Raw genomic sequence first — 57671 nt, 5'->3', positions numbered from 1 at the left:
GGCCGGGTCGGTCGTGTTCCACAGGCTGATGGTGCCGGCGTCGTCGTCGCATGCGGCGGCCAGGGTACGGCCGTCGGGGCTGAAGGCGACGCGGTGGGAGAAGACGTCGGGGCAGTTGAGGTTCAGAGGTGATTTCGCGGGCTTGACGTCGTCGGGGTGGGTGACGTCCCACAGGCTGACGAGTCCGGAATGCCGTCCGGCGGCCAGGGTACGGCCGTCGGGACTGAACGCCAGCGACTCGATGGAGGCCAAGGCGTCGAAGTCCTGAACGCCGGGACTCTCCGGCCGGCCGAGCAGGACGGGATGGCTGGGGCTGGTAAGGCTCCAGAGGTCGACGAATCCGCCGGACCCTGAGTCGCCCCTGTCGCTGGTGTGGCCGCCGACGGCCAGTACCCGGCCGTCCGGGCTGAACGCGAGCGAAAGAATCGAATTGACGGAACGGTCCACGGGCACGGGTCGGCCCAGCGCCGTGGGACGGCTGGGATCGGAGACGTTCCACAGCCGGACAAGGTTCTGGCGGAGGTTGCCGGCCGCCAATATGTGCCCGTCGGGGCTGTAGGCAACGGTGTACACCGCCCCGCGCGGGCCGGGGAGCCGGGTGGCAAGCGGGGTGTTCTGAGTCGTAATGAGCCGGGACGCCGCCTCCGGGTTCGGGTCCATGCGGTAGGCGGTCAGCGCGAGTTGAGCGGACAGTGAGGGATCGGTCGGGCCCAGTTGCACCGACGCGGAGGTGACGGCGGCGTTGATGGCCTGGTCGCGGGAGTGCAGGGCCTGGGTGGCGGCGTCCCGGGCACGGGACTCCTGCCGGAAGGCGAACACGGCGGCCAGCGAGGCGACCACGGCAAGGGCGGTGATCGTGGCGACCGCGGCGCGTCGGAGCCGTTGCCCGCGCCGCTGGTGGTGGCGAGCGGCTGCCAGAAAGGCCTGGGCTTCACCGCTGAGTTCCGGCCCGTGAGTCTCGGCCCAGGCGAGGGCGGCCTCCAGGCGGTTGCCGCGGTGCAGAGCGGCTGCCTCCTGGCCGCTCTGTTCCCAGAGCGCGGCAGCCTCCTCCAGATCCTGGCGTACGAGGTTCCCGTTGCGATCGTGCTCGATCCAGTCCCGCAGTCGGGGCCAGGCTCGGATGAGCACCTCATGTGTCATCACCACCGTGTCCTGGTCCTGGGTCAGCAGCCGACCACGAGTGAAGTCGTCCAGGACTCTAACGGCCGCTTCCCGGTCCGGCGCGTGACGCAGCAACTCGTCGTAGCGGACGCGCCGACGGGTGTCGTCGGCGTCACGTCCCACGATGACGAGCCGCAGGAACAGCCACCGTGCCGCCTCTTTACAGGGCGGCGGCAGGGTGTCGTAAAGCCTGTTCGCCGTCATGGCGATGGCACCCTGGATGCCGCCGGTGACTCGGTATCCGTCCACGGTGAGCGTGTGGCCGTGGCGCTGCTGCCAGGTGGCCCGCAAGGCGTGTGCGAGCAGCGGCAGCCGGCCCGTGGTGCTCGCCCCTGCGGGCCCCCCGACCGTGCCCAGCTCCGTCAGCAGCACCTCGACCAGACCTTCTTCGACGTCGAGTCCCACGCTTCCTGCCGGGCGTCGGATAGCGTCCTTGAGTTCGCCCTCGGTCATCGGCTCAAGCAGGACCGGTCCGGCCCGGAGCGCCGCTCGGAGCTGCGGATGGGCCATGCACGCGGCGTAGAAGTCCGCGCGTACTCCCAGCACGACGACTGCCCCGCCCGTGGGCCGGGCCAGACGGTCGAGCACGTCGATGAGCCACTGCCGGTCGGTCTCGTCTCCGCACGCCGTGAAGATCTCCTCGAACTGGTCGACCACGACGACCAGGCCCGCGGAGGTGGACTTCCCGACGGGCGCCGGATCGCCGGTTCCGGTGATCTCACGCAGCTCGGCCAGGCACCGCGCGGGATCGGCCCGCCACGCAGGCGCCGTTAGCCGGGCGGTCTCGGCGTCGAGCCCGGCGGCAGCCGCCAGTGCCAGGGCCGGGGATGCCGTAGGGGTGAACAGCAACCGCGGCCAGGTACTGGACCCAGCTACCGGAAGCCGGCCGTCGTCCAGAGCCGGCAGTATCCCGGCCGCGAGCAGGGACGACTTCCCGGCACCCGAGGGGCCGATCAGCACCAGCGGGCCGCCCTCACGCATCCGGGCGTCCATCCGCTCGCACACGAGGTGAACCATGCGCTCACGGCCGTAGAACCACTGCTTGTGCTCCTCGTCGAACGGGACCAAGCCCGGGTAGGGGCACAGCACGCCGTCGGCACCGGGACCGGGCACGGTTCTGCGCCCTTCGTCGCCGAGGCGAACGTGGAGGTCACGGCCGGCCATGAACGCGCTGCCACCGCCGGTTACGTTCGCCTCCTGACTTTTCGGACGCCAAAGGGGCGGCCTGTCCGGAGGCGAGGCACCGGTACCGCGTTCTGTCACGCCTCTCCGCCCCGGGTGACGTGCATGTCCCGGCCCGACAGGAACGCGTCACCGCCGGAGACGTGTGCCTCCAACGCCATCGAGCCGATGATCTGCTGTTCCGGGCTTCCGGCAGCGCCCAGTTCCACGCCGAACAGAGCGCGCAACTCGTCGACGGCACCCGGCCGCGTGGCCATGAGCCGGATGATGCGGGCCTGCCACTCGTCTACCAACATCGCCTGGAGCTCCTCGCCATCGCCCGCCTGCCGTGCCTGAAGCAACTCGCCGCGTGCATCCGCGAGTTCTTCCTCGACGCGCTCCGGGTGCGCGGACGGCCACAGCGACAGCACCGAGGACTTGACCGCAGCCCAGCCGTCCGTCGCGAGCAGATCGATCAGGCGCGCCGCGGCCACCGATGCCAGGCCGGCGAGTTCCACACTCGTCTCCATCTCTTCTCCTTTGTTCGCTACCGTCCGTGGGCCGCGATCGCGGTCATCGTCAGGTGGGAGGCGATGAACACGTGGTCGCCGCCCACCGTCCACATGAACCCCACGTCTGGCTGCCCGGAGTCCCTGTATTTCCACCGGGCCCTGCCGGTGGCCGCGTCGATGGCCCACAGTGTCTTGGCGCTGTCGGTGGCGAAGACGGTGTCGGCCGAACACTGCGCGCTCTTGCCACCCAACCTGAGGGAGGCGTTGAACAGGTTGGAACCGCCCGTCTCGCCGGCGCCTTCGAGCACCGCGATCCACCGGAGCGTGCCGTCGGCCGCAGTGAAGGCGGCCAGGTCGCTGCCGACCGGTACGTAGACGGTCGCGCCGTCCTGGCTGGAGAACGGGGTGCCGATCCGGACCTGGTCCCCGTTCTTCGCATCGAAGCGCTGATGCCACTTCTCGCGGCCAGTGGCCACGTCGACGGCGAACAGCGTGTTGCCGTTTCCGCCGGCGAACAGGAACAGCCCGGCGGCGTAGCACGTCAGCGGCCACCCCATGGTGAAGTAGGACGAGGCGTGCGGGACGGACACCTTCCAGCCGCGGGCGCCTTTCCTGCCGGCGTCGATCATCTGGACGCGACCGGGTTTCTTCCCTGGGACGGCTGAAGTGGCCAGCAAGTGAGAACCGTCGGGCGGCACCAGCACGTTGTTGATGTCCGTGCCCTTGACCTGCCACAGCATCTTGCCGGTCGCGGCATTGAACGCACGGATGTAGCCGGTGGTCGGAGACTTGGCCGAGAACTTCCCGTCGAGCTTACGCACCTGCCCGCACACATAGACCGTGTTCCCCGCGACTGCCACATAGTTGCTCGGGTACATCGACACAAGGCTGGCGCCGCCGGGATCGTAAGCGGAAAGATTGGTCGCCCACTTCGCCTTCCCGTCGACGGTGTCGAACGCCGCCAGCACGCCTGACTGACTCGGTGTGTCGCAAAGCAGGTAGAACACACCGTCCGCGTACGCCGTCGGGTACTTGTAGCTGCCCATGCGAAACGCGTTGGTCGTGTTCACGGGCTCGAACTTGGATTTCCCGGTTGCGGCGTCCAGGAAGGACGTGGCCTTGTCCGTGACTACCATGACCACCTCGTCGGACGCTTCCAGGCAGGTGGGGGCGTTCTTTCCGGCTTCCGACCATGTCTTGACGGCGTCGGGTCCGACCAGAACGACCGGTTCCGGTCCGTCCGTCGAGGACGGCGACGCCGAGGGGGCGGACGTGGCTTGCCCGCCTGACGGAGAGGCCGGCCGCGCGGTGGACCCGGGCCCGCCGGCCCGGCCGTCGGCCGCCGGTGATGAGTCTCCGGAGAAGGCGAGCGCCGCCGCGGTTCCGCCGAGTACGGCCGCGCCCCCGGCCAGACCGATGAGCAGCTTCCGGCGGCTGACTCCCGTGCCGGCGGCGATCACCGGCGGAGGAGGAAACGGGGTCAGGTCGCCGCCCCCTATGGACACCGATCCCACCGCCGCAGTCGTGGCGGCCATGTCGGAGGTCACCGCCGGCGGCAGCCAACTGCCCACCAGGGCCGGCAGGCCCTGATTGTTCAGGTAGTCGACGAGTTGCTCCGCGGTGGGACGCTCCGGCGGTTCCGGGTACAGGCAGCCGCCGATCACCTCGCGCAGCGACACGGGGAGGGCGCTCGTGTCCGGCTCGCCGCCGGAAGCCGCGAACAGCACGGTCGACCCAAGGTCGAACATGTCGTCCATGGGTGAGGGCGCTGAACTGCCGACTGCCCCCATCCCCAGGGCGGTGATGCGAGGGCCGTCCATCGTCAGCAGCACCGAGTCCGGACTCACCTCGCCGTGGACCGTCCCAGCCGCGTGGAGTGCGGCCAGCGCTCGGGCGAGGCCGTCGGCCAGCACTCGCAGAGCCGGTTCGGACAGCGGACTGTGCCGGTCCACCGCCTGCCGGAGAGGCAGTCCGGCGGTGAATTCGGTCGCCAGCCAGGGAACCGGCGCGTCGGCATCGGCATCCACCACCGGTACGAGGAAGGCACCGGACAGCATCCGTGCCGACTCGACGCCGGCTCGGAACCGGTCCCGGAACCCCGGGTCCGCGGCACGTTCGGGCCCCACGACCATGACGGTGACGAGTCGCCCCTCGTCCGTGCGGGCCGCGAAGACCTCGCTCCCTCCGACCGTGCCCTGTCTTCCGACCAGGGCATACGGCCCGATCCGATGAGCACCATCCGCTCCGGGATGATCCATGGTCCGCCCCTCACGCCAGCCTGATCGTCTGATCACGGGCCGCCTGGTACGCGCTGCCACCGCCGGACACATGGGCCGTCATGGTCGTTGACGGCCCAGGGTCCGCGGCCGGCGCCATTCCGTGCCCGGGCTCGACAGCGGTATCCGTATCGGTATCGGACAGGAGAGCGGTAACCGCGTCGCCCAAGTGCTCCAGCCCGTCCGGGAGATGGGTCTCCGGAACGCGGAGGAACTGCAAGCGCGCCAGCTCCTCGATCTCGGCCGGCAATGCCGAGGCGTCGGGCAGCAAAGTCGCGTCACCCAGCAAGACCGGAACGACGCGGTTTCCCGCCCGCAGAGCCGTCGCGATCTCCACGCGGACCCAGTCGTGAGTCCGATCCAGGAGCCGCACACCGTCCTCGCCCCGCGCGTCGAGCCACCCCGGCCCGATCAGAACGCACATGAGCTCGCACTCGGCGGCCTGACGCCGCAGTATCTCGGCGAAATCAGCACCGGGCGGTATCGACTGACCGGACTTGAAAATCTCGTTGCCACCCAAGCGTTCGGACAGCGCCCCGTAGACGCGGTCTCGCATCCAACGGGAGTCCCGTTTGCGAAAGCTGAGGAAGATGCGCGCCACAATCGCCCCCTCTCTGACAAGTCTTGACATCAGGAAGCGTGCTCACCCCACGGGTGGGGTACACGCTCAGCCGCTATTCGGCGGGGATTGAATAGTGGCCGCAAAGCTCCGTACGCTGACGGGTATGGACCCGGTGGACAACTCGGCAGGGAAATCGACCGGTATGCGCCTGCCGCCGGGCGACTTCGGCGTCGTCCTGGCCACACTCCGGGCGCGTCGGGGGTGGAGCGTGCGCGAGTTCGCCCTGCGTGCGAACGTGTCCGACGGGCAGATCTGCAATCTGGAGAGCGGGTTACGCAACCCGACGCCCGCTGTGGCAGCGGCATGCGACGCGGCCTTCGGCACCGGCGGAGAACTCGTCGAACTGGCCGAGGCAGGCCGCCGCGGCTCCCGTGCCGAAGGCGTTGTCGAAGCCGGACCCCTGGTCACCGGATACGAGCGGGTCCTGTTGGAGCTGAAGGACATCGGCAGATCCACCGGACCGAGGTTCGTCACCGCTTCGATGAAGGCTGTCACGCGGATCCTGACGGACGCGGGGCCGCACGCCGTTGGCGAGCTGCGAGCCGAGATCTGGCTGCTGGCCTCGAAGTTCGCCGAATACACGGGGTGGATGGCACAAGAGGCGGGAAACCACGCGGAGGCTCTGCGCTGGACGAATCTGGCGGTCCGCTGGGGCGCCCACGGCGGGGACGAAACGGTGGCCGCGTATGCCCTGGTCCGCAGAGCGTTCATCGCCCAGCACCGCGGTGACACCCATGCGGCAATCGGATTCGCCGACCAGGCGGCCGAGCACCCGGCAGCCAACCCGGTCATCCGCGCGCACGCCGCGCGACGCGCGGCCCAGGGGCATGCGCGCCGTGGCGACGCGGGGGCCTGCCGTGAGGCACTGGAGCGGTTCACAAGCCACACCGACGAGGCCATCGGCGATGATACCCCTCACTGGGGCCCTCGCATCGAGAACGGCAACCCTCGGCTCATCGAGGCGTCCTGCATGCTCAGCCTGCGTCACTTCGAGTGGGCCGCCGATCTTTTCACCGCCGAGCACCAGCCGGCCGTCCCGGCGGACAGCAACTCCCGGGCACGCTTCTCAGTTCGACAGGCGACAGCCCTGGCCGGTGCCGGCCGCCTCGGCGACGCCTGTCAGATCGTGGAGGCCACGCTGCCCGTGATCAAACGCATCGACTCGGCAACCGTCCGCGCGGAGCTCGGCCGTTTCGTGGAACAGGCCCGAACCCGGAGAGCCACCCCGGGTCAACTCGCCCTCATCGACGCATCGGCCGCCCTGTCGATCGGCTGACAGACGCGATCAGCCGGTGGTACGGACAGATCCAGGCCCGGCGCTCCACCGGGCTGACACACCCCAAAACCCGGACCACCCACACCCGCGCTCCCCAGCGACCCCGACATGCGCCTCGCACCGGCAATCGGGCGTCAGCAACCCCGGAACAGACCGACCACCCCAAAACCACCAATGGGATGAGACGGTCAGACGACGCCGTCAGGCCCCGTCGACGGGCCACTGCCGGACAAGATCCCGCACACACGAAGAACTCCCAGCCCGGACGCATCCGTGCTGGGAGTTCTGTGAGGCCAAGCAGGGCAATTACGTGAAATACCCCTGGTGTCCGAGGGGGGACTTGAACCCCCACGCCCGATAAAGGGCACTAGCACCTCAAGCTAGCGCGTCTGCCATTCCGCCACCCGGACGAGTGGTCGAACCTCGGCGTTTCCGCCGGGCTGACGTAAAGAACGATACCAGGGCGCGGGAGTGCTCTTCACCCGCATATCCCGTGGTCCGGGGCGCACGGACTCGGCCTCGCCGCTCCGTGCGCACCCGGTTCGCCCGCGGCTACGCCGTCTGCTCCTGAGAGATCCGCACCAGATTGCCCGAGGGGTCGCGGAACGCACAGTCGCGGGGGCCCCAGGGCTGCTCCATGGGCTCCTGGAGCACCTCGGCTCCGGAGGCGCGGACCTTCTCGAAGGTCGCGTCGAGATCGTCCGTGCGGAAGATGAGCTGGGTCAGGACACCCTTGGTGAGCAGCTCCTGGAGGGCGTCGCCGTCGGCCTGGGAGCGGCCGGCGTGCGGCTCCGAGAGGACCAGCTCAAGACCGGGCTGGGTCGGGCTGCCGAGGGTGACCCAGCGGAAGTCGCCCGAGGAGACGTCGTTGCGCATCTCGAAACCGAGCGCGTCACGGTAGAAGCCGAGTGCCTCGTCGGGGTCGTTGACGGTGATGTGGCAGTACTGGAGTGCGATGGTCATACGGCCAACGCTAGGCCGCGGCCTTTCCGCCCGCTTCTCGAATCCTGCTCGGTGCTTCCCTGGTCGGCCGGGTGCGGACTCTCGCCACGCACTCGGGCATCGCCGTGACTGCGCCGTGCTCGCGGGCGGCGTACGCGCTCGGTGTCTCCCCCAGGATCTCGGTGAAGCGGGAGCTGAACGAGCCGAGCGACGTACAGCCCACCGCCATGCACGCGTCGGTCACGCTCGTGCCCGCGCGCAGCAGCGCCATGGCCCGCTCGATGCGGCGCGTCATGAGGTAGCTGTAGGGCGTCTCGCCGTAGGCCGCGCGGAACTGGCGGGAGAAGTGGGCCGGGGACATCAGCGCGTGCCGGGCCATCGTCGGCACGTCGAGCGGGCGCGCGTACTCCCGGTCGATCAGATCTCGGGCCCGCCGGAGGTGCGCGAGGTTGGCGAGATCGTTCGGGTTCATGGGTACGACGCTACACCGGCCCACTGACAACGGCGCTGAGCTGCGAAGACACCGTTGAGCCGACGGACGGCCCGGGGAATCGGCTGAGGAGGGGTCCGGTGACCTCAGCCGATTCCGGTTCAGGGCCGTTCAGGGCCGTAACGGAGCCACCGTCACGGCATCAGGTGGTAGTCCGGGAAGTTGCCCGGCGGGCGCTCCCCGTCCGGGCCGTCGGTGACCGCCTTGACGAGCAGTTCCCCGCCGACGAAGGCGCCCCGCCAGGAGGAGCCGAAGCCGCCGAAGAGTTCCTCGCGGTCGCCGCGCGAGCGCGGCCGGCCGTTGCCGACCTTGAACGCGCGGATCTGGGGCGAGAGGCGCTCGTAGGTCTCCGGGTCGTCGGTCGCCAGGGTCGCGACGAGCGCCCCGTTGGAGGCGTTCATGGCGGCGAGGAGTTCCGCCTCGGTGTCGACCAGGACGATCGTGTCGACCGGGCCGAAGGGCTCCGCGTGGTGCAGCGGCGAGGACGGCGGCGGGCCCAGCAGTGTCACCGGCGCGAAGTAGGCGGAGGTGTCCTGACCGGGCAGGAAGCGCCCGTCGTCGAGCGAGCCGTGGTGGAGGGGGACGGCGCCGCGGTCGATGGCCTCGGTCACCTGGTCGCCCAGCTCCTTGGCCTTGGCCGCGTTGATGAGCGGGCCGAAGTCCAGCTCGGGCAGGGGGTCGTCGGGGTGCTCGACGGCCAGTGGGTGCCCCAGCCGGATGGAGCGTACGGCGGGCAGATAGGCCGCGAGGAAGTCGGCGAACAGCGAGCGCTGGACGACGAAGCGCGGGTACGCGGTGCAGCGCTGCTTTCCGTAGTCGAACAGCTTGGGAATGACGGCGGTGAGCGCGTCCCAGTCGGTGTGGTTCCAGATGCCCCAGGTGTTGAGGCCCTCCTGTTCGAGGATGTGGCGCTTGCCGAGGTCGGCGACGGTGGTGGCGATCCGGGCGCCGGTGTCGCGGCCTCCCACGAAGGAGACGCAGCCGATCTCCGGGGAGCGGACGAGAGCCTCGGACAGCTCGCCGCCGCTGCCGCTGACCAGGGTGATCGGCAGTCCCTCGCGGGCGGCGAGTGCGGCGGCCAGGGTGAGACAGGCGACGCCGCCGTCGGTGGGTGCCTTGGCGATGACCGCGTTGCCGGCCAGCGCCTGGACGAGCATGGCGTGCACGAGGACGGACATCGGGTAGTTCCAGCTGGCGATGTTGGAGACCGGGCCCGGCAGCGGGCCGCGGTCGGCCAGCATGGGTTCGACGCCGTCCACGTACCACCGCACGCCGTCGATCGCGCGGTCGACGTCGGCCCGGGCGAGGCGCCAGGGCTTGCCGATCTCCCAGACGAGGAGCAGGGCGAGCAGTTCCCGGTGCTCGGTGAGGGCGTCGAGGGTGGCGGAGACGCGGGCACGGCGCTCGGCCAGCGGGACGTGCCGCCAGGCGCGGTGCTGGTCGAGCGAGGCGCGGACGGCCTGCTGGGCGCCACCGGCGTCGAGCCGGGGCGGTCCGGCGATCGGGCTGCCGTCGACGGGGCTGGAGGCGGGGAGGGTACGGCCGCCGGACTGCCAGGAGGCGGCCCAGAGGTTGAGGACGTGGTCGTCCCTGAAGGCTTCGGGCGCGACGGCGAGAGAGTGCTGCCAGGCGTCGGACCAGGCGGTGCCCGGCTTCGGTATGAGGGTGGGTGCCATGGTGGGTACTCCGCTCGAATGGGGGCGGGGGCGTGAGCGCGGCTGCCGGACGAGGTGCACGGGTCGTCCGGTACGGCGGGGTGGCGCGTGTTGTCTTGTCGGTCCCGCCCGGTGGCCGGTCCGTCCTCGAACACCGGACGGACCCGGGCCGACCACCGGTACGAAGGACCCGGGGCCGCCCGATGCGACGGTTCGTCTCGAACGCCGGACAGGCTGGACACCACCCGCCCGACGCATGTCCTCGAACGCCGGACGGACCCGGGCCGACCACCGGTACGAAGGACCCGCGGCCGCCCGATGGGGCGGTTCGTCTCGGACGCCGGGCGGGCTGACGGGGGCCGGTCGCCGGGACGCCGGCCTCGTGTCAGGTCGTGACCGCGAGGCGGTCGAGTACCAGACGCGCCGTCTCGGAGGGCGTCGAGCCGACGCTTACCCCCGCCGCTTCGAGCGCCTCCTTCTTCGCCTCCGCGGTGCCCGACGACCCCGACACGATCGCCCCGGCATGCCCCATGGTCTTGCCCTCGGGCGCGGTGAAGCCGGCGATGTACCCGACGACCGGTTTGGTCACGTGGTCCGCGATGTACGCCGCCGCGCGCTCCTCCGCGTCGCCGCCGATCTCGCCGATGAGGACGATGAGTTCGGTGTCCGGGTCGGCCTCGAAGGCGGCGAGGCAGTCGATGTGCGTCGTGCCGACGACGGGGTCGCCCCCGATGCCGACCGCGGACGAGAAGCCGATGTCACGCAGCTCGTACATCAACTGGTACGTCAGCGTGCCCGACTTGGAGACCAGCCCGATCCCGCCGGGCTTGGTCGCGATGTCGGCCGGGATGATGCCGGCGTTCGACTGTCCGGGACTGATGAGCCCCGGGCAGTTGGGCCCGATGATCCGGGTGTCGCTCTTCTCAGCGTACGCCTGGAAGGCGACCGCGTCATGGACGGGGATTCCCTCGGTGATCACGACGGCGAGGCCGATGCCCGCGTCGACCGCCTCCGTGACCGCGGCCTTCGCGAACGGCGGCGGCACGAAGACGACGGTGACGTCCGCGCCGGTCGCCGCGATGCCGTCGGCCACGGAGCCGAAGACGGGGACGGCCCGGCCGTCGAAGTCGACACTCTTGCCGGCCTTGCGCGGGTTGACCCCGCCGACGACGTCGGTGCCTGCCTCCAGCATCCGGCGGGTGTGCTTCATGCCCTCGGCACCGGTCATGCCCTGGACGAGGACCTTGCTCTCCTTGGTCAGGAAAATCGCCATGGTCTCTTCTCCCTCTGCTCCGTTGTCCGCGTTGTCCGTGGCTGTCCGGTGCTATCCGGCGTTCGCGAGTACGGCGGACTGGCGCGCGGCGCCGTCCATGGTCGTGACCTGCTCCACGAGCGGATGCGCGCGGTCGGCGAGGATCGCGCGGCCCCGGGCGGCGTTGTTGCCGTCGAGGCGTACGACGAGCGGTTTGGTCAACCGGACGGTCTCCAGGGCCTGGACGATGCCGTCGGCGACGGCGTCGCAGGCGGTGATCCCGCCGAAGACGTTGACGAACACGGACTTCACATCGGGGTCGGAGAGGATGACGGAGAGTCCGTCGGCCATGACCTGGGCCGAGGCGCCGCCTCCGATGTCGAGGAAGTTGGCGGGCCGGGCGCCGCAGCCGGCGACGACGTCGAGGGTCGACATGACGAGCCCGGCGCCGTTGCCGATGATGCCGACCTCGCCGTCGAGCTTGACGTAGTTGAGGCCTTTGGCCGCCGCCGCGGCCTCCAGCGGGTCGGCGCCCGGGTCCCGCTGCTCGTCGCCCCAACGGCTCTGGCGGAAGCGGGCGTTGTCGTCCAGGGTCACCTTCCCGTCGAGGGCGAGGATGCGGCCCTCCGCGGTCCTGACGAGGGGGTTGACCTCGACCAGCAGGGCGTCCTCCCTGACCAGGACCTGCCAGAGGGATTCGAGTACGGGGGCGGTCTCCGGCGGCAGTGACGCCGCCGCCGCGATCTCGGCGGCCTTCGCGGCGGTGACGCCCTCGGCCGGGTCGACGGGAATCCGGGCCACCGCCTCCGGGCGGGTGGCGGCCACCTCCTCGATGTCCATGCCGCCCTCGGCGGACGCGATCGCGAGGAAGGTCCCCGCGGCGCGGTCGAGCACATAGCTGACGTAGAACTCGGTCTCGATGTCGACCGGTTGGGCCAGCATCACCTTGGCGACGGTGTGGCCCTTGATGTCCATGCCGAGGATCTGGCGAGCGGTCAGTTCCGCCGCGGCCGGATCGGCCGCGAGCTTCACCCCGCCGGCCTTGCCCCGGCCCCCGGTCTTCACCTGTGCCTTGACGACGACCCGGCCGCCGAGCCGTTCCGCCGCGAGCGCGGCCTCCCTCGCGAACTCGACCGTCTCGGCCTCCGGCACGGCGATGCCGTACTCCGCGAACAGGTCCCTGGCTTGGTGCTCGTACAGATCCATGCCGGCTCCCACTGCAACAGAAAGGAATGAAAGTGCCGCACGCCCCCTGGACACCACCCACCGGATGCGGGATAACAAGCTTCATACAGTATTCGTCGACTGTATGCAATCCATCGCGGGAGCGCTCGGGAGCACCCCCAAGAGCCCCCCGGCCTCCCCTACGAAGGGACAGGACAACCTCATGCCCGACGACAGCCAGGAACTCATCTCCGGTGGTCATCTGGTCGCCAAGGCACTCAAGGCAGAAGGTGTCGAGGTCATCTACACCCTCTGCGGCGGCCACATCATCGACATCTACGACGGCTGCGTCGACGAGGGCATCGAAGTCGTCGACGTACGCCACGAGCAGGTCGCCGCCCACGCGGCCGACGGTTACGCGCGCATCACCGGCAAGCCCGGCTGCGCCGTCGTCACCGCGGGACCGGGCACGACCGACGCCGTCACCGGTGTCGCCAACGCGTTCCGTGCCGAGTCACCCATGCTGCTCATCGGCGGCCAGGGCGCGCTCACCCAGCACAAGATGGGTTCGCTCCAGGACCTGCCGCACGTGGACATGATGACGCCGATCACCAAGTTCGCGGCGACCGTCCCCGACACGGCCCGCGCGGCCGACATGGTCTCCATGGCCTTCCGTGAGTGCTACAACGGCGCTCCCGGCCCCTCCTTCCTGGAGATTCCGCGCGATGTCCTCGACGCGAAGGTCCCGGCCGGGAAGGCACGCGTACCCAAGGCCGGCCAGTACCGGGCCTCGACCCGTTCGGCCGGTGACCCCGCGGCCGTCGAGAAGCTCGCCGATCTGCTGGTCCACGCCGAGAAGCCGGCGATCCTGCTCGGCAGCCAGGTGTGGACGACGCGGGCCACGGACGACGCCATCGAGCTCGTACGGACACTGAACGTCCCCGCCTACATGAACGGCGCGGGGCGAGGCACGCTGCCTCCCGGCGACCCGCACCACTTCCAGCTCTCCCGGCGGTACGCCTTCACCAACGCCGACCTCATCATCATCGTCGGCACCCCCTTCGACTTCCGGATGGGATACGGCAAGCGCCTCTCGCCGGACGCCACGGTCGTCCAGATCGACCTCGACTACCGCACGGTCGGCAAGAACCGCGACATCGACCTCGGCATCGTCGGCGACGCCGGCCTCGTGCTGAAGTCGGTCACCGAGGCGGCGAGCGGCCGGATCAACGGAGGCTCCGTCAAGCGCAAGGCGTGGCTGGAGGAGCTGCGGGCCGCCGAGCAGACCGCCATCGAGAAGCGGCTGCCGAACCTGCGCAAGGACAGCTCGCCGATCCACCCCTACCGCCTGGTCAGCGAGATCAACGACTTCCTCACCGAGGACTCGATCTACATCGGCGACGGCGGCGACATCGTCACCTTCTCCGGCCAGGTCGTACAGCCCAAGTCGCCGGGCCACTGGATGGACCCGGGCCCGCTCGGCACGCTCGGCGTCGGTGTCCCCTTCGTCCTCGCGGCGAAGAAGGCACGGCCCGACAAGGAGGTCGTCGCGCTCTTCGGCGACGGCGCCTTCTCCCTGACCGGCTGGGACTTCGAGACGCTGGTCCGCTACAACCTGCCGTTCGTCGGCATCATCGGCAACAACTCGTCGATGAACCAGATCCGTTACGGCCAGAAGGCCAAGTACGGCGACGAGCGCGAGCGGATCGGCAACACCCTCGGCGACGTCCACTACGACAAGTTCGCCCAGATGCTGGGCGGTTACGGCGAGGAGGTCCGCGACCCCGCCGAGATCGCGCCCGCGCTCCGGCGGGCCCGCGAGTCCGGACTGCCCTCGCTGATCAACGTCTGGGTCGACCCCGACGCGTACGCCCCCGGAACCATGAACCAGACCATGTACAAGTAAGGGAGGCCATGATGACCCAGGCTCCAGCAGCCCCGGAGAACTCCCCCGACACGAACCCCCAGGCGCTGAGCGGTGTCCGTGTCCTCGACATGACGCATGTGCAGTCCGGCCCATCGGCCACCCAGATCCTGGCCTGGCTCGGCGCGGACGTGGTGAAGGTGGAGGCACCGACGGGAGACATCACCCGTAAACAGCTCCGCGACATCCCCGATGTCGACTCGCTGTACTTCACGATGCTCAACTGCAACAAGCGCAGCGTCACCCTCAACACCAAGACCGAGCGCGGCAAGGAGATCCTCACCGAACTGATCCGCCGCTCCGACGTGATGGTCGAGAACTTCGGCCCCGGCGCGGTCGACCGGATGGGCTTCACCTGGGAGAAGATCCAGGAGATCAACCCGAGGATCGTGTACGCGTCGATCAAGGGCTTCGGCGAGGGTCCGTACACCAACTTCAAGGCGTACGAGGTCGTCGCGCAGGCCATGGGCGGCTCGATGTCGACCACCGGTTTCGAGGACGGGCCACCGCTGGCCACGGGCTCGCAGATCGGCGACTCCGGCACCGGCATGCACGCGGTGGCCGCCATCCTGGCCGCGCTCTACCAGCGGACCGCCACCGGGCGCGGGCAGCGCGTGAACGTCGCGATGCAGCACGCCGTGCTCAACCTCTGCCGGGTCAAACTCCGCGACCAGCAGCGCCTGGCGCACGGCCCGTTGGCCGAGTACCCCAACGAGGACTTCGGTGACGAGGTGCCGCGCTCGGGCAACGCCAGCGGCGGCGGTCAGCCCGGCTGGGCGGTCAAGTGCTCCCCCGGCGGCCCCAACGACTACGTGTACGTCATCGTGCAGCCGGTCGGCTGGAAGCCCGTCAGCGAACTGATCGGGCGGCCCGAACTGGCCGACGACCCCGAGTGGGCGACTCCCGAGGCCCGGCTCACCAAGCTGGGCAAGATGTTCCAGCTCATCGAGGAGTGGTCCTCGACCCTGCCCAAGTGGGAGGTGCTGGAGAAGCTCAACGCCCACAACATCCCGTGCGGCCCGATCCTCTCCACCAAGGAGATCATCGAGGACACCTCGCTCGCGGCCAACGACATGGTCGTCGAGGTCGCGCACCCGCAGCGCGGGACCTTCACCACGGTCGGGAGCCCGCTGAAGCTCTCCGACTCCCCCGTCCGCATCACCTCCTCCCCGCTGCTCGGCGAGCACAACGCGGAGGTGTACGTCGGCGAGCTGGGTCTCGGCGACGAGGAACTGCGCCTGTTGAAGACGAACGGAGTCATCTAGTGGCGGACAGCACCGGGTTCACGCCCGACAAGGATGCCGTAGGAGCGATCGTCGAGGCCGCCCTGGCACAGGGGCGTACCTCACTCACCGCCCCCGAGGGCAAGGCCGTCACGGACGCCTACGGCATCCCGACACCGGGTGAGGCGCTGGCGGAATCGGCGGACGACGCCGTGGCCGTGGCGGCGCGGCTCGGGTTCCCGGTGGCGATGAAGATCGTCTCCCCGGAGATCCTGCACAAGACGGACGCCGGCGGTGTGCAGATCGGCGTCGGCTCGGCCGCCGAGGTGCGCGCCGCGTTCACCACGATCGTGTCGAACGCGCGGGCGTACGACCCGAAGGCGCGAATTCTCGGCGTCCAGGTGCAGCAGATGGTGCCCGCGGGCACCGAGATCCTGATCGGCACGGTCACCGACCCCACCTTCGGCAAGGTCGTGGCCTTCGGCCTCGGCGGCGTCCTGGTGGAGGTGCTGAAGGACGTGACCTTCCGGCTCGCGCCGGCCACCAAGGACGACGCGCTGTCCATGCTGGACGGCATCCGGGCCGCCGAGATCCTGCGCGGGGTGCGCGGCGCCGCGGGCGTCGACCGCGACGCGCTGGCCGATCTCGTGGTCAGGGTCTCGCAGTTGGCGGCCGACTTCCCCGGTATCGCCGAGGTGGACCTCAACCCGGTCTTCGCGTCGGCGAGCGGGGTGATGGCGGCGGACGTACGGATCCTGCTGACCGGCGAGGCTCCCGCCGAGCGGCGCCGCTACTCGCGCGAGGAGATCCTGACCTCCATGCGGCGGCTCATGGAGCCGCGTTCGGTGGCGGTGATCGGTGCCTCCAACGAGGACGGCAAGATAGGTAATTCGGTCATGCGGAATCTCATCGACGGAGGTTTCGCGGGCGAGATCTATCCGGTGAACCCCAAAGCCGATGACATACTCGGCCGTAAGGCGTACAAGAGCGTGATGGATGTTCCCGGTGAGCCTGATGTGGCGATATTCGCGATTCCCGCGAAGTTCGTCGCCGGCGCGCTGGGCGAGGTGGGACGCAAGAACATCCCCAACGCGGTGCTGATCCCCTCCGGTTTCGCGGAGACCGGTGAGGACGAACTCCAGCGGGAGATCGTGACGATCGCCGAGGAGAACGGGATCCGTCTCCTCGGGCCGAACATCTACGGCTACTACTCCACGTGGCAGGATCTCTGCGCCACGTTCTGCACCCCGTACGACGTCAAGGGCGGCGTGGCGCTGACCTCGCAGTCCGGCGGCATCGGGATGGCGATCCTCGGCTTCGCGAGGACCACCAGGACGGGTGTGTCGGCGATCGTCGGGCTGGGCAACAAGTCGGACCTCGACGAGGACGACCTGCTGACCTGGTTCGGTGAGGACGAGAACACCGACTGCATCGCGATGCACCTGGAGGACCTGAAGGACGGCCGCTCCTTCGTGGAGGCGGCGCGCGCGACCGTCCCCAAGAAGCCGGTGGTGGTCCTCAAGGCCGGCCGCACGGCGGCGGGCGCGAAGGCCGCGGGCTCGCACACGGGCGCCCTCGCGGGCGACGACGCGGTGTACGAGGACATCCTGCGGCAGTCCGGTGTCATCAGGGCGCCCGGACTGAGCGACATGCTGGAGTACGCGCGCGGCCTGCCCGTGCTGCCGACCCCCGAGGGCGACAACGTCGTGATCATCACGGGCGCCGGCGGATCGGGTGTGCTGCTGTCGGACGCGATCGTCGACAACGGCCTGTCGCTGATGGAGATCCCGCCGGACCTGGACGAGGCGTTCCGCGCCTTCATCCCGCCGTTCGGTGCGGCGGGCAACCCGGTGGACATCACCGGCGGCGAACCGCCGTCGACCTACGAGGCCACGATCCGGCTCGGGTTGGAGGATCCCCGGATCCACTCCCTCGTCCTGGGCTACTGGCACACCATCGTCACCCCGCCGATGGTCTTCGCCGAGCTGACGGCGCGGGTGGTGGCCGAGTTCAGGGAGCGCGGCATCGAGAAGCCGGTGGTGGCGTCGCTCGCGGGCGACGTCGAGGTGGAGGCCGCGTGCCAGTACCTCTACGAACGGGGCGTGGTGGCGTACCCGTACACCACGGAGAAGCCGGTCGAGGTGCTCGGCGCGAAGTACCGCTGGGCGCGGGCGGCGGGGCTGCTGTGAGGGACGGACAGCGGCCGGACACCGGCCGGGGGTCCGGGGGTCGCCCCCCGGAACGACACCGCTCGCCGGGCGCGGGCGGCGGGGCTGCTGTGAGGGACGGTCAGCGGCCGGCGACGGCCGGCGCCGCTGGGCGCGGCGCGCCGGTCGCGAGGCTGTGGGGAGGCGCCGGATGACCTGACGGTGCGACCCAGGGGGCCTGCGGATTCCGCTCATCGCAGGCCCCCCGCACGAAGAGAACGGACAGGGGGCGCTGGCCTGACTTCTTCGACGCAAGGGGTTCGATCGACAATGGCGACAACTGACATCTCCGCATCTGTCCCCTACCAGGAGGTGACGGACCGGAACGGCCGGATCTACCGGATCGGCCAGTCCGACCGGCAGATCATGGGCCGGCCGCGCTGGACGATGGTGCTCTTCCCGTGGATCGGGATGATGGGCATCAGCTCCTCGGAGTACGCGTTCACCGCGGCCGAGGACACTCTCCACACGGCTCACGCGTGGAGCAGCGGGCACATCTTCTGGCTGATGGGTGTCTGGATCTTCTTCCAGGCGGCCGTGGCCTTCCCCGCGGGGCAGCTCCGTGAGAGCGGCAAGCTGCCCGCCCGCTACGCGATGATGCTCGGCGCGCTCGGCACGATCCTGGGATACCTCTCCCTCGCCTACGCGCCGCACGTGATCGTGGCGTACATCGGGTTCGGCATGTTCAGCGGTATCGGCGCGGGTCTGGTCTACGCGACCTGCGTGAACATGGTCGGCAAGTGGTATCCGGAGCGGAAGGGAGGCAAGACCGGCCTCGTCAACGGCGGTTTCGCCTACGGCTCGGTGCCGTTCGTCTTCCTGTTCAGCACCTACATGGACCTCAGCAACTACCAGGGCGTGCTCGTCTTCGTCGGCGTGGTGTGCTGTGTGATGGTGGCGGTCTCCGGCTGGTTCTTCAAGGACCCGCCGAAGTTCTGGTGGCCCGAGGGCGCCGACCCCCTGAAGGTCTCCGACGACCCGAGGATCCGGCGCGCGCTGGAGAAGAACCCGCCGGCCGTCCGGCAGTACACACCCAAGGAGGCGGCCCGGGTCCCGGTCCTGTGGATGATGTGGTTCTGCCTGCTCTGCACCGCGGGCATCAACATCTTCGGTATCGCCATGCAGGTGCCGTTCGGCAAGGAGATGGGCTTCGCCGGCGGGATCGTGGCGACGGCGATGTCCCTGAAGGCCATCGTGAACGGCACGGGACGCGGCGTCATCGGCTGGATATCCGACCGGTACGGCCGCCGTCAGACACTGATCTTCGTCTGTGTGGTCCTGGGCCTGTCGCAGTTCGGCGTGTGGTTCTCCGGTTCGATCGGCGTCATGCCGCTGTTCCTGGTCTGCTCGATGATCTCCGGCTTCGGCGGTGGCGCGATCTTCCCGCTGTTCGCGGCCATGACGGCGGACTACTTCGGCGAGAACAACAACGCGTCGAACTACGGCATGGTCTACAGCTCCAAGCTCATCTCCGGTCTCGTCGGCGCCGGTGTGGGCGGAGTCGTGGTGAGCAACTGGGGCTACGGGACCGCGTTCGCCATCGCGGGCAGTGTCGGACTGTTCTCGGCCTGCCTCGCGATCTTCCTCAAGGCTCCGGGCCGGCCGGACATCAGGAAGATCCAGGCGAATCCGAATCCGATCGGGCGGGAGGACGTCTGAGCGGCCGAACGGCCGCCGACCCGAGTGAAGCGGCTCCCCGTACGGCCGGCAGCCGTACGGGGAGCCGTTGTTCGTCCGTCTCCTAGTGGTGGCCGCGCCGCTCCCGCAGCGAGTGCAGGTGGTCCGCGGACTTCTCGGCGAACAGGATCGAGTCGACCGGGTTGTCGTGCTCGGCCTGCCAGTGGTGGTCCCGGCGGCCGTTGTGGGTCTTGTTCACGGCCGAGATGAACTTCTTGTAGTCGATGTCGCCGTCACCGACGTCGACCATGTCGTAACCGTCGCGCGCCTCCTCGTTCCTGACGCCGTCCTTGACGTGGAAGAGCGGGTAGCGGTCGGGCTGCTTGAGCACGTAGCTCAGCGGGTCGAAGGGCGCGGGCCTGCCGTCGCCCGTCTGGCTGAAGCGGTGCTTGGCGGCGAACGCCCAGTAGATGTCCATCTCCAGGTAGACCAGCTTGGGGTCGGTCTCCGCGAGCAGGACGTCGTAGAGGCGGACGCCCGGCTGGTCGCTGGCGAAGGAGAACTCCTCGGCGTGGTTGTGCTGGTAGAACTTCATGCCGCGCTTGCGGGCGGCGGCGCCGTAGGTGTTGAAGTCCTCGGCCGCCCGCTTCCAGGCGTCGACGGTGTCGCCGTGCCGCCAGGGGCCCGACGCGGTGCCGATGTGCTTGAGGCCCATCGCCTGGGCGTCGTCCAGCACCTTCTCCAGGTTCTGGGCGAAGCTGTACGCGTCCGGGTTGTTGTCGTCGGCGTAGTTGACGTGGCTGCCGATCGGGCGCAGCCCGTGGTTCCTGGCCAGCTTGCGGAGCTGGGGGATGGTGATGTCGCCGGCCGCGCCCTGGGTGTAGCCCGCGAACTCGATCTCGTCGTAGCCGAAGCGCTCCAGCTCCTCGAAGACCTTGGCGAAGCCGAGCGAGTTGACCTTGTCACGCAGCGAGTAGAGCTGGATGCCGAGGTGGCCCGGGGTGAGGACGGGCTCGCCCTTGCCGTGGCCGTGGCCGTGTCCGTGGCCGTGACCGCGTCCCCTGTCGCCCGCGGCGGCGGGGGTGGCCGCCGCGAGACCGAGGGCGGCTGCGGCGCCGGCGCCCGCGGCGACACCCAGCATGTTGCGCCGGCTGAGCTTGGCTGCGAGCTCCGGGTCGACTGACTTCTTGCGGCTCATGCGTGGAACTCCTTAGGTCAGTGCAGTCCTGCCAGATTGAGGAGCAGGGATTTCACGTCGGTGGCCTCGGTGCGGCCGGTGACGGCTTCGGGGGTGGAGCAGATGATGAGCGGACCTTCGTCGTCGCTCGTGGGAAGGCGGCCGTGGCTGCCGCGGATCGGTGAGGGGTCCAGGGGGACGACGGCGAGCCGGTAGCGCATGCCGAGCTTCTTGCGGGCGATGGCCTTGGCCGCCTTGACCTTCACGTACGGGTCGAGGGGGTCCATGAACAGCTCGACGGGGTCGTAGCCGGGCTTGCGGTGGATCTCGACGAGCTGTGCGAAGTCGGGCGCCCTGGCGTCGTCGAGCCAGTAGTAGTACGTGAACCAGGCGTCCGGTTCGGCGACGGCGACCAGTTCGCCGGAGCGCGGGTGGTCCAGGCCGTAGTTCTTCTTGCCCTGCTCGTCGAGGATCTCCTCGATGCCCTTGAGGTCCTTCAGCGCCTCACGGGTCGCGGCCAGGTCCTCGGGGCGGCGCACGTAGATGTGCGAGATCTGGTGGTCGGAGACGGCGAAGGCACGTGATGCCATCGGGTCCAGGTACTCCATGCCGTCCTGGGTGTGGACCTCCAGGAGGCCGGCCCGGCGCAGCGCCCGGTTGATGTCGACGGGCCGGGAGACGTTGGTGATGCCGTACTCGGACAGCGCGACGACGGTACGGCCTTCGGCGCGGGCGTCGTCCAGCAGCGGGCCCATCGCCGCGTCGAGGTCGCGCGCCGCCTGGTGGGAGCGGAGGTCGTCGGGGCCGTAGCGCTGGAGGTCGTAGTCCAGGTGCGGCAGGTAGCACAGCGCCAGGTCGGGGCGGCGGGTGTCGATGATGTGCCGGGTGGCGTCGATGATCCACTGCGAGGAGACGAGGTCGGCGCCGGGGCCCCAGAAGTGGAAGAGGGGGAACGTGCCGAGCTTGTCGTGCAGTTCGTCGTGGAGGGCGGGCGGCCGGGTGTAGCAGTCGGGTTCCTTGCGGCCGTCGGCGTAGTACACCGGGCGGGGTGTGACCGTGTAGTCGGTGTCGGCGCCCATCGCGTACCACCAGCAGATGTTGGCGACGGTGTAGCCGGGATGGGCGCGGCGGGCGGCGTCCCAGAGCTTGTCCCCGGAGACCAGTCCGTTGTGCTGGCGCCACAGGAGCACGTCGCCCAGTTCGCGGAAGTACCAGCCGTTGCCGACGATGCCGTGCTCGGACGGCAGGGTGCCGGTGAGGAAGGTGGACTGGGCGCTGCACGTGACGGCGGGCAGCACGGTGGTCAGCGGGGCCTGGGAGCCGGTGGCCGCCAGCTTCCGGAGGTTGGGCATGTGGGCGAGGAGCTGGGGCGTGAGTCCGACCACGTCCAGGACCAGCAGGGGTGTGGGGCCCGTCGCGGCCGGCTCCGCGGACGGCTCGGGCGTGGGGTCGGCGGTCATGGCAGCTCCTTGAGACCCAGGTCGACCAGGAGGTCGCGGGCCAGCGTGAGTTCGGCGGCGATGCCCTCGGCGAGCCGGCCGCGTGAGCGGGGGCGCAGCTCCGGCGGGAGCGCCTGCCAGGTGTACGTCTCGACCTCCAGGTGGCGGGTCAGCGGTTCGGCGCCGCCGACGAGCCGGGCGAGGGTGTCCTGGAGTACGGGAAGGGTCGAGGTCAGGGGCGGGGCGGGCGGTGCGTGCAGCGGGACGTGGAAGTGGGAGCGCCAGGGGGCGCCGTCCGGCAGCGCCTCACCGGCCAGTGCCTCTTCGAGGTCGTCGGTGCCGCGCAGACCGGCCGCCGTGCGGGTGCGGGTCTGGTGCAGGAAGCGGGGTTCGGCGAAGGCGGCGAGCGCGTCGCGCACCTCGGGGAGGTGGGGGTGTTCGGCGTGCAGCGCGGCGGAGAGCTGGGCCTTGGGGATGGTGACGCCGGCCTCGGCGAGGGCGTCCAGCGCGGTCGCCGGGTCCTCGAAGGAGGTGGCGAGATGGCAGGTGTCGACGCAGATGCCGATGCGGGCGCTGGCGACGTCGGTGAGCGGTCCGATCGCGTCGGCGGTGGTCTCGACGGTGCAGCCGGGCTCGGGCTCCAGCGCGATCCGGATGGATTTGCCGGTCAGCTCCTCCAGCGCGTCGAGCCGTTCGGCGAGGGTGGTGAGCGCGGCGTGCGCGGTGCGGGCCGCGTCGTCGTCGAAGGCGGTGCGCCAGGCCAGCGGCAGGGTCGACACGGAGCCCTCGGTGACGTCGTCGGGCAGCAGCGAGGCGAGGAGCCGGGCGAGGTCGGTGGTGTGGGACAGCCGCTCGGGGTCGGCCCAGTCGGGCTTGTAGACGCGGTACTTGACCTCCTCGGCGCCGAAGCCCTCGTAGGGGAAGCCGTTGAGGGTGACGACCTCCAGCCCGCGCCGCTCCAGCTCACCCTTGAGGCCGCGCAGTTGGGCGGGGTCGTTGATGAGGGAGCGGGCCGCGCCCCTGGCGAGCCACAGACCGATGCCGAGGCGGTCGCGGCCGAGGCGTCGGCGTACCGGCTCGCAGTGGTCGCGCAGTTGGGCCAGTACGCCTTCGAGGGTCTCGGCGGGGTGGACGTTGGTGCAGTACGAGAGATGGACGGTGGACCCGTCGGGGTGGCGGAAGCGCATGGGCTCACTCCCCGCCGCGGAGGATGGAGTTGCCCTCGTGGAGGGCCTCCGGCGCGGGGACGTCGAGCTGGAGTCTGCCGCTGAGGCCGTAGAAGGCGACGGGGTTGCGCCACAGCACCTTGTCGACGTCGTCGTCGGAGAAACCGGCGGCGAGCATCGCGTCGCCGACCTTGCGGGTCTTGAGCGGGTCACTCTTGCCCCAGTCCGCGGCCGAGTTGACGAGTACGCGGTCGGTGCCGTGGGAGCGCAGTACGGCGACCATCCGGTCCTCGTCCATCTTGGTGTCGGGGTAGATGGAGAAGCCGAGCCAGCTGCCGCTGTCCGCCGCGTCCTTGACGGTGGTCTCGTTGAGGTGGTCGAGCAGGACGTGCTCGGGGTCGAGATTGGACTCGGCGACCACGTCGATGGTGCGGCGCAGTCCGGTCAGCTTGTCGCGGTGCGGGGTGTGGACCATCGCGGGCAGCGCGTACTCGGCGGCGAGCTGGAGCTGGGTGGCGAGCGCGATGTCCTCGGCGGGGGTCATGGAGTCGTAGCCGATCTCGCCGACGGCGACGACGCCGTCCTTGACGAGATAGCGCGGCAGCTCCTCCAGGACGGGGGTGCAGCGGGGGTCGTTCGCCTCCTTGGGGTTGAGGGCGAGCGTGCAGTGGTGCGCGATGCCGTACTGGGCCGCGCGGAACGGCTCCCAGCCGAGCAGCGCGTCGAAGTAGTCGAAGAAACTGGCGGGCGAGGTGCGGGGCTGGCCGAGCCAGAAGGACGGCTCGACCAGTGCACGGACTCCGGAGGCGTACATGGCCTGGTAGTCGTCCGTGGTGCGGGAGGTCATGTGGATGTGGGGGTCGAAGATGCGCATCAGGACTCCTCGCCGGTCATGTTCAGTACGCGGTGCAGGTCGGCGGGTACCGACCGGCCCGCCGCGGTGCGCTCGGACGCGAAGTCGGTGAGCATCCGGGCGAGTTCGGTGTCGCCTTCGGCGCGGTGTGCCGCGTCGGCGACGGCGGCCACGGGCACGCCGGTGAAGAGGCACTTCAGTACGGCGTGCCGCCAGGCGTGCGGGTCGAGATGGTCGGCCGCGTACGGGCCGACGGCCGCCTCGACGAGCGTGGTGTCGTTGGTGCGCAGGGCGTCCTCGACGAGCGGCAGGGCCTCCGGGCCGGGGACGAGGTGCGGCAGCGCCAGCAGCACGGCGCGGCGTTCGCCGGCGGTGCCGCGCTGGTAGAGGCGGGTGAGGGTGTCGATGTCGGCGGCGGCCCGGCGGAGGAGCAGGGTGCGGGCGGTGTCGGCGTTCTCCTGGCCGCAGTGGCGGCCGGCGGCGGCGAAGCGGAGTTCCCAGCGGGGGACGGCAACGTTGTCGTGCTCACCGCCCGATTCCGCCGCCTCCGCCGCTTCGGCGAGTGCCTGGTCGAGCCAGGCGACGGCCTTCGCGTCGAGGCTTCCGTGGAAGCCGTCGGGTCCGTCGGGGCGGTCGGATCCCATCGCCCCGTCGGGCCTGTCGGATCCGTGGCTGGGCGGGCGATTCATACCGCTGCTCCCTTCGAGCGCAGGAAGTCCAGGGAGGTGCGGGCCATCTCGGGCCCGGCGTGCGAGTGGCGCGGCAGCTCCACGACGGTCAGGCCCTGGTAGCCGGTGGCGTCGAGCGCGGCCAGCACGGGCGGGAAGTCGATCTCGCCGTCCCCGAACGGGAGATGCTCGTGCACCCCGCGCCGCATGTCCTCGATCTGTACGTGGCGCAGCCAGGGACCGGCGTCCCGGACGCAGTCGGCCGGCGGCGCGGGCTCCAGGCACTGGCAGTGGCCGATGTCGAGCGTCAGGCCGAGGGGTCCGGGGTCGCCGAGGAGCGTTCTGAGGTGGTGGAAGCCGGCGATGTCGGCGAGGAGATGGCCGGGTTCGGGCTCGATGGCGAGGGGCACGCCGGCGGCTCCGGCGGCTTCGACGACCGGGGTGATCGACTCCTCCAGCCGCTTCCAGGCGGTGTCCGGGTCGGTGCCCTCGGGGGTGATGCCGCTGAAGCAGTGCACGGCGTGGGCGCCGAGGTCGGCGGCCACCCGGACGGCGGTGACGAGCAGCGCGGTGCGGGCGGCGCGTGCCTCGGGGTCGGCGTCGAGCAGGGTGGGTCCGTGCTTGCGGCGCGGGTCGAGCACGTAGCGGGCGCCGGTCTCGACGGTGACGCCCAGGCCGAGTTCGGTCAGCCGCGCGGCCACCTTGGCGGTGCGGGCGGCGAGTTCGGGGGCGAGCGGGTCGAGGTGCATGTGGTCGAGGGTCAGCCCGACCCCGTCGTACCCGAGGTCGGCGAGCAGTCCGAGCGCGTCGTCCAGGCGCAGGTCGGTGAGCCCGTTGGTGCCGTATCCGTAGCGGATGGTCATGTCACACTCACCCTCTTCGCGAGCTTCCTGGCCAGCGGCACGAGGCCCATGACGACGAGTCCGATCCCGGGAGCCCCGCCGCGCGCAGCGAGCGCGGCCTGGAACGGGATCATCGCCCGGATGCCGCCGCCGACCGCGCGCTGGGTGAGCTGCGGTGAGGGGTTGAGCGCGGCGTGCAGGAACGCCTGCCCGGCGGTGACGACGAAGGCGGTGGCGAGCGCGGGCGCGACGAGCCCCGGTGGTCCGCTGTCGGGCCGGCGCAGACCGACCACGGCGCCGAGCACCCCGGTGACGGCGAGCGCGGCCAGGGGTGCCCCGACGGAACCGCCGTACACCTCGCGGCGGGAGACGGTGGTGACGGCGACTGTGTGCGCGCCGAGGAGTGCGGCGGGGACGAGTGCGGAGCGGGGCACGGCGTGGTGCCCGGCCGCGGGGCCGGCGCCGGTGAGCGCCGCCGCGGCCGCCGCGGCGGCCAGGGCGGTGTCGAGCGACGCGGGCGGCAGCAGCGCCCGGCCGGAACCGCCCGCCGGTACGGCGCCCTTGGAGGCCAGGGGCTCGACGGGGCCGCCCGCCCAGACCGTGGTACGGCCCCGAGGGGAAGGTCCGCCCGGTCGCCGGCCCGGGCCGGCCTTGGAGCGGCCGGACGGCAAGAGGCGGGCGGTCGAGGCGGCGGCCTCGTACGCGGGACGGACGGCCGAACCGGTGAGCCCGCTCGCCGGCGAGGTCCAGCCGGGGCCGGGCATCAGGCCACCCGCCCACGCGGACAGACGTCCCAGCACACCCTGTCGCCCGGACGGCGCGGCAGCGGTTTCCGCCGCCGGGCCGGGTGTCGGACCACCGGCCCACGCGGACAGACGCGACAACACCTCCGGGCCCACGGGCGGCGAGAGGCGGGCGGTCGAGGCGGCGGCCTCCGTCGCGGGACGGGACGGCGAGCCGGTGAGCCCGCTCGTCAAGCTCTCCATCGGAGTCCGGCCGGACCCGGCGGTGGGGTCACCCGCCCAGGCCGACAGGCGTGCCAGCACACCGCGCCCCGCGGACGACGAGCCGGCGGCCTCCGACGCCGGGCCGGGCGTCGGGCCGGGTCCGGACCACGCCGACAGACGCGCCAGTACGCCCCGCCGCGCGGGCGGCGAGGCGGCGGGCCGCGCCACCGCGCCGGTCTTCGGGGCGCGAGGCGACGCCGCGCGGGTCGCCGTCGCTCCCAGCAGTACGTCCAGTGTTCTGGCCGCGCCCATCGCCACCGGGCCCGCCGCCGTGTGTTTGAGACGGAGGTCGTACGCCCAGACCGTGGCGGCGAGGGCCGTGCCCAGCGCCAGGGCCGGGCGGCCCGCGCGGGAGGCCAGCAGCAGGCCCGCGGCGGTCAGTCCGCCCGCCGCGGCGAGGGCCGCGTTCGGGGTGATGCGCCCCGACGGGATCGGCCGGTGCGGGCGCTCGACGGCGTCCTCGTCGCGGTCCGCCCAGTCGTTGAGCGCCATCCCCGCCTCGTACAGGCAGAGCGACGCCCCGACGGCGAGCGCGGTACCGCGGTTGGGCCGGACCCCGGCGGACGCCGCGCCGGCCAGGGCGTCGCCCGGGACCGTGAACAGCGCGGACACCCGCAGGAGTTCGGCCCAGGCGCGCAGGCTCACTTGCTCTCCTTCAGGCGCTCGGCGAAGGAGAGCAACGCGTCGAACTGTTCGGCGAGCGCGGCGGGTCCGCCGTCCGGGTCCTTGAAGTAGAAGCCCAGCTCGGGCAGCGGGCCGCTCAGCCCGGCCTCGTGGGCGCGGGCGACCAGCCGGGCCAGGTCCAGGACGAGCGGCGCCGCGAGCGCCGAGTCGCAGCCCTGCCAGATGGTCTGGAGGATCATGCGGGAGCCGAGGAACCCGTCGAAGGCGATGTGGTCCCAGGCGGTCTTCCACTCGCCGAGCGCGGGCACGTCGTCGATGTGCACCTCGCCCTCGGGCGCGATGCCGAGCGTGTCGGCGAGGACACGCTCCTTGCCCGCGTTCTTGGCGGCGGCCGCCGCCGGGTCGGCCAGCGCCGCTCCGTCCCCGCCGCCCAGCAGGTTGGTGCCCGACCAGGCCCTGACGTCGAGGGCGCGCTGGACGAACATCGGGGCGAGCACGGAACGGAGCAGCGTCTGGCCTGTCTTGCCGTCGCGGCCCGCGTGGGGAAGTCCGCTGGCCTCGACGGCGTCCGCGAGGGCCGCGCTCCGCAGCCCGGTCGACGGGGTGAAGTTCACGTAGGAGCAGCCCGCCCTGAGCGCGGCGGCGGCGTAGAGGGAGCTGGCGGGCAGCCGCGGGTCGCCGGCGGCGGGCTCGGGCTCGGTGGAGGAGACGTTGACGACGACGGCGCGTACGACGCCGGTGCGGCGGATGAAGGCGGTGATGTCGTCGGCGAAGGCGGCTATCAGTTCGTCGTCGTCGCGGGTGTCGCCGGGCATCGGTCCGCCGATGCGGATCTCCGCGTCGGCCGCTTCGAGTTCGGCGGCGATGGTGTTGGGCAGGCCGTGCGGGAGGACACCCGCGGCGGTGAGTGCCTCGGCGCGCTTCGGCAGGGGGCAGCTCGCGGTGTCGTGTCCGCCGAAGACCAGCGAGGACAGCGCCGGGAGGCCCGAGCCCGCGAAGGGCGGGGTCTCGGCGACCATGCCGGTCGCGGGATGGAGGCCCGCGTTGACCGCCGCGCAGCCGGCGACGGCTGTCGTCGCGACGGAGCCTCGTGCTCCTACGAACCAGACTCCGGTACGTCCTGCAGTCGAATCGTTGGTGGTCACGGGCTGCCTCCCTGCCGGGTGGGTGTGTTGGTGGACGGCGGGCGGGGGGTACGGCGCCTCCCCGCCCGCCGCCGTCTGGCGGCCGGCCTCCCGGTGGTTGGCCAGGAGGCCGGTGGACCTCCGGTGTGCTAGGAGGCCAGTTCCTTCAGTTGGATGTTGCGGAACGCGACCTGGTCGTCGGCACCGTGGTTCTGGATGCCGATGTAGCCGTCCTTCAGGCTGCGCACCGGGTCCTTGTTGGTGAAGTCGTTGATCTTGACTCCGTTGAGGATGACCTGGACCCGCTCACCCTGCACCTTGATCTCGTAGTTGTTCCACTGACCCGGGGGCCGCAGAACCTGGTCCCTGGCCTTGATGTTGGCCGACTTGAACGTGTAGATCGCGCCGGTGGTGCGATCGGCCGCGTCCGTGGCGTCGATCTGGATCTCGTAGCCGTTGTTGACGGCCGACCAGGGGTCGTCGGAGGCCGGGAAGCCGATGAAGACACCGGAGTTGTCGTCCCCGTCCATCTTCCAGTCCATCTTCAGCGAGTACGAGCCCAGTTCCTTGGCCTGGTACCAGAGCATGCCCATGCCGCCCTCGGTGTGCATCTCGCCGCCACCGATGTTGAACTTGCCCGGACCCGCCTGCTTCCAGCCGTCCAGGGTCTTGCCGTTGAAGATGTCCCGGTAGCCGGTGTTGGGCTTGCAGTCGGCCTTGACCTGGCCGGCCGCGTACCGCAGACCGCCGAGCAGGTGCTCACGGAACGCCGGTTCGGCGTACGACTCCTTGGTGTGGCCGCCCCCGGTGTAGAAGGACCGGCCGCCGTCGAACGTCTGGCACCAGGCGATCGGGTGGTCGCCCTTCATCGTGCCGCCCTGGTAGGTGGTCTCGTCGAGGGTGGCGAGGACCTTCACGTCCGAGCGGGGGTTGTCACGGTAGTTGTACCACTCGTCCGTGCGCTGCCACTCGTCGTCCAGGTGCGCGGTGGCGGGGTGATCGTGGTCCTCGACCCGCACGGTGGCTTCCTGGATCTGCGGGTGGCCGGAGAAGTAGGCACCGACCAGCTTGCCGTAGTAGGCCCAGTCGTACTCGGTGTCCGACGCGGCGTGCACGCCCATGTAGGCGCCGCCGGTGGAGATGTAGTACTCGAACGCCTTCTGCTGCTCGGGGTTGAGGACGTCACCGGTGGTGGAGAGGAAGACCACCGCGTCGTACCGGGCGAGGTTGTTGGTGGTGAACTGCGCCGCGGTCTCGGTGGCGTCGATCGTGATGTTGCTGGTCTTGCCCAGCTCCTTCAGGGCCGCGATCCCGTCCGGGATGGCGTCGTGGCGGAACCCGGCGGTCTTGGAGAAGACGAGGACCCGCTTCTCGGTCTTGCCGGCGGCCTGGTCGCTGATCTCGAAGTCGTCGAGGTCGTAGAGCGCGCCCTGACCGCCCTTGAAGACGAGGAACAGCTCCGTGGTGGCCTTGGGCACCGAGCGCAGCGGTACGTCGATGTCCTGGAAGGTGTCCCAGCTGCCGGTCACCGGGATGGGCGCGGAGCCCAGGAGCTTGCCGGTGGCGGAGCCCGTACGCACTTCGAGGAATCCGCCCGCGCCGCCGGAAGAGACCCGGGCGGTGAGGGTCTTGGACCCGGTCAGGTTGTACGGCGTGAAGGAGATCCAGTCGTCGTTGTCGATGTCTCCGACGGTCTTGCCGCCGTTGGCCGACGCCTTGTCGTAGATCGTGATGCCCGAGGCGTGCGAGAAGTGCTCGGCCTGGCGGTGGCGAGGCTGGAGCTGGACCTGGTCGTGCGTGGTCAGCGCGGCCTGGCCGCCGCCTCCGCCGTCGGTGTACTCGGCGTCGATGACGCCGAATATGTCGGCGTTGGGGTCGTGCTCGCCGTCCGCGGGTGCGGTGATGGTGCCTTCGCAGCCCTTGGCCGAGGTGATCGGGTGGCCGTGGCTGTCGTGGCCGAGGATGTAGTTGACGGTGACCTTGGAGCAGTCGATCGGACCGTCCTCGGGGTCGGTGACGGTGACCTTGAAGGGCAGCTTGTCGCCGAACTTGAAGAGGGCGCCGTCGGCGGGCACGGTGAGCGTGACCTTGGGCGCGGTGTTGCCGACCACGATCTTGACGGACGAGTTGCCGGTGTGACCCTTGGGGTCGGTGGCGGTCAGCGTCGCGGTGTAGGTGCCGTTCTTCTTGTACACGTGGCTGGGGTTGGGCTCGGTGGACTTCCCGCCGTCGCCGAAGTCCCAGGCGTAGGTGATCTCGTCACCGTCCGGGTCCACGGTGCCCGCGGAGGAGAAGTTGGCCCGCAGCGGCGCCGTTCCCGAGGTCTTGCTGGAGGTGGCCTTGGCGATCGGGGCCCGGCCGTCGGCTATGTTCTCGATCCGGTAGACGGCCGAGTTCTCGTCGCCGCCGAACCAGGCGCGGCCGTAGTCGAGGACGTAGAGCGCGCCGTCGGGGCCGAACTCCATGTCCATGACCTGGGTGCCGGTCCACGGGAAGTCGTGGATGCTGTTGACGGTGCCGTCCGCGTCCTTCTCGATGCGCTTGATCCACTCGCGGCCGAACTCACCGGCGAAGAAGTCCCCGTCGTACTCCTCGGGGAACTTCGCCGCGGACTCCAGCTCCGGGTCGAAGTTGTAGACCGGGCCACCCATCGGGGACTCGGAGCCGTCGCCGAACTCCGGCACGCTGTTCCCGTTGTACGGGATCCAGGCGCCCTGGGACGGCGGCAGGTCGGTGAGGCCGGTGTTGTGCGGCGAGTCGTTCTTCGGCGCGGCGCAGTCGAACGCGGGGCCGGAGGTGCCGGTGGCGAAGTCGTAGTCCCGGTAGGCGTCGTTGTCGCCGGTGCAGTAGGGCCAGCCGAAGTTGCCGGCCTCCGTCATGCGGGCGAACTCGACCTGTCCGGCCGGGCCGCGGGTCTCGGACGCCGCGCCCGCGTCGGGGCCGTACTCACCGACGTAGACGATGCCGGTCTTCTGGTCGACGTTGATCCGGAAGGGGTTGCGGAAACCCATGCCGTAGATCTCGGGGCGCGTCTTCTCCGTGCCGGGGGCGAAGAGGTTGCCCTCGGGGATCGTGTACGAGCCGTCGTCGGCGACCTTGATCCGCAGCACCTTGCCGCGCAGGTCGTTGGTGTTGCCGGAGGTCCGCCGGGCGTCGAACGCGGGGTTGCGGTTCGGCCGGTCGTCGATCGGCGTGTAGCCGTCGGAGGCGAAGGGGTTGGTGTCGTCGCCGGTCGACAGGTAGAGGTTGCCGTCCGCGTCGAAGGCGATGTCGCCGCCGACGTGGCAGCAGACGCCGCGGTTGGTCTCGATGTCGAGGACCTTCTTCTCGCTGGCCGTGTCGAGGGTGAAGTCCTCGTTCAGCGTGAAGCGCGAGAGCCGGTTGTACCCGTCGAAGGGGGCGAAGTCGGCAGCCGTGCCCGTCTCGGGTGCGTCACCGGCGGGGGTGTCGAGCACCGGGGAGTAGTAGAGGTAGATCGCGCGGTTCTCGGCGAAGTCGGGATCGATACCGACGCCCTGGAGACCTTCCTCGTCGTGCGTGTACACGTCGAGCTTGCCCGCGACCTTGGTGTCGCCGGCGGCGTCGGTGACGCGGAGCGTGCCGTCGCGTGAGGTGTGCAGGACCTGGCGGTCCGGCAGTACGGCGAGCGACATCGGCTCGCCGACCTCGTCGGCGCCCTTGGCGAGGGCGACCTGCTGGAAGTTGCCGTCCGCCGGGTGCGGGTCCTCCGGGTGGGCGGCGGCGGGGACGGCTGAGATGGTGCCGGCGATCAGTGCGCCGGCCACGAGCGTGAGGAGGGATCTGGATCTATGACGTCTTCTGGGCACGAAAGTCCTCCGGGGGTGGGGCTGTTCGTACTGCGGGTGCCGAGGGGACGCCGAAACGCCGCTCCCGACGTGCTGGGACGCGTTCTGCACGAGCAACGTGCCCCCTACATCTCGCTGGACGTTAGCCCGGTTGGTCCGTGCCGGAAAGACCTTGCGCAGCAATTGGGTTCAACTTTTTCCCGGTTGAGGACAAAGGCAGAAAAGGCAGACCGGACGGCCCGGCGGTGGTTTCGGACCACCGCCGGGCACATCCCGGTCACCTCACCGTGCCGACTGGGCGGGCCCCTCCTTGAGCTGGATGTTCCGGAAGGAGACCTGGTCGTCCGCGCCGTGGTTCTGGAGGCCGATATGACCGTCCTTCAGACTGCGGACCGGGTCGGTGTTGGTGAAGTCGTTGATCTCGACTCCGTTGAGGAACACCTGGAGGCGCTCCCCGTCGACCCTGAGTTCGTAGCTGTTCCACTCACCCGGCGGCTTGAGGGCCTTGTCCCTCGCCTCGATGTCGGCTGCCTGGAACCCGTACACCGATCCCGTGGTGCGGTCGTCGGCGTCGGTGGCGTCGATCTGGACCTCGTAGCCGTTGTCCACGGCCGAGTTGACGTCGTCCGAGGCGGGGAAGCCCACGAAGACACCGGAGTTGTCGTCGCCGGCCATCTTCCAGTCGAGCTTGAGGGAGTACGAGGACAGCTCCTTGGCCTCGTACCAGAGCAGGCCCATGCCGCCCTGGGAACGCAGTTCACCGTCGACGACGTCGAATCCGCCCGGTCCGGCCTGCTTCCAGCCGTCCAGCGTCCTGCCGTCGAAGATGTCCGTGTACCCGGGGTCCGGGTCCGTGCCGCCCGCCGGAGTGCAGTCGGCCTCGACCTGTCCGGTGGCATACCTCAGTCCGCCGAGCAGATGGTCGCGGAAGGCCGGTTCGGCGTACGACTCCTTGGTGTGGCCGCCCCCGGTGTAGAAGGACCGGCCGCCCTCGTAGGTCTGGCACCAGGCGATCGGGTGGTCACCCGACATGTTGCCGCCCTCGTAGCTCGACTCGTCCAGCGAGGCGAGCACCCGGGCCTGCTCACGGGGGTTGGTGCGGTAGTTGTACCACTCGTCCGTACGGTCCCAGGTGTCCTCCAGATGGGCCGTGGCCGGGTGTTCGTGGTCCTCGACCTGCACGGTGGCGGGCTGGATCGCCGGGTGGGAGTCGAAGTAGGCCCCCACCAGTCCGCCGTAGAACTCCCACTCGTACTCGGTGTCGGCGGCGGCGTGGACACCCAGATAGCCCCCTCCTCCGGCGACGTACTCCTCGAACGCCGTCTGCTGCTCGGCGTTCAGCACGTCACCGGTGGTGGAGAGGAACGCCACCGCGTCGTAGTTCGCGAGATTGTCCGCGGTGAACGCGCCCGCGTCCTCCGTGGACTCGACCGTGATCTCGGTGGACTCCCCCAGCTCCTTCAGGGCCTCGGTGCCGGCCTCGATGGAGTCGTGGCGGAAGCCCGCCGTCTTGGAGAAGACCAGGACACGTTCGCCCGCCGCGGCGGGTGCCTCCCCGGTGATCTCGAAGTCGTCCACCTCGAAGAGGTCGCCCTCGCCGCCCTTGAAGGTCAGGACGAGATCGGTCGTCTCCGCCGGGGCCCCGGTCAGCTCCACCGCGACGTCCTCGAACGTCGTCCAGCCGCCGGTGACGGGCACCTCGGCCGAGCCGAGGACCTCGCCGTCGGCCGCGCCCGCCCGCACCTCAAGGGTGCCGCCTGCGCCGTCCGAGGAGACCCGGGCGGTCAGCTTGGCGGCCCCGGCCAGGTGGTACGGCTCGAAGGAGATCCAGTCGCCGTTCGAGATACCGCCGACGGTCTTGCCGCCGTTGGCTCCCTCACGATCCGTCACGGTGGTGCCGGACGAGTCGTTGGCGTGCTCCGCCTGACGGTGCCTCGGCTGGATCTCGGACTGGCCGTGACCGGTCAGCGAGCCCTGGCCGCCGCCTCCGCCGTCGGTGTACTCGGCGTCGATCACTCCGAAGATATTGGCGTTGGGATCGTGTTCGGCGTCGGCGGGCGCCGTAATGGTGCCCTCGCAGCCGGTCTTCGAGGTGATCGGGTGACCGTGGCTGTCGTGGCCGAGGATGTAGCGGACGGTGACCTTGGAGCAGTCGATGTCGTCGCCGTCCTCGGGGTCGGTCACGGTGACCTTGAACGGCAGCTCGTCGCCGAACTCGAAGAGCGTGCCCGGCGCGGGCAGTTCCAGCTTCACCTGGGGTGCGGTGTTGCCGACGACGACCTGCACGGAAGCGGTGCCGGTGAGCCCGCCGGGGTCCTTCGCGGTGACGGTCGCCGAGTAGGTGCCGTTCTCCTCGAAGGTGTGGGTCGGGTTCGGCTCGGTGGAGGTGCCGCCGTCGCCGAAGTCCCAGGCGTACGTCAGCTCGTCGCCGTCCGCGTCCTCGGTGCCCTCCGACGAGAAGGCCACCTCCAGCGGTCCGGTGCCGGACGTCTTGTCCGCCTTGGCGACCGCGACCGGTGAGTAGCCCTCGGTGGCGTTCTCGATGCGGTAGAGCGCCGAGTTCTCGTCGCCGCCGAAGTAGCCGGTGCCGTAGTCGAGGACGTAGAGCGCGCCGTCGGGGCCGAACTCCTGGTCCATGACCTGGGTGCCGGACCAGGGGAAGTCGTTGATCGAGTTGACCGTGCCGTCGGCGCCCTGGTCGATGCGCTTGATCCACTTGCGGCCGAACTCGCCGGCGAAGAAGTTCCCGTCGTACTCCTCGGGGAACTTGACCGGGGAGTCGAGGTCCGCGTCGTAGTGGTAGACGGGACCGCCCATCGGGGACTCGGAGCCGTCGCCGAACTCCGGCACGCTGTTCCCGTCGTAGGGGATCCAGGCGGCCTGGGACGGCGGCAGGTCGGTGAGGCCGGTGTTGTGGGGCGAGTCGTTCTTCGGCGCGGCGCAGTCGAAGGCCGCGCCGGACTCGCCGGTGGCGAAGTCGTAGTCCTTGAACGGCTCGTTGTCCCCGGTGCAGTACGGCCAGCCGAAGTTGCCCGCCTCGGTGACACGGGCGAACTCCACCTGTCCGGCCGGGCCGCGGTCCGGGTCGGCCGCGCCCGCGTCGGGACCGTAGTCACCGACGTAGACGATGCCCGTCTCCTTGTCGACGGAGATCCGGAACGGGTTGCGGAAGCCCATGGCGTAGATCTCGGGCTTCGTCTTCTCCGTGCCGGGGGCGAACAGGTTGCCCTCGGGGACGGTGTAGGAGCCGTCGTCGGCGACCTTGATCCGCAGCACCTTGCCGCGAAGGTCGTTGGTGTTGCCGGAGGAACGCCGGGCGTCGAACGCGGGGTTGCGGTTCGGCCGGTCGTCGATCGGCGTGTAACCGTCGGAGGCGAAGGGGTTGGTGTCGTCACCCGTCGACAGGTAGAGGTTGCCGTCCGCGTCGAAGGCGATGTCACCGCCGACGTGGCAGCAGGTGCCGCGCGAGGCGGGCACGTCGAGGACCTTCTTCTCGCTTCCCTTGTCGAGGGTGCCGTCCTCGTTCAGCGTGAAGCGCGAGAGCCGGTTGACCCCGTCGAAGGGGGCGAAGTCCTCGGCGGTACCCGTTTCGGGCGCGTCGCCGGACGGGGTGTCGAGTTCGGGCGCGTAGTAGAGGTAGATGGCCCGGTTCTGCGCGAAGCCGGGGTCCACGCCGACTCCCTGGAGTCCTTCCTCGTCGTGGCTGTAGACGTCGAGGGTGCCGGACACCTTGGTGGTGCCCCCCTCGTCGGTGATGCGCAGTGTGCCGTCGCGTGAGGTGTGCAGGACCTGGCGGTCGGGAAGGACCGCCAGGGTCATGGGCTCACCGGCTTCTTCGGCGCCCTTGGCCAGGGTCACCTGCTGGAACGTGGGGGCGGCGGCCTGTCTTCCGGGGTCGGCGGCGTTGGCCGGCACGGCGCTGAGGGTCGACCCCGCGAGCAGGGCGCCGGTCAGCAGTGCGAGAAGGGAGCGGCCTCTGGGACGTCGTTGACTGTGCACGAGAGTCCTCCGGTAGTGCCTGTCGTGCGTGCGGGTCCGAGGGAACGAAGGAGCATGGGGGCTCGCCTCGGGTGGGGGGATGGGGGGGAGTGCTCGTCCAAGCACCCGTGATCCCGCATCTGTTGCTCTCGGTCTGCTGTCTCGCCGGGGCGCGCCGTCGCACCGGAGATCAACATGTCCTGTACATCTCAGTGACCGTAACCCTGTTCGTCCGAGACGGAAAGCCCTTGCGCAGCGCTGAAGTTCAACTTTTTCCCGACTCAGGACAAAGGGCTTTCCGGGCATGCCGGACGGCCCGGCGGTGAACTTTCCACCGCCGGGCTCGTGTTGGGCTGTGTGACGTGAGGAGCGGCTACTCGCCGCCGCCGAAGGCCGCGTCGAAGGACGCGGTGGGCCGGTCGAAGTCGAACCGCTTCAGGTCGGCGAGCGCCTCGGGGGCGCCCGCGAGCCGGTCCATACCGGCGTCCTCCCACTCCACCGAGATCGGACCCTCGTAGTTGATCGCCCCCAGCATGCGGAAGACGTCCTCCCACGGCACGTCACCGTGCCCGGCCGAGACGAAGTCCCAGCCGCGCCGCGGGTCGCCCCAGGGGAGATGCGAACCGAGCCTGCCGTTACGGCCGTCGAGACGCTTGCGCGCCTCCTTGCAGTCGACGTGGTAGATCCGGTCCCGGAAGTCGTAGAGGAATCCGGTCGGGTCCAGGTCCTGCCAGACGAAGTGGCTCGGGTCGAAGTTCAGCCCGAACGCGGGGCGGTGGTCGACCGCTTCGAGCGCCTGCTTCGTCGTCCAGTAGTCGTACGCGATCTCGCCCGGGTGGACCTCGTGGGCGAAGCGCACCCCCTCGGTGTCGAAGACGTCGAGGATCGGGTTCCACCGCTCGGCGAAGTCGTCGTAACCCCGCTCGATCATGCCGGGCGGCACCGGCGGGAACATCGCCAGCAGATGCCAGATGGACGAACCGGTGAAGCCGATGACCGTGTTGACCCCGAACGCGGCGGCGGCCCTGGCGGTGTCCTTGATCTCCGCGGCGGCCCGCTGCCGTACGCCCTCGGCCTCCCCGTCGCCCCAGATACGGGACGGCAGGATGCCCTGGTGGCGCTCGTCGATGATGCTGTCGCAGACCGCCTGGCCGACGAGATGGTTGGAGATCGCCCAGCACTTGAGGCCGTACTTGTCGAGCAGCTGGTGGCGGCTCTCCAGATAGCCCGGATCGGTGAGCGCCTTGTCGACCTCGAAGTGGTCGCCCCAGCAGGCCAGTTCCAGACCGTCGTAACCGAAGTCACGGGCGAGCCGGCAGACCTCCTCCAGCGGCAGATCGGCCCACTGGCCGGTGAACAGCGTGAACGGGCGTGACATACGGACCTTCCCTCAGGACTCGATTCCGGACGGGGCCGGGACGGGTGTGTAGATGGCGTTCTTCTCCGCGCTCTCCTCGACCGCGGCGAGGACCCGCTGCACCTGGAGACCGTCGGCGAAGGAGGGCGCGGGGTCGGTTCCGGCGGCGATCGCCTCGACCAGATCCTTGGCCTGGTGCACGAAGGTGTGCTCGTAGCCCAGCCCGTGGCCCGGCGGCCACCAGGCGTCGAGGTAGGGGTGCTCGGACTCGGTGACCAGGATCCGCCGGAAGCCGGCGGTCACCGCGGGCTCCGACTGGTCGTGGAACGACAGCTCGTTGAGCCGCTCCAGATCGAAGGCCAGCGAACCGTGCTCGCCGTTGATCTCCAGCCGCAGCGCGTTCTTGCGCCCCGCCGCCATCCGGGTGGCCTCGAAGGACGCCAGCGCCCCCGAGGCGAGCCGCCCGGTGAACAGGGCGGCGTCGTCCACCGTGACCGGGCCCGTCTCCGCGCCGCCGGTCGCCGAGAGTCCGGCCGACGCCCCTGACAGCAGCGGCCTCTCCCGGACGAACGTCTCGGTCATCGCGGAGACCCCGACCAGCGGCTCCCCCGCCAGGAACTGCGCGAGGTCCACGATGTGCGCGCCCAGGTCGCCGAGCGCCCCCGATCCCGCGTGCTCACGCTTGAGCCGCCAGGTGAGGGGGAACTCGGCGTCGACCAGCCAGTCCTGGAGGTAGGTGACCCGTACGTGCCGCAGCGCGCCGAGCCGTCCCTCCTCGATCAGCTTGCGGGCGTAGCTGATGGCGGGCACCCGCCGGTAGTTGAAGCCCACCATGGCCAGCTGGCCCCGGGACCTGGCCGCCTCGGCGGCCCGGACCATGGCCTCGGCCTCGGCGACCGAGTTGGCGAGCGGCTTCTCGCACAGGACGTGCTTGCCCGCCTCCAGCGCGGCGATGGCTATCTCCGCGTGGCTGTCCCCAGGCGTACAGATGTCGACCAGCCGCACGTCGTCACGTGCGATGAGGTCCCGCCAGTCGGTCTCCGCGGCGGCCCAGCCGAGTTTGTCGGCTGCCGTGCGGACGGCCGTCTCGTCCCGCCCGCAGATGGCGGCGAGGTGCGGCCGCATCGGCAGATCGAAGACATGTCCCGCCGTGCGCCAGCCCTGTGAGTGGGCGGCACCCATGAACGAGTATCCGATCATGCCGATACCGAGTGGCGGCGGTGCGCCGGCTTCCTTCTCCGACGCTTCCCTGCTGGTCATAAGGGATTACTCCTCGTCTCTCGCACGTGTGGGGGCAGACTGGCGGAGCCGGTCAGCTGAATCCCTGGGGCAGGTACTCGTCGACGTTCTCCTTGTCGACGACCGCCGAGAACAGCGTGACCTGGGCCGGGATCTCCAGTCCGGCCATGCCGCTGACGCCCTTGCCCTGGCCGAGCGCGCGGGCGAGGTCGATCGCCGTCGAGGCCATGATCGGCGGGTAGAGCACGGTCGCCTTCAGGACGCTGTTGTCGGCCTTGATGGCGTCCATCGCGGACTTGGCGCCGGCGCCGCCGACCATCAGGAACCCGTCACGGCCGGCCTGGTCGATGGCGCGCAGCGCGCCGACACCCTGGTCGTCGTCGTGGTTCCACAGGGCGTCGAACTTGGACTGCGCCTGGAGGAGCTGGGCCATCTTGGCCTGGCCGGACTCGACGGTGAAGTCGGCCGCCTGGCGGGCGACCTTCTTGATGTTGGGGTAGTTCTTGAGCGCGTCGTCGAAGCCCTGGGTGCGCTGCTTGGTCAGCTCCAGGCTGTCGGGGCCCGACAGTTCGATGACGGTGGCGTTGGGCTTGTCCTTCAGCTTCTCGCCGATGTACTTGCCCGCGTTGACGCCCATGCCGTAGTTGTCGCCGCCGACGTAGGAGCGGAACGCCTGCGGGTCGGCGAAGATGCGGTCCAGGTTGATGACGGGGATGCCCGCGCGCATCGCCTTGAGACCGGCCTGGGTGAGGGCCTTGCCGTCGGCCGGCAGGATCACCAGGACGTCGACCTTCTTGTTGATCAGCGAGTCGATCTGGCCGATCTGGGCGGCGGTGTCGTTCGAGCCCTCGGTGATGTCGAGCGTGACGTCCGAGTACTTCTTCGCCTGCGACCGGGCGTTGGCGTTGATCGCGGCCAGCCAGCCGTGGTCGGCCTGGGGACCGGCGAAACCGATGGTGACGGCCTTGCCGGGCTTGTCGTCGACCGGCTGCTCGTTGGCGGCGGGCTCGTCCTTCTTCTCATTGCTGGTGCAGGCGGTGAGCAGGGCACCCGCCGAGATGGCGGCGGTGCCGAACAGAAGACCTCTGCGGCTCGTTTCTGGCATGACGGTTCGTCCCCTTCAGGAGAGCGGATGGTGCGGTGCGTCGGAAGCGGTGCTTCGAGGAGCGGTACGAGATACGGGCCTCGGGGATACGAGGTCAGCCCTCACCGTTGCGCGCCGTGCGGCGCTGGACCAGTACGGCGGCGACGATGATCGCGCCCTTGGCGATCTGCTGGACGTCGCTCTGGAGGTTGTTGAGAGCGAAGATGTTGGTGATGGTGGTGAAGATCAGGACACCGAGGACGGAGCCGACGATCGTGCCGCGACCGCCGCTGAGCAGTGTGCCGCCGATGATCGCCGCCGCGATGGCGTCGAGTTCGTAGAGGTTTCCGTTGGTGTTCTGTCCCGAGCCGGACAGCACGATCAGCATGAAGGCCGCGATACCGCAGCACAGTCCGGAGAGCAGGTAGAGGTAGAGCCGCTGCCTGCGCACGTCGATGCCGGCGAGACGGGTCGCCTCCGCGTTGCCGCCGACCGCGACGGTGCGCCGGCCGAAGGTGGTGCGGTTGAGGAGCAGCCAGCCGATGACCGTGACCGCCACGAAGATGATGACGAGCGGCGGGACGCCCAGGATGTAGGAGTCGCGGGAGCCGAGGTCGAGGACCGACTTCAACGTGACGACCTGGGTGTTGCCGTCGGTGATCTGGAGGGCCAGACCACGGGCGGACGCCATGATCGCGAGGGTCGCGATGAACGGCGCCATGCCGCCGTACGCGATCAGTACGCCGTTGACCAGACCACAGGCCAGGCCCACGATGATCGCGGTGAACAGGATGCCGGCGAAGCCGTACTCCTGGGTGGCCAGGGTGGTCGCCCACACGGAGGCCAGGGCCACGATCGCGCCGACCGACAGGTCGATGCCGCCGCTGGTGATGACGAACGTCATGCCGACGGTGACCACACCGATGATCGACGCCTGGGTCAGCACCAGCTGGAGATTGCTGGTGTCCAGGAACTGATCGGGCTTGGTGATGCCGCCGACGACTATCAGCGCGGCGAGCACGCCGAGCAGCGAGAGCGTACGGAAATCGAGACGCAGTCCCAGCGGCGGGCGGCCCCCGGAACCTCCCGGGGTCTTCGCGGCGGGCTTGGTCAGCGGCACGGCGTCGGCGGCGGGTGCGGCCTCGGGCCCGCCCTGCTGCGCCTCAGAGGCAGGCTGTTTCATGGCGTCGGGCTCCCTTCCATCACAAGGTCGAGTACACGGTGCTCGTCGAGCTCCTGGGCCGGGGACGTGTGGACGACACGGCCCTCCCGGAGCACCAGCACCCGGTCGGCGAGGCCAAGGACCTCGGGGACCTCGCTGGAGACGAGTAGTACGGCGAGGCCGTCGTCGGCCAGCCGGCGGATCACGGAGTAGAGCTCGGCGCGGGCGCCGACGTCGACACCGCGGGTGGGTTCGTCGAGGAGCAGCACCCGGCAGCCGCGGAGCAGCCAGCGGGCCAGGACCGCCTTCTGCTGGTTGCCGCCGGACAGCGTGCGGATGATCGCGTCGGGGTTGTCGGGACGCAGCGAGAGTTCCTGGGTCGCCGCCCTGGCGGCCTTGCGCTCGGCGCCGCCGTCGAGCCAGCCGCCGCGCGAGAAGCGGGACATGGACGACACCGACACGTTGCGCGTGACCGATTCGATGAGCAGCAGGGCCTGTGCCTTGCGCTCCTCGGGGGCGAGACCGAGTCCGGCGCGTACGGCGGCGCGTACGCTGCCGGGCTTCAGCTCCTTGCCGTCGACGATCACCCGGCCGCCGGTGGGCTTGCGGGCGCCGAAGATGGTCTCCAGGATCTCGGAGCGGCCGGAGCCGACGAGTCCGGCGAGGCCGACGATCTCGCCGGGGCGCAGCTGGAGGTCGACGGGTTCGAACTCGCCCTCCCTGGTGAGTCCCTCGGTCCGCAGGATCGGCTCGCCGTGCGGGGCGTCGGCGACCGCGGGGCGGTCGGGGAAGACGTACGCGACCTCGCGGCCGGTCATCAGGGCGACGACCTCGCTGGTGGGGGTCTCCTTGGCGGGCAGGCCCACGGCGACGGTGCGGCCGTCCTTGATGACGGTCACGCGGTCGCCGATGCGGCGGATCTCCTCCAGGCGGTGGGAGATGTAGATGACGGCGACCCCGTCGGCGGTCAGCGTGTCGACGATCCGGAAGAGGTTGTCGACCTCGTCGGGGTCGAGCGCGGCCGACGGCTCGTCCATCACGATCAGGCGTACGTCGTGGGAGAGCGCGCGGGCCATCGAGACGATCTGCTGGTGCGCGGCGGACAGGTCGCCGACCAGCCGGCCCGCGGGGATCTCGGGGTGGCCGAGGCGCCCGAGCAGCGCGGTGGCGGCGGCCCTGGCCTCGCCGCCCTTGACGATGAAGCCGGCGGAGGTCGGCTCGTGGCCGAGGAAGATGTTCTCGGCGACCGACAGGCCCTCGACCAGGTCGAGTTCCTGGTAGATGGTCGCGATGCCGAGCTTCATGGCCGCGATGGGTGACTTGAGCTGGACCTCTTCACCGCGCCAGGTGATGACACCGTCGTCGGGCTGGTGCGCGCCGGCGAGCACCTTGATGAGTGTGGACTTGCCGGCCCCGTTCTGGCCGAGCAGACAGTGGACTTCGCCTGCCTGCACCTCCAGGTCCACGCCGTCCAGGGCGCGGACGCCCGGGAACAGCTTGGTGATGCCGGACATGGTGAGCAGACTGCCTTCGGGTGGTGCTGGTGCCATGGCGTATCCCCTCGGCGGATGCGGCCGGTGAGCGGGCGTGCGGGCGTGCGGAACAGGGCGGTGCGATGCGGGTGGTGCGGTGAACGGTGGTGCTTTGTTGGGGCTCTTGTTGGTTTTTTTGCTGTTATTTCGGTTGTGCGGGTGAGGCGTGTGCCGTACGGCCCGACGTCGGGGGTGCCGGTGTCAGGCCGGGGAGAAGAGGTGGTCGCTGATGAGGCGGGCCGCGCCGGTGACTCCGGCGGTCGGCCCCAACTCCCCGAGAACGATGGGGAGATTGCCGGTGGCCAGCGGAAGTGACTGGCGGTAGACCTGGGTGCGGACGCTGGCCAGCAGGGTGTGGCCGAGTCCGGTCACCCCGCCGCCGATCACGACGAGGCCCGGGTTGAAGAAGCTGACGAGCCCGGCGATGACCTGGCCGACCCGGTTGCCGCCCTCGCGGATGAGGTGGAGGGCGGTGGGGTCACCGGCCGCGGCGGCCACGGCGACGTCGGCGGCGGTGAGCCGGCCGGCGGCCTCCAGGCGCGAGGCGAGTTCGGCGGAACGGCCCGTACGGGCGGCGTCCTCGGCGTCCCTGGCCAGCGCGGCGCCGCTGAAGTGGGCTTCCAGACAGCCCCTGTTGCCGCAGACGCAGGCGCGTCCGTCGGGCTCGACCCGGATGTGCCCGATGTCGCCCGCGCTGCCGGTCGTGCCGCGGTAGACCTCGCCGCCGACGACGATGCCGCAGCCGATACCGGTGCCGATCTTGACGCAGAGGAAGTCGCCCACGGAGCGTGCGACGCCCGCGTGCTGCTCCCCCATCGCCATCAGGTTCACGTCGTTGTCGACCATGACCGGGCAGCCGAGATCCTGGCTGAGCGCCTCGCGTACGGGGAAGCCGTCCCAGCCGGGCATGATCGGCGGTGCGACGGGCACACCCTCGGGGAAGCGGACCGGTCCCGGAACGCCGATGCCGGCGCCGTCGTAACCGTCCGCGAGTCCGCTGGCCTTGAGCTTGGCGGCCATCGCGAGCACCTGCTCGAACACGGCGACCGGACCCTCGCGGACGTCCATCGGGTGGTTGACGTGGCCGAGGACCTCCAGTTCGGCGTTGGTGACCGCGACGTCTATGGACGTGGCGCCGATGTCCACCCCGAGGAAGCGGAGCGCGGGCGCGAGCCGGATGTTGTGGGAGCGGCGGCCACCGCGCGAGGCGGCGAGTCCGTCGGCGACGACGAGCCCGGTCTCCAGCAGCCGGTCGACCTCCACGGCGAGCTTGGAGCGGGAGAGGTCGACCTGGTCACCGAGCTGGGCACGGGAGTTGGGACCACCGTCACGCAGGAGCCGGAGCAGTCGCGCCTGATGAGCGTTCGCGGGTCGTGCGGTCATACGTCTCACGCGCCCCTCCCCGCCTCTCGGCTCTGTGATGCGTCGCTACGTCGGTTGTCGTTTCGACGGGCTTTCGAGGGGAACGTAGCAGCGCTTTCCCCGAGTGGGAAGAAGTTGCGCAGGAATCGCCCCCAACTTTCTCCACAGTCAGGACAAAGGCGTTTCGCGGCCCGCGGGGACGGGGCGTGCGCGGAGCCGCCGGGGGCGGTTCGCGGCGTCCCCGGCGATCCGGTCCGGCGCATGACGAAGGCGCCCCCGCGTCCCGCCGGAGGCGCCTTGCCGCTGATCGTACGGGCCGCTCCCGGCCCGTGTGGAGTGGTCAGACCGCGGCGTCCCCGCGGTGGTGGTACGTGGTACGGGTCTGCTCCGTGTGGGAGCGCATGACCGCCGTCGCGGCCTCCTCGTCCCGCGCGGAGATCGCCGCGATCAGGGCCCGGTGCTCGATCCACGACTGCTTGCCGCGCTGCCGCGCCACGGGCGCGTAGTACCAGCGCACCCGCCGGTCCACCCGCGCGGCCAGCTCCGCCAGGACGACGTTGCCCGCCAGTTCCATCACCTTCGCGTGGAAGGCCGCGTTCGTCGCGACGGTGAGTTCCACGTCGTCGTCGGCCACCGACCGCTCACCCTTGACGCAGAGCGCCTCCAGCGCGGCGATCCCCGCCGAACCCGAGTTCGCGGCGGCGAGCCTCGCGGCCTCGGCCTCCAGGAGCGTACGGACCGAGAGGAGCTGGTCCGCCTCCGCCTCGGTCGGCTCGTGCACGAACGCGCCCTGGGCGGGCCTGAGATCGACCCAGCCCTCGGTGTTGAGGCGCTGGAGCGCCTCGCGTACAGGCTGGCGGGAGACCCCGAGGTGCCCGGCGAGTTCGCTCTCGACCAGATGCTGACCGGGCCTCAGGGAGCGCACGGTGATCAGTTCTAGGAGCGCCTCGTAGACGCGCTCGCGCAGCGGGCCGGGGCGTTCGAGCTTGGGCACGGAGCCCTGTGGCAGTCCTGCGGACAACATGCGGTCCCCCATCCTGGCCGGCTACGGCAGCGGGCGCGGCAACGGCACGACGATTGGCTATCGTCTACAGTCTACCGAGAACCGTAGCGGTCAGGGGCAGCGGATGACCTGCCCGGCGTAAGAGAGATTTCCGCCAAAGCCGAAAAGCAGCGCCGGGGCGCCGGATTCCACCTCGCCGCGCTCCACCAGCTTGGACAGCGCCATCGGGATGGACGCGGCCGAGGTGTTGCCGGAGTCCACCACGTCGCGGGCGATGACCGCGTTGACCGCGCCGATCTTCTGGGCGACGGGCTCGATGATCCGCAGGTTCGCCTGGTGCAGTACGACGGCGGCCAGGTCCTCGGGGCGGATGCCGGCCCGTTCACAGACCTCACGGGCGATCGGCGGCAGCTGGGTGGTGGCCCACCGGTAGACGGACTGGCCCTCCTGCGCGAAGCGCGGCGGGGTGCCCTCGATCCGTACGGCGTTGCCCATCTCGGGCACCGAGCCCCACAGCACCGGGCCGACGCCCGGCTCCTCGCCCGGCCGGACGGCCTCGACGACCGCCGCGCCCGCGCCGTCACCGAGCAGGACGCAGGTGGAGCGGTCGGTCCAGTCGGCGATGTCGGCCATCTTGTCGGCCCCGATGACCAGCGCGCGGGCCGCCGCGCCCGCCCGTACGGCGTGGTCGGCGGTGGCGAGCGCGTGGGTGAAGCCCGCGCAGACCACGTTGAGGTCCATCACGGCGGGTGAGCCCATGGAGAGGCGGGCGGCGACGCGCGCCGCCATGTTCGGCGACCGGTCGATCGCCGTGGACGTGGCGACCAGCACCAGGTCGATGTCGGCGGGGGCCAGCCCGGCGGCGGCGAGGGCCTTCGCCGCCGCGTGCGCCGCCAGTTCGTCCACGGACTCGTCGGGACCGCCCACGTGCCGGGTCTTGATGCCGACCCGGCTCCTGATCCACTCATCACTGGTGTCGACCATGCCCGCCAGGTCGTCGTTGGTGAGCACCTTGGCGGGCTGGTAGTGCCCGAGCGCGGCGATACGAGTGCCGGTCATGCCCGGGACCCCCTCTTCGGTCGACGTCAGGAGATCACCAGTCTCGTCAGCGACTCACGAGTAAGGGGGCAGGTGACCCAACAGGATTCCCCGCCTCCTCTTGGAGACTCCGGATCATCGGGCGGCGCCCGCGGGCCTCACCCGGTGAACAGCTGGGTGGCCTTGCGGACCAGTTCGTACAGACCGTACGCGAGGGGGACGCCCACCCAGATCCAGGCGAAGACGATCAGCGCGGTCCGCCGGGGCCCGGGCACCGCGCTCCCGCTCTCCGGTGCTGTGGTCATCGGGGGCCTCCTTCGTTGGTTCCGGACGGTGCCTGGGACTTCGCGGCGGCGTCGCCCTCGGACGCGGGCGCGGGAATGCCCCCGGGCCCGGCGGTGTCCGCGGGCCGGTGGTGGCGCGGGTGGACGGGCCGGACCAGCTCGTTGGCCACGAACCCGACGACGAGCAGCCCGATCATGATGGTCAGGGAGAGCCCGTAGAGACCGGGGCCGCTCTTGCCCGCCTCCTCCTGGCTGTCGGCGACCCGGTTGACGATGAGCGGGCCGAGCACGCCGGCCGCGGACCACGCGGTGAGCAGCCGTCCGTGGATCGCGCCCACCTGGTAGGTGCCGAACAGGTCCTTCAGATAGGCGGGGACGGTGGCGAAGCCGCCTCCGTAGAAGGAGAGGATGACCAGCGCGCAGATGATGAAGAGCGGTTTGGACGCGTCGCCGAACTGCGCGATCAGCAGATACATCAGGGCGCCGACGCCCAGATAGAGGCGGTAGGTGTTCTTCCGGCCGATCACGTCGGAGGTGGAGGACCAGCCGATACGGCCGGCCATGTTGGCCGCCGACAGCAGGGCGACGAATCCGGCCGCGGCCGAGACGGAGACCGGGGTGTCGGTGTCGGAGAAGAAGTCGGTGATCATCGGGGCGGCCTTCTCCAGGATGCCGATGCCCGCGGTGACGTTCATGCACAGGACGATCCACAGCAGCCAGAACTGCGGTGTGCGGACGGCGGACTTGGCGGAGACCTGCGCGGTGGTGATCAGGGCCGACGCGGGGGCCGCCGCCCCGGGCGCCGCGTCCGGGCGCGGTACACGGATCAGCAGGACACCGAGCAGCATGAACACGGCGTAGACCAGGCCGTGCACGAGGAACGCCTTGGCGATGCCGTCGCCGGTGGACCCGAACGACTCCAGCATCTGCGCGGACCAGGGCGAGGCGATGAGCGCGCCGCCGCCGAAGCCCATGATCGCGATGCCGGTGGCCATCCCGGGCCGGTCGGGGAACCACTTGATCAGTGTCGAGACCGGCGAGATGTAGCCGATGCCCAGTCCGATGCCGCCGACGAAGCCGTAGCCGAAGACGATCAGCCAGAACTGCTCGGTGGCGGCGCCGAGCGCGGAGATCAGGAAGCCGGACGAGAAGCAGACGAGCGCGACGGTCATAGCCCAGCGCGGGCCGTTGCGTTCGACGAGGGTGCCGCCGAAGGCGGCGGAGAGGCCGAGCATCACGATGCCCAGCTGGAAGGGGAGGGCGCTCTGGGTGCCGGAGAGGTCGAGAGCGGATTCCAGCGGGGGCTTGAAGACGCTCCAGGCGTAGGCCTGTCCGATCGAGAGGTGCACCGAGAGCGCTGCGGGGGGTACCAGCCAGCGGCTCCAGCCGACCGGGGCGAGTGGTGGGGTCATGGTCGCGAACTCTAGGAACCGTGCCGACCGTTTGGGAAGATCTTTGACCCGTTGTTCACGTGGGCCGCACACCCGGCGACAGAAGTCTTGTCGACCCTTATTCCATACTGTAGACAATATATCGTCGGCAAAGTGTGCCCCTTTCCTCGCTTCTCTCAACACCCTCAAAGCGAACGGAGAGCCCCACGGTGAAAGTCGCAGTCGTCGGTGCCGGAGCGATCGGCGCCTATGTCGGCGCCGCGCTCGATCGCGCAGGCGCCGAAGTCCATCTCATCGCCCGTGGACCGCATCTGGCGGCCATGAGGCAGCACGGAGTCCGGGTGTACAGCCCGCGCGGCGATTGGACCGCGCGGGTGCACGCCACCGATCAGCCGGCCGACATCGGGCCGGTCGACTATGTGTTCCTGGGCCTGAAGGCGAATTCGTACGCGGCGTGCGGGCCGCTGATCGCGCCTCTGCTCCAGGACCGCACGGCGGTCGTCGCCGCCCAGAACGGCATCCCCTGGTGGTACTTCCACCGCCACGGCGGCCCGCACGACGGCCGCCGGATAGAGAGCGTGGACCCCGGCGGCTCGGTCAGCGCCGTCCTGCCGCCGGAGCGCGCCATCGGCTGCGTCGTCTACGCGGCGACGGAGCTGGCGGGGCCGGGCGTCGTACGGCACCTGGAAGGCACCCGGTTCTCCATCGGGGAGCCGGACAGGTCGCTCTCGCCACGGACCAAGGAGTTCGGCGAGGCCATGCGGGCGGGCGGGCTCAAGTGTCCGGTCGAGGCCGAACTGCGCGACGAGATCTGGATCAAACTCCTCGGCAACATCTCCTTCAACCCGATAAGCGCGCTGACCCGCGCCACGATGCGGGAGATGTGCCTGCACCAAACGACCCGTGACGTCATCGAACTGATGATGCGCGAGACGCTCCTGGTCGCCGAGGCGCTCGGCTGCCACCCCGACATCTCCGTCGAACGCCGGCTGGCCGGCGCCGAACGGGTCGGCGACCACCGGACCTCCACTCTCCAGGACCTGGAGAAGGGGAAGCCGATGGAGCTGGACGTGCTGCTCGCGGCCGTCGTCGAACTGGCCGCCATGTGCGGGGTCGAGGTGCCGACGCTCCGCACGGTCGACGCCATCTCCGACCTGCTGGCCCGGGGCGCGGCCGCGTAGCCCCAGGGGTCCCCCTCGCCGGACGGGCACGACCGGGCCCGTCCGGCGGGCGGGGACGCGCCGGCCCGCCGGGCGGACCCGGCTCCCCCGGCCCCGCACAAAACCCCTGCGCAAGGCTTCCGCTTCCCACGACCCATCGGGATACTGTATGCAATGGCGCGGCCACAAGCCATGACTCATGAGGGAGCGCAGCGTGAAAAGCAGCGCAAGAAGGCGGGATCGCACGCCGAAGACGTATGCCAGGCTCGAATACCCGCTCGTGCGGGACGAGAAGGGCGGCCCGTTCCGGCGGGCGACCTGGGAAGAGGCACTTGACCGGGCGGCCGAGGGACTGGGCGCCGCACACGGCGCGTTCGGCATGTTCTCGTGCGCCCGTGCCACGAACGAGATGAACTACGTCGCGCAGAAGTTCGCACGCGTGGTGATGGGCACCAACAACGTCGACTCCTGCAATCGGACCTGTCACGCGCCGAGCGTCGCCGGGCTCTCGGCGGCCTTCGGTTCCGGCGGCGGCACCTCCTCGTACGGGGAGGTCGAGCAGACCGATCTGATCGTGATGTGGGGCTCCAACGCCCGCTTCGCGCACCCGATCTTCTTCCAGCACGTCCTGCGCGGCATCAGGAACGGCGCGCGGATGTACGCCGTCGACCCCCGCCGCACCAGCACGGCCGAGTGGGCCGAGAGCTGGCTGGGTCTCAACGTCGGCACGGACATCCCGCTCGCCCACGCCGTCGGCCGCGAGATCATCCACGCGGGCCTGCACAACAAGCAGTTCATCGAGCAGGCGACCACCGGTTTCGAGGAGTACGCGGCCGAGGTCGAGCCGTGGACCCTCACCGTGGCCGAGAAGGTGACGGGCGTACCCGCCGAGGCCATCCGCGACCTCGCCCACGCCTACGCCCGCGCCGAGCGCGCCCAGTTGTGCTGGACGCTCGGCATCACCGAGCACCACAACGGCACCGACAACGTGCGGGCTCTGATCAACCTGTCGCTGCTCACCGGGCACGTCGGACGGTACGGCTCCGGGGTCCAGCCCCTGCGCGGCCAGAACAACGTGCAGGGCGGCGGCGACATGGGGGCCATCCCCAACCGGCTGCCGGGCTTCCAGGACATCCTGGAGCCGGACGTGCGGCAGAAGTTCGAGACCGCGTGGGACACCGTGATCCAGCCCCACTACGGCCTCAACCTGACCGACATGTTCGAGGCGATGGAGACCGGCGACCTCCGGGCCGTCTACTGCATCGGCGAGAACCCGGCACAGTCCGAGGCCGACAGCGAGCAGGCCGTGACCCGGCTGAAGGCTCTCGACTTCCTGGTGGTGCAGGACATCTTCCTCACCAGGACGGCCGAGCTGGCGGACGTGGTCCTGCCCGCCACCGCCGCCTGGTGCGAGACCGACGGCACCACCACCAACAGCGAACGCCGGGTCCAGCGCGTACGCAAGGCGCTCGACCCCCCGGGCGAGGCGCGCGAGGACATCGAGATCATCTGCGAGATCGCCGAACGGCTCGGTCACCCGTGGAAGTTCGCGGACGCGGAGACCGTCTGGAACGAGCTGCGCGCCCTGTCCCCCGACCACTTCGGGATGACGTACGACCGGCTGGCCGAGCACCAGGGCATCCAGTGGCCGTGCCCCGACACCGAGCGCATCGAACCCACCTATCTGCACGGCAGGTTGTGGGACGCGGACCCGGCCAAGCGCGGCAGGCTCGCCCCGTTCGGCATCGTGAAGCACGACCCGCCGGTTGACCTGACGGACGATCAGTACCCGATCAGGCTCACCACGGGACGCCGACTCGACTCCTACAACACCGGTGTGCAGAGCGGGAGTTTCGCCTCCCCGCTGCGCCGCGGCGAGTATCTGGAGCTGTGCCCGGAGGACGCGCGGCTGTACGGGGTCGAGGTCGGCGAGGAGGTCCAGATCTCCTCACGGCGCGGCACGGTAAGGGCGCCGGTGTGGATCGACCGCGGGCTGCGTCCCGGACTGGCCTTCATGACGATGCACTTCCCGGACGAGGTGGACACCAACCAGCTGACGATCGAGGCGAACTGCCCCATCGCCGGCACCGCCGAGTTCAAGGCGTCGGCCATCCGGATCGAGAAGTTGCCCGCCGACGTGACGGAGATGCCGTCGACAGCAGTGAGGAGCTGAGAATCAGTGGACCTGCACTTCGGTGACGGCGAACCGACGGACGAGGAGCGCGCGGCGGTCGACTCGCTGCTCGGCCCCCCGACGTCGGCGTGGGAAGGCGCGGCCGACCGCTCGGACGTGGATCTGCGCTGGGCCCGCGGCGGTCGCGAGGCACGCGAACGGCGCGACCTGCTGTTGCCGGGGTTGCACGCCGTCAACGACCGCGTGGGCTGGATCAGCGAGGGCGCGCTCGCCTACCTGTGCCGGCGGCTCACCGTGCCGCCGGCGGAGGCGTACGGCGTGGCCACGTTCTACGCGATGTTCGCGCTCAAGCCCCGCCCCGCGAAGGTGCTGCACGTCTGCACCGACCTGGCGTGCGCGGGCAACGGCTCCGCGAAGCTCTGCGCGGAGCTGGAGGAACGGATGGGCGCGGCGGGCTCGGCCTCCGACGGCGTGACCTGGCAGTCGAGCCCCTGTCTCGGACTGTGCGAACGGGCCCCGGCGGCCCTGCTGTTGCAGGCGGGCACCCCGCACGACACCGTGCCCGCCCAGCGGGACCCCCGGCTGAGGAACACCGCCGCCCCGGAGCGGACCGGCGGCACGAACGGGACGGACGAGTCCGCCCGGACGGTGGCCGGCGCCCACGTCACCTCCGTCGGGTCGGATCCCGGCACGGCGGACGGGCCCCAGGGCGCGGTGGTCACACCGCCGCGCGCGCACGCCAACGGCTCGTCCGCCGAACCCGCCCCCCGGCGGCAGGCGTTCGCGGTGATCGCGCCCGCCACGGTCGACACGCTTCTCGACGCCGCCACCGCCCCCGAGGACGCCCCCGCGGAGCCGCCGGCCGCCATGGCCGTACCGCAGGCCGGGCAGGAGGGCCTGCTGCTGCTCCGACGGGTCGGCGTCGTCGACCCGGCCAGCATCGACGACTACCGGTCGCACGGCGGATACGCCGCGCTGCGGCGGGCGTTCGACATCGGCCCGGCCGGAGTGCTCCGGGAGGTCACCGACTCCGGACTGGTCGGCCGGGGCGGCGCGGCCTTCCCCACCGGGCGCAAATGGCAGGCCACCGCGTCCCAGCCGGACCGGCCGCACTATCTGGTCTGCAACGCCGACGAATCGGAGCCCGGCACCTTCAAGGACCGGGTCATCATGGAGGGCGACCCGTTCGCCCTGATCGAGGCCATGACGATCGCCGGTTACGCCACCGGCGCCCATGTCGGCTACCTCTATCTGCGCGGCGAGTACCCGCGCGCCCTGCACCGTCTGGAGAACGCCCTCACCCAGGCCCGGCTGCGCGGATTCCTCGGTGACGACGTCCTCGGCCAGGGCTACGCCTTCGACATCGAGATACGCCGCGGCGCCGGCGCGTACATCTGCGGCGAGGAGACGGCCCTCTTCAACTCGATCGAGGGCTTCCGCGGGGAACCGCGCTCGAAGCCGCCGTTCCCGGTGGAGAAGGGGCTGTTCGGCAAGCCGACGGCCGCCAACAACGTCGAGACACTGATCAACGTGCTGCCCATCCTGACGATGGGCGCCGAGGCGTACGCGGCGATCGGCACCGAGAACTCCACCGGGCCGAAACTCTTCTGCGTCTCGGGCAACGTCGAGCGGCCCGGCATCTACGAACTGCCCTTCGGCGCCACGCTCGGCGAACTGCTCGACCTCGCCGGCACACCGACCGAGATCAGGGCGATCCTGCTCGGCGGCGCGGCCGGCGGCTTCGTACGGCCCGACGAGCGGGACATCCCGCTCACCTTCGAGGGCACCAGGGCAGCCGGCACCACCCTCGGTTCCGGCGTGGTCCTCGTCATGGACGACACCGTCGGGCTGCCCAGGACACTGCTGCGCATCGCCGAGTTCTTCCGCGACGAGTCCTGCGGCCAGTGCGTGCCCTGCCGGGTCGGCACCGTCCGCCAGGAAGAGGCACTGCACCGCATCAAGGACCGTACGGGCGCCGCCGCGTCGGACGACGTCGCGCTGCTGCGCGAGGTCGGTCAGACCATGCGCGACGCCTCCATCTGCGGTCTCGGACAGACCGCGTGGAACGCCGTCGAATCCGCCATCGACCGTCTGGGGGCTTTCAAGTGACCGTTGTCCCGCTTCAACTGCCGCGCCGCCTGCTTGAGTTCACTCTGGACGGCGAGCCCACCCGGGTCCCCGAGGGCTCCACGATCCTGGACGCCTGCCGGGCCGCGGGCAAGGACATCCCGACGCTCTGCGAGGGCGACACGCTCACGCCGAAGAACGCGTGCCGGGTCTGCGTCGTGGAGGTCGAGGGCGCCCGTACGCTGGCGCCGGCCTGCTCACGCCGGGCCGAGGCGGGGATGAAGGTCAGCACGGACTCCGAGCGCGCCCGGACCAGCCGCAAGGTGGTCCTGGAACTGCTCGCGTCGTCGACCGACCTGTCCACGACACCGCGCGCGGCCGAATGGATCAAGGAGTACGAGGCGAAGCCCGACCGGTTCGGGCCCGACGCGGCCCGCGTCAACGAGACGCCGAAGATCGACAACGATCTCTACGTCCGCGACCTCGACAAGTGCATCCTCTGCTACAAGTGCGTGGACGCGTGCGGCGACCAGTGGCAGAACACCTTCGCCATCTCCGTCGCCGGACGCGGCTTCGACGCCCGCATCTCCACGGAGCACGCCGTGGCGCTGCCCGAGTCGGCGTGCGTCTACTGCGGCAACTGCATCGAGGTCTGCCCGACGGGCGCGCTCAGCTTCAAGTCGGAGTTCGACATGCGCCAGGCGGGTACCTGGGACGAGTCGGCGCAGACGGAGACCACGACGATCTGCGCGTACTGCGGCGTCGGCTGCAACCTCACGCTGCACGTGCAGGACAATGAGATCGTCAAGGTCACCTCACCGCACGACAACCCGGTGACCCACGGCAACCTGTGCATCAAGGGCCGCTTCGGCTACCAGCACGCGCAGCAGCGCTGACGGCAGCGGCGGTGCCCCGGCACCGACCGCACCGACCGCGCCGCGAACACGAGCGGGCCGGAGCGGCGTCCGACCGAGCGAGAAAGGGGAGGATCACCGTGGGACGCGTCACCGAGCGCCGCCGCACCATCCGCATCAGGGACGGGGCTGTCTCCACCCGTCCGGACACCCTGGTCGCCGAGGAGCCCATGGAGATCCGGCTGAACGGCAAGCCGCTCGCCATCACCATGCGCACCCCGGGCGACGACTTCGCGCTGGCCGCCGGGTTCCTGGTCAGCGAGGGCGTCCTCGGCTCGGCCGACGACATCCGGTCGATCGTGTACTGCGCGGGAGCGACGGACGACGGCGGGAACACGTACAACGTGGTGGACGTCCAGCTCGCACCCGGTGTCGAGGTGCCGGACATCACGCTGGAACGCAACGTCTACACCACGTCCTCGTGCGGCCTGTGCGGCAAGGCCAGCCTCGACGCCGTACGCACCACGGCGCGCTTCCCGATCGCCGACACTCCCCCGGTCCGCGTCGAACCCGCTCTGCTCTCCGTCCTCCCCGACCGGTTGCGGGAGGCACAGCGGGTCTTCGACCGGACCGGGGGTCTGCACGCGGCGGCCCTCTTCTCCGAGGACGGGGAACTCCTCGACATCCGGGAGGACGTGGGCCGCCACAACGCGGTCGACAAGCTCGTCGGCCGGGCCCTCCAGCAAGGTCTGCTGCCCCTGTCACGGGTGATCCTGCTGGTGTCGGGCAGGGCGTCCTTCGAACTCGCCCAGAAGGCGGTGATGGCCGGTATTCCGGTCCTGGCGGCGGTCTCCGCACCGTCGTCACTCGCCGTCGACCTCGCCGCGGAGACCGGGCTGACCCTCGTCGGCTTCCTCCGCGGCCCCTCCATGAACGTGTATGCCGGCGACGAGCGCATCGCCCTCCACAGCGAGGTGTGAGGCGCCGCCGCGACACGGGATACACGGGACATGGCCCCGGCCGGCGGGGAGCGCCCCCTGCGCCGGCCGGGGTCCCTCCTTGTTGTTTTGGGGCTCGGTTCGCCTCCGGGCGCTCTGAGCCCCTGTCGACGGTCGACCGTGCTCACCCCCTCGTTCCTCGCGGCCTCCGCGCGCTCTCCCTTTCGACAGCGGCGCACCCTTCGGCTCACTCGCCGGGGACTGACCCGACACTCAGGCGTTGACCGGGGTCGGGCGGTCCGGGGACGGGGTGGCGGGCGGTGGTGCGTCGGGGAGAGGGTCGCGGGAGCGGCGCTTCGCGATCATCGCGCAGACCACCAGTTGCAGCATGTGGAACAGCATCAGCGGCAGCACCGCCAGGCTGGCCTGCGCGCCGAACAGCACGCTCGCCATCGGCAGCCCGGCCGCCAGGCTCTTCTTCGACCCGGCGAACTGGATCGCCACTTGGTCGGCCCGGCCGAAGCCCAGCCGGCGCGCCCCGTACCAGCTGATCGTGAGCATCGCCGCGAGCAGCACCACCTCGACCGCGAACAGCGCGCCGAGCCGCCCCGGAGTCACCCGGTTCCAGACTCCGGCGACCATGCCCTGGCTGAAGGCCGTGTAGACGACGAGCAGGATGGAACCGCGGTCGACCCGGCCCAGCAGCGTGCGGTGACGGGTGAGGAACCCGCCGACCCAGCGGCGCAGCAACTGCCCCGCCACGAAGGGCAGCAGCAGCTGCGCGACGATCCGCAGCAGTGAGTCGGGCGAGAACCCGGCACCGCCCCCGCCGAGCAGCAGCGCGGCGAGCAGCGGTGTCACGACGATGCCCGCGATGCTGGAGAAGGACCCGGCGCAGATCGCCGCGGGGACGTTGCCTCGTGCCATGGAGGTGAAGGCGATGGACGACTGGATCGTCGAGGGCACCAGGCACAGGAAGAGCAGCCCGCTGTAGAGCTCCGGCGTCAAGGCGAACGGCACCAGCCCCCGCGCGGCCAGCCCCAGCAGTGGGAACACCAGGAACGTGCAGCCCAGGACGGTCAGATGGAGCCGCCAGCTCTTGAGGCCGTCCAGCGCCTCACGGGTGGAGAGCCGGGCGCCGTACAGGAAGAAGAGAAGCGCGACCGCGCCGGTCGTCGCCCCGCCGGCGACGTCCGCGGCCTTGCCGGAGGCGGGCAGCAGCGCCGCGAGGGCGACCGTGCCGAGGAGGGCGAGGATGTACGGGTCTACCGGCGGCCGGGCGAACCGGCGCCACCCCGGGCGCGGTGACGAGTCGGGGGCCGGGCGACGGCGGGAGGGGCGCGGACGGGGGGACGAGGTGCGGCGGTTCATGTGCTCCACTGGTTCTTGCCGTGCTCTGGATCTCGCCCGGGCTCCGGGACGGATCGCGCGCTCTCCATCGTCCAGGGTCCGGGCTTGATCGGGAATCCCGCATACGGCTCTGACTGTCATCACGTTCCGCGATGACGAGGGCTACCCTGGTCCGCATGTACGACCCCGCCCAGCTCCGCACCTTCCTGGCCGTGGCACAGACGCTGAGCTTCACACAGGCCGCCCGGCGGCTCGACGTACGGCAGTCGACGGTCAGCCAGCACGTACGGCGGCTGGAGGCGGCGGCCGGGGACCGGCAGCTGTTCACGCGGGACACGCACAGCGTGGAGCTGACCGAGGACGGCGAGGCCATGCTCGGCTTCGCCCGTACGATCCTCGCCGCCCACGAGCGGGCGTCGGCGTACTTCTCCGGGACCCGCCTGCGGGGCAGGCTCCGCTTCGGCGTGTCCGAGGACTTCGTGCTGACGCGGCTGCCCGAGATCCTGGAGTCGTTCCGCACCGACCACCCCGAGGTCGATCTGGAGCTGACCGTGGAGCTCTCCGGCACGCTCCACGAGCGGCTGGCGGCCGGTGAGCTGGATCTGGTGCTGGCCAAGCGCCGGAGCGGGGACACCCACGGCGAGCTGGTGTGGCAGTCCTCGCTGACCTGGATCGGGGCGCCGAGGCTGCGGATCGACCCCGAGCGTCCGGTGCCGCTGATCCTGTTCCCGGCGCCCGGCATCACGCGCGCCCGCGCGCTGGAGGTGCTGGAGGCCGACGGCCGCGCGTGGCGCGTCGCGTGCACGAGCGCCAGCCTGAGCGGTCTGGTCGCGGCGGCCCGTGCGGGGCTCGGCGTGATGGCCCACACCCGTGGCCTGGTCCCGCCCGGGCTGGTGCCGGTGCCGGCCCGGGCGGCGCTGCCGGAGCTGGGCGATGTGGACTTCGTGCTGCTGCACGGAGGGCGCGGCGGGCACGGGCGGCGGGCGGGCGCCCCGGGCGTCCCCGGCCGGAGCCCGGCGGACGCGCTCGCCGCCGCCATCCTGGCGGGCGGCGACCGGCTGCACCGCCCCGCCGGCGCGCGCTGAGGCGAGAACCCGCCATATCGAGGCGCTGGTACAGGCCAAGCCCGCTCCGTCCAGCGTGGACGGTAAGCGCACCGTACAGATTCGGTGGAGATTCCCCCCAAGCACACTTACTCTACGGTCAGAAGACCGCCCGGCACCGTTCCCCGGAGCCTCCTCCACGCCTCTGACCTGGTGCGATACGGCAAGACACCACTTCCGTCCGCTCCCTCCCGCCGGACCTCCCCTTGGGGTAGCGTCACGGCGCCGTGCGGAGCGCCACAAGGAGCAGGTCATTGCGCGAGTTCACTGTCCGACCCATGGCGTCCGCGCCCCCTGTGGGCGGGCTGGCGGACGCCGTATTCGATCATGCGCTGGACGGTCCCGACCGGGTCGCGCTCGGCCGCAAGGACCCCGGCGGCACCTGGCGGAACGTGACCTCGGCCGAGTTCCGTGACGAGGTGCTGGCCCTGGCGAAGGGGCTGCTGG

42 protein-coding genes and 1 tRNA gene (2 of these 43 cut by a window edge) are annotated in these 57671 nt (G+C 70.4%); 12 read left to right on the top strand and 31 right to left on the bottom strand.

The window, feature by feature from the left end; all coding sequences use genetic code 11:
- The 4 genes from ACZ61E_RS10955 to ACZ61E_RS10940 all read right to left on the bottom strand — a co-directional run.
- On the bottom strand, positions 1-2274 hold the 5' portion of the coding sequence (locus ACZ61E_RS10955) for an nSTAND1 domain-containing NTPase (RefSeq protein ID WP_469699258.1). It extends 1470 nt beyond the left edge of the window; the window shows 2274 of its 3744 coding nt (coding positions 1-2274); the start codon lies at positions 2272-2274; its stop codon lies off the left edge, out of view.
- 146 nt (positions 2275-2420) lie between these two features.
- Positions 2421-2852 carry a hypothetical protein gene (locus tag ACZ61E_RS10950; protein WP_469699257.1) on the bottom strand — a complete coding sequence of 144 codons (432 nt, stop codon included), beginning with the start codon at positions 2850-2852 and terminating at the stop codon, positions 2421-2423.
- Positions 2853-2869: 17 nt separating this feature from the next.
- Positions 2870-4891, bottom strand: coding sequence for an outer membrane protein assembly factor BamB family protein (locus tag ACZ61E_RS10945; RefSeq protein ID WP_469699256.1), 2022 nt, complete (start codon positions 4889-4891; stop codon positions 2870-2872).
- 211 nt (positions 4892-5102) lie between these two features.
- A complete protein-coding gene (locus ACZ61E_RS10940; RefSeq protein ID WP_469699255.1) occupies positions 5103-5711 on the bottom strand; it encodes a toll/interleukin-1 receptor domain-containing protein in 609 nt (202 codons plus the stop codon).
- Between the two features lie 124 nt (positions 5712-5835).
- Here ACZ61E_RS10940 and ACZ61E_RS10935 point away from each other — a divergent pair, with 124 nt between their 5' ends.
- Entirely contained in the window at positions 5836-7008 is a 1173-nt protein-coding gene (locus ACZ61E_RS10935) for a helix-turn-helix domain-containing protein (protein ID WP_469699254.1), read from the top strand.
- 322 nt (positions 7009-7330) lie between these two features.
- On the opposite strand, the gene ACZ61E_RS10930 is transcribed toward ACZ61E_RS10935, so the two are convergent.
- The 6 genes from ACZ61E_RS10930 to sucC form a co-directional block, all read right to left on the bottom strand.
- Positions 7331-7418, bottom strand: a tRNA-Leu gene (locus ACZ61E_RS10930).
- A 142-nt stretch (positions 7419-7560) separates the two neighbouring features.
- Positions 7561-7971 carry a VOC family protein gene (locus ACZ61E_RS10925; protein ID WP_469699253.1) on the bottom strand — a complete coding sequence of 137 codons (411 nt, stop codon included), beginning with the start codon at positions 7969-7971 and terminating at the stop codon, positions 7561-7563.
- Between the two features lie 10 nt (positions 7972-7981).
- Positions 7982-8422: a helix-turn-helix transcriptional regulator gene (locus tag ACZ61E_RS10920; RefSeq protein ID WP_469699252.1), complete on the bottom strand. Its 441-nt coding sequence runs from the start codon at positions 8420-8422 to the stop codon at positions 7982-7984.
- Positions 8423-8574: 152 nt separating this feature from the next.
- Positions 8575-10116, bottom strand: a complete 1542-nt coding sequence (locus tag ACZ61E_RS10915) for an aldehyde dehydrogenase family protein (RefSeq protein ID WP_469699251.1) — start codon at positions 10114-10116, stop codon at positions 8575-8577.
- A gap of 364 nt (positions 10117-10480) precedes the next feature.
- Complete coding sequence (sucD, locus tag ACZ61E_RS10910; protein ID WP_469699250.1) at positions 10481-11368, bottom strand: succinate--CoA ligase subunit alpha; 888 nt, start codon at positions 11366-11368, stop codon at positions 10481-10483.
- 51 nt (positions 11369-11419) lie between these two features.
- Positions 11420-12553, bottom strand: coding sequence for an ADP-forming succinate--CoA ligase subunit beta (sucC, locus tag ACZ61E_RS10905; protein ID WP_469699249.1), 1134 nt, complete (start codon positions 12551-12553; stop codon positions 11420-11422).
- A 181-nt stretch (positions 12554-12734) separates the two neighbouring features.
- Between sucC and ACZ61E_RS10900 the strand changes: the two genes are divergently transcribed.
- From ACZ61E_RS10900 to ACZ61E_RS10885, 4 genes are all read left to right on the top strand, one after another.
- A complete protein-coding gene (locus ACZ61E_RS10900) occupies positions 12735-14417 on the top strand; it encodes a thiamine pyrophosphate-binding protein (RefSeq protein ID WP_469699248.1) in 1683 nt (560 codons plus the stop codon).
- 11 nt (positions 14418-14428) lie between these two features.
- The gene (gene frc / locus ACZ61E_RS10895; protein ID WP_469699247.1) at positions 14429-15700 is read left to right on the top strand and encodes a formyl-CoA transferase; all 1272 of its coding nucleotides are present in this window, start codon (positions 14429-14431) and stop codon (positions 15698-15700) included.
- 47 nt (positions 15701-15747) lie between these two features.
- On the top strand, positions 15748-17847 hold the full coding sequence (locus ACZ61E_RS10890; protein ID WP_469699272.1) for an acetate--CoA ligase family protein: 2100 nt from the start codon (positions 15748-15750) through the stop codon (positions 17845-17847).
- A 288-nt stretch (positions 17848-18135) separates the two neighbouring features.
- Positions 18136-19524, top strand: a complete 1389-nt coding sequence (locus ACZ61E_RS10885) for an OFA family MFS transporter (protein WP_469699246.1) — start codon at positions 18136-18138, stop codon at positions 19522-19524.
- Between the two features lie 82 nt (positions 19525-19606).
- Here ACZ61E_RS10885 and ACZ61E_RS10880 read toward each other — a convergent pair whose 3' ends face one another.
- The 20 genes from ACZ61E_RS10880 to ACZ61E_RS10785 all read right to left on the bottom strand — a co-directional run bounded on the left by ACZ61E_RS10880 (position 19607) and on the right by ACZ61E_RS10785 (position 47639).
- Positions 19607-20680, bottom strand: coding sequence for a sugar phosphate isomerase/epimerase family protein (locus ACZ61E_RS10880; RefSeq protein WP_469699245.1), 1074 nt, complete (start codon positions 20678-20680; stop codon positions 19607-19609).
- Between the two features lie 17 nt (positions 20681-20697).
- A complete protein-coding gene (locus ACZ61E_RS10875; RefSeq protein WP_469699244.1) occupies positions 20698-22119 on the bottom strand; it encodes an alkaline phosphatase family protein in 1422 nt (473 codons plus the stop codon).
- Positions 22116-23285 (bottom strand): metabolite traffic protein EboE, encoded by a 1170-nt coding sequence (eboE, locus tag ACZ61E_RS10870; protein ID WP_469699243.1) that lies wholly within the window; start codon positions 23283-23285, stop codon positions 22116-22118. The genes ACZ61E_RS10875 and eboE overlap by 4 nt, the downstream gene beginning before the upstream one ends.
- Positions 23286-23289: 4 nt before the next feature.
- Positions 23290-24138: a TatD family hydrolase gene (locus ACZ61E_RS10865; protein WP_469699242.1), complete on the bottom strand. Its 849-nt coding sequence runs from the start codon at positions 24136-24138 to the stop codon at positions 23290-23292.
- On the bottom strand, positions 24138-24761 hold the full coding sequence (locus ACZ61E_RS10860) for an EboA domain-containing protein (RefSeq protein ID WP_469699271.1): 624 nt from the start codon (positions 24759-24761) through the stop codon (positions 24138-24140). Before ACZ61E_RS10860 ends, ACZ61E_RS10865 begins: the two co-directional genes overlap by 1 nt.
- Positions 24762-24802: 41 nt before the next feature.
- Positions 24803-25648, bottom strand: a complete 846-nt coding sequence (locus ACZ61E_RS10855; protein ID WP_469699241.1) for a sugar phosphate isomerase/epimerase family protein — start codon at positions 25646-25648, stop codon at positions 24803-24805.
- Positions 25645-27279 (bottom strand): UbiA family prenyltransferase, encoded by a 1635-nt coding sequence (locus ACZ61E_RS10850; RefSeq protein ID WP_469699240.1) that lies wholly within the window; start codon positions 27277-27279, stop codon positions 25645-25647. The genes ACZ61E_RS10855 and ACZ61E_RS10850 overlap by 4 nt, the downstream gene beginning before the upstream one ends.
- Positions 27276-28403 (bottom strand): inositol-3-phosphate synthase, encoded by a 1128-nt coding sequence (locus ACZ61E_RS10845; RefSeq protein WP_469699239.1) that lies wholly within the window; start codon positions 28401-28403, stop codon positions 27276-27278. The genes ACZ61E_RS10850 and ACZ61E_RS10845 overlap by 4 nt, the downstream gene beginning before the upstream one ends.
- 128 nt (positions 28404-28531) lie before the next feature.
- The gene (locus ACZ61E_RS10840) at positions 28532-32209 is read right to left on the bottom strand and encodes a ThuA domain-containing protein (RefSeq protein WP_469699238.1); all 3678 of its coding nucleotides are present in this window, start codon (positions 32207-32209) and stop codon (positions 28532-28534) included.
- A 261-nt stretch (positions 32210-32470) separates the two neighbouring features.
- Positions 32471-36187 (bottom strand): ThuA domain-containing protein, encoded by a 3717-nt coding sequence (locus tag ACZ61E_RS10835; RefSeq protein ID WP_469699237.1) that lies wholly within the window; start codon positions 36185-36187, stop codon positions 32471-32473.
- A gap of 352 nt (positions 36188-36539) precedes the next feature.
- Positions 36540-37544, bottom strand: coding sequence for a sugar phosphate isomerase/epimerase family protein (locus ACZ61E_RS10830; RefSeq protein ID WP_469699236.1), 1005 nt, complete (start codon positions 37542-37544; stop codon positions 36540-36542).
- 12 nt (positions 37545-37556) lie between these two features.
- Complete coding sequence (locus ACZ61E_RS10825) at positions 37557-38783, bottom strand: Gfo/Idh/MocA family protein (protein ID WP_469699235.1); 1227 nt, start codon at positions 38781-38783, stop codon at positions 37557-37559.
- Between the two features lie 52 nt (positions 38784-38835).
- Positions 38836-39867, bottom strand: a complete 1032-nt coding sequence (locus ACZ61E_RS10820) for a substrate-binding domain-containing protein (protein ID WP_469699234.1) — start codon at positions 39865-39867, stop codon at positions 38836-38838.
- Positions 39868-39961: 94 nt separating this feature from the next.
- The gene (locus ACZ61E_RS10815) at positions 39962-41029 is read right to left on the bottom strand and encodes an ABC transporter permease (protein WP_469699233.1); all 1068 of its coding nucleotides are present in this window, start codon (positions 41027-41029) and stop codon (positions 39962-39964) included.
- Positions 41026-42558, bottom strand: a complete 1533-nt coding sequence (locus ACZ61E_RS10810) for a sugar ABC transporter ATP-binding protein (protein WP_469699232.1) — start codon at positions 42556-42558, stop codon at positions 41026-41028. Before ACZ61E_RS10810 ends, ACZ61E_RS10815 begins: the two co-directional genes overlap by 4 nt.
- A gap of 183 nt (positions 42559-42741) precedes the next feature.
- Positions 42742-43923 carry an ROK family transcriptional regulator gene (locus tag ACZ61E_RS10805; RefSeq protein ID WP_147876407.1) on the bottom strand — a complete coding sequence of 394 codons (1182 nt, stop codon included), beginning with the start codon at positions 43921-43923 and terminating at the stop codon, positions 42742-42744.
- Positions 43924-44242: 319 nt separating this feature from the next.
- Positions 44243-44926, bottom strand: a complete 684-nt coding sequence (locus ACZ61E_RS10800; RefSeq protein WP_469699231.1) for a GntR family transcriptional regulator — start codon at positions 44924-44926, stop codon at positions 44243-44245.
- A gap of 90 nt (positions 44927-45016) precedes the next feature.
- A complete protein-coding gene (locus ACZ61E_RS10795) occupies positions 45017-45964 on the bottom strand; it encodes a beta-ketoacyl-ACP synthase III (RefSeq protein WP_469699230.1) in 948 nt (315 codons plus the stop codon).
- 137 nt (positions 45965-46101) lie between these two features.
- Positions 46102-46248, bottom strand: coding sequence for an MFS transporter small subunit (locus ACZ61E_RS10790; RefSeq protein ID WP_469699229.1), 147 nt, complete (start codon positions 46246-46248; stop codon positions 46102-46104).
- Entirely contained in the window at positions 46245-47639 is a 1395-nt protein-coding gene (locus tag ACZ61E_RS10785) for an OFA family MFS transporter (RefSeq protein WP_469699228.1), read from the bottom strand. The genes ACZ61E_RS10790 and ACZ61E_RS10785 overlap by 4 nt, the downstream gene beginning before the upstream one ends.
- A 188-nt stretch (positions 47640-47827) precedes the next feature.
- Here ACZ61E_RS10785 and ACZ61E_RS10780 point away from each other — a divergent pair, with 188 nt between their 5' ends.
- The 5 genes from ACZ61E_RS10780 (at position 47828) to fdhD (ending at position 54813) form a co-directional block, all read left to right on the top strand.
- A complete protein-coding gene (locus ACZ61E_RS10780) occupies positions 47828-48799 on the top strand; it encodes a 2-dehydropantoate 2-reductase (protein ID WP_469699227.1) in 972 nt (323 codons plus the stop codon).
- A gap of 193 nt (positions 48800-48992) precedes the next feature.
- The gene (locus ACZ61E_RS10775; protein WP_469699226.1) at positions 48993-50951 is read left to right on the top strand and encodes a molybdopterin oxidoreductase family protein; all 1959 of its coding nucleotides are present in this window, start codon (positions 48993-48995) and stop codon (positions 50949-50951) included.
- A gap of 6 nt (positions 50952-50957) precedes the next feature.
- Positions 50958-53021 carry an NAD(P)H-dependent oxidoreductase subunit E gene (locus ACZ61E_RS10770; protein WP_469699225.1) on the top strand — a complete coding sequence of 688 codons (2064 nt, stop codon included), beginning with the start codon at positions 50958-50960 and terminating at the stop codon, positions 53019-53021.
- Positions 53018-53875, top strand: coding sequence for a 2Fe-2S iron-sulfur cluster-binding protein (locus ACZ61E_RS10765; protein ID WP_469699224.1), 858 nt, complete (start codon positions 53018-53020; stop codon positions 53873-53875). Before ACZ61E_RS10770 ends, ACZ61E_RS10765 begins: the two co-directional genes overlap by 4 nt.
- A 98-nt stretch (positions 53876-53973) precedes the next feature.
- On the top strand, positions 53974-54813 hold the full coding sequence (gene fdhD, locus ACZ61E_RS10760) for a formate dehydrogenase accessory sulfurtransferase FdhD (protein ID WP_469699223.1): 840 nt from the start codon (positions 53974-53976) through the stop codon (positions 54811-54813).
- 231 nt (positions 54814-55044) lie between these two features.
- Here fdhD and ACZ61E_RS10755 read toward each other — a convergent pair whose 3' ends face one another.
- On the bottom strand, positions 55045-56142 hold the full coding sequence (locus ACZ61E_RS10755) for a bile acid:sodium symporter family protein (protein WP_469699222.1): 1098 nt from the start codon (positions 56140-56142) through the stop codon (positions 55045-55047).
- Positions 56143-56297: 155 nt separating this feature from the next.
- On the opposite strand from ACZ61E_RS10755, the gene ACZ61E_RS10750 reads away from it, so the two are divergent.
- Together ACZ61E_RS10750 and ACZ61E_RS10745 are read left to right on the top strand one after the other, a co-directional pair.
- The gene (locus ACZ61E_RS10750) at positions 56298-57206 is read left to right on the top strand and encodes a LysR substrate-binding domain-containing protein (RefSeq protein ID WP_469699221.1); all 909 of its coding nucleotides are present in this window, start codon (positions 56298-56300) and stop codon (positions 57204-57206) included.
- Positions 57207-57502: 296 nt separating this feature from the next.
- Positions 57503-57671 carry the beginning of an AMP-dependent synthetase/ligase gene (locus ACZ61E_RS10745; RefSeq protein WP_469699220.1) on the top strand. It continues 1631 nt past the right edge of the window, so 169 of the gene's 1800 nt are visible here — the first part of the coding sequence; it begins with the start codon at positions 57503-57505; its stop codon lies beyond the right edge, outside the window.

It is taken from the genome of Streptomyces sp. NPDC104581 (assembly GCF_055583685.1).
The sequence above is the reverse complement of the archived record's forward strand: the minus strand, read 5'-3'. Positions and strand labels throughout refer to the sequence as shown.

Excerpts from the sequence above, each read along its gene's own strand:
- ACZ61E_RS10915 (WP_469699251.1), bottom strand. The coding sequence starts at position 10,116 with ATGGCACCCACCCTCATACCGAAGCCGGGCACCGCCTGGTCCGACGCC.
- ACZ61E_RS10900 (WP_469699248.1), top strand. The coding sequence starts at position 12,735 with ATGCCCGACGACAGCCAGGAACTCATCTCCGGTGGTCATCTGGTCGCC.
- ACZ61E_RS10805 (WP_147876407.1), bottom strand. The coding sequence starts at position 43,923 with ATGACCGCACGACCCGCGAACGCTCATCAGGCGCGACTGCTCCGGCTC.
- ACZ61E_RS10785 (WP_469699228.1), bottom strand. The coding sequence starts at position 47,639 with ATGACCCCACCACTCGCCCCGGTCGGCTGGAGCCGCTGGCTGGTACCC.
- eboE (WP_469699243.1), bottom strand. The coding sequence starts at position 23,285 with ATGCGCTTCCGCCACCCCGACGGGTCCACCGTCCATCTCTCGTACTGC.
- ACZ61E_RS10860 (WP_469699271.1), bottom strand. The coding sequence starts at position 24,761 with ATGGGATCCGACCGCCCCGACGGACCCGACGGCTTCCACGGAAGCCTC.
- ACZ61E_RS10800 (WP_469699231.1), bottom strand. The coding sequence starts at position 44,926 with ATGTTGTCCGCAGGACTGCCACAGGGCTCCGTGCCCAAGCTCGAACGC.
- ACZ61E_RS10885 (WP_469699246.1), top strand. The coding sequence starts at position 18,136 with ATGGCGACAACTGACATCTCCGCATCTGTCCCCTACCAGGAGGTGACG.
- ACZ61E_RS10935 (WP_469699254.1), top strand. The coding sequence starts at position 5,836 with ATGGACCCGGTGGACAACTCGGCAGGGAAATCGACCGGTATGCGCCTG.
- ACZ61E_RS10750 (WP_469699221.1), top strand. The coding sequence starts at position 56,298 with ATGTACGACCCCGCCCAGCTCCGCACCTTCCTGGCCGTGGCACAGACG.
- ACZ61E_RS10815 (WP_469699233.1), bottom strand. The coding sequence starts at position 41,029 with ATGAAACAGCCTGCCTCTGAGGCGCAGCAGGGCGGGCCCGAGGCCGCA.
- ACZ61E_RS10865 (WP_469699242.1), bottom strand. The coding sequence starts at position 24,138 with ATGCGCATCTTCGACCCCCACATCCACATGACCTCCCGCACCACGGAC.
- ACZ61E_RS10820 (WP_469699234.1), bottom strand. The coding sequence starts at position 39,867 with ATGCCAGAAACGAGCCGCAGAGGTCTTCTGTTCGGCACCGCCGCCATC.
- ACZ61E_RS10920 (WP_469699252.1), bottom strand. The coding sequence starts at position 8,422 with ATGAACCCGAACGATCTCGCCAACCTCGCGCACCTCCGGCGGGCCCGA.
- ACZ61E_RS10875 (WP_469699244.1), bottom strand. The coding sequence starts at position 22,119 with ATGACCGCCGACCCCACGCCCGAGCCGTCCGCGGAGCCGGCCGCGACG.
- sucD (WP_469699250.1), bottom strand. The coding sequence starts at position 11,368 with ATGGCGATTTTCCTGACCAAGGAGAGCAAGGTCCTCGTCCAGGGCATG.
- frc (WP_469699247.1), top strand. The coding sequence starts at position 14,429 with ATGACCCAGGCTCCAGCAGCCCCGGAGAACTCCCCCGACACGAACCCC.
- ACZ61E_RS10810 (WP_469699232.1), bottom strand. The coding sequence starts at position 42,558 with ATGGCACCAGCACCACCCGAAGGCAGTCTGCTCACCATGTCCGGCATC.
- ACZ61E_RS10795 (WP_469699230.1), bottom strand. The coding sequence starts at position 45,964 with ATGACCGGCACTCGTATCGCCGCGCTCGGGCACTACCAGCCCGCCAAG.
- ACZ61E_RS10855 (WP_469699241.1), bottom strand. The coding sequence starts at position 25,648 with ATGACCATCCGCTACGGATACGGCACCAACGGGCTCACCGACCTGCGC.
- ACZ61E_RS10925 (WP_469699253.1), bottom strand. The coding sequence starts at position 7,971 with ATGACCATCGCACTCCAGTACTGCCACATCACCGTCAACGACCCCGAC.
- ACZ61E_RS10790 (WP_469699229.1), bottom strand. The coding sequence starts at position 46,248 with ATGACCACAGCACCGGAGAGCGGGAGCGCGGTGCCCGGGCCCCGGCGG.
- ACZ61E_RS10945 (WP_469699256.1), bottom strand. The coding sequence starts at position 4,891 with ATGCTGTCCGGTGCCTTCCTCGTACCGGTGGTGGATGCCGATGCCGAC.
- ACZ61E_RS10950 (WP_469699257.1), bottom strand. The coding sequence starts at position 2,852 with ATGGAGACGAGTGTGGAACTCGCCGGCCTGGCATCGGTGGCCGCGGCG.
- ACZ61E_RS10755 (WP_469699222.1), bottom strand. The coding sequence starts at position 56,142 with ATGAACCGCCGCACCTCGTCCCCCCGTCCGCGCCCCTCCCGCCGTCGC.
- ACZ61E_RS10830 (WP_469699236.1), bottom strand. The coding sequence starts at position 37,544 with ATGTCACGCCCGTTCACGCTGTTCACCGGCCAGTGGGCCGATCTGCCG.
- ACZ61E_RS10825 (WP_469699235.1), bottom strand. The coding sequence starts at position 38,783 with ATGACCAGCAGGGAAGCGTCGGAGAAGGAAGCCGGCGCACCGCCGCCA.
- ACZ61E_RS10880 (WP_469699245.1), bottom strand. The coding sequence starts at position 20,680 with ATGAGCCGCAAGAAGTCAGTCGACCCGGAGCTCGCAGCCAAGCTCAGC.
- sucC (WP_469699249.1), bottom strand. The coding sequence starts at position 12,553 with ATGGATCTGTACGAGCACCAAGCCAGGGACCTGTTCGCGGAGTACGGC.